The organism is Novosphingobium soli (genome assembly GCF_042432915.1).
Taxonomy (GTDB): domain Bacteria; phylum Pseudomonadota; class Alphaproteobacteria; order Sphingomonadales; family Sphingomonadaceae; genus Novosphingobium; species Novosphingobium soli.
This window is the reverse complement of the sequence record NZ_JBHLWK010000018.1, coordinates 55,316-109,177: the sequence shown is the minus strand read 5'-3', so window position 1 is coordinate 109,177 and position 53,862 is coordinate 55,316. Positions and strand designations below refer to the sequence as shown.

The following is a 53,862-nucleotide window of genomic DNA, read 5'->3' as shown; positions in this document are numbered from 1 at the left end:
GCGGTTCCGCTCACCGGCCTGGCGCGGCCGCCCTGGCGCTATACGCTGCGCACGCATCTCTACGGCTACGCCTCGCACCTCGTCTTCGGCTTTGTGACCGAGCAGGTGCGCAAGGTCCTGCGCGAGCGGCTCGCCCGGAAGGAGAGCGCGCCGGCCGAGGCGGTCACGCTCGAGGACGTCTCGGTGCCGCTGCTGCTTGGCCTCGCCAATGGGCAGCGCACCTTCACGCCGCCGGCGGCCGTGACGATCGCCGCCGCCGGCAGCGGCCTCGGGCTGGAGGGAACGCCGCTTGCCCTGCTGAACTCGAAGTGGACCGGCGCGCTGCTGGGCGCTGCGGCCCTGGGCGAGTACATGATGGACAAGCAGCCGGGCATCCCGGCCCGCATCGCGCCGGCCGGCCTGGCCGCGCGCGCGGTGGGCGGGGCGCTGTCGGGCGCCGCGGCCGCCCGGCCGGGACGGGCCTGGCTGGCCGCCGGCGTCGGCGCCGCCGGGGCGCTCGCGGGCGGCTACATCAGCTACCGCGTGCGCATGACGCTCGCCCGGGCGCTGGGCCGCGACCGCCCGGTCGCCTTCGCCGAAGACGCGCTGTCGCTGCTCGGCTCGGCCGCCGTGGCAGGCTACGCCGCGCTGCGCCAGAGCCAGCGCCAGGAGCGGGAGGCGGCAGCCAGGCAGGCCGCCTGAGCGCGGCGCCGGCCCCGGCGGCCGGCGCGTTGCTCAGGCGAGTCAGGCCGAGAGGTCAGGCCAAGAGGTCGGGCCCGGAGGTCGGGCCCAGAGGTCGGGCCAAGTGTCAGGGACGCACGCCCGTGACCGGGAAGGTGCCGAAGGGCCCGTTGGCATTGTCCCCCACCAGCTGCCCGTCGCGCACCGTCACGTCGTACTTGATGGTGATCGGCATGGGCATGGAAGCCTTGCCCTCGAACTTCGCCCGGCCGTCCTTGACGGCGCCGGCGACGTCGACCTTGCCTTGCTCCGCGGTGACGATGCCGGTGACGACGGAGCCGACCACCTTGAGGTCCATCACCGCCTTCTGCGGGCCCACCGGCGACTGGATGGTGATGTTCCAGCGCCCCGCGAAGTCCTGCGGCTTGGCGTTGCTGACCCTGGCCGCCTTGGCCTTCTCCAGCAGCGCCTTCTGCTCGCCCGGCGCGGCCTGCGCGCGCGAGCGCAAGTAGAAGCGCAAGGTCTCCAGGTCCTCGTCGGTGAACTGCGGGAATGGCGGCATGCCGTTGAGCTTGAGCCCGCCTTCCTTGACGATCGTGCGGAAGGTCGCCGCATCGGTGATCGTGGGCGAGTAGCGCAGGTCCGGCGCCGCGCCGCCGCCCACCGCGTTCCAGCCGTGGCACACGATGCACGAACGCGTGCCGAACAGCATGGCGCCGGCCTGCGCGCGGGCGAGGTCCGGCTGGAAGCCGGGGTCTTCCGGCGGCACCAGCGCCGGCAGCGTAAAGGGCGGGATGGTGTCCTTGCCGTCGAGCGCGAAGGTCAGCACCCGACGGGGGAGCCGGTAGTCGGTGCGGTATGCGGCGTTTCCGAGCGACTGCATCCCTGCGCCCTGCCCGCCGCTGCCGGTGATGACGGTCACGTACTGGCGGCCGTTGACGCGGTAGGTGATCGGCGCGCCGACAATCGGGCTCTCGGTCTTGAACGACCACAGTTCCTTGCCCGTGCGCGCGTCGCGGGCGACGAACTTGCCGTCGATCTGCCCCTGCCACACGAGCCCGCCGCCCGATGCCATCACGCCGCCCGGCCATGATCCGGGCAGGTCGACGCGCCAGGCCTCGCTCTGGGTCACCGGGTTCCACGCCTTGAGGTAGCTGCGGTGCCCGCCCGGCAGCTCGACTTCCGGGATCAGCGTCACCCCCATGCCCGCGGCGATCTCGCCGCCACCGCCGCCGCCCTTCGGAGCGTCCCCGATGAGCGCGCCCATGTCCATCACCGGAACGTAGACCAGCCCCGTCTGCGGACTGTAGGCCTGCGGCATCCACGAGTGGGCGCCCGTCGGCCCGGGCCACATTTCGAACATGCCGGGCTTTCCGTTGTACCGGATGCCGGGGTTCTCCACCGGCCGCCCGGTCTTGCGGTCGATCCGCTCGGCCCAGCTCACCTTGGCGATCTTCTCGGCCGAGATGAACTGGCCGTTGCTCCGGTCGATGACGTAGAAGAAGCCGTTCTTCGGCGCCTGCATCAGCACCTTGCGCTCCTTGCCGTCGATCTCCAGCGTGGCCAGCGTCATGTCGGCGGTGGCGGTGCAGTCCCACTGCTCGGCCGGGCAGAGCTGGTAGTGCCACTTGTATGCGCCGGTATCGACATCGACCGCGACGATCGAGGACAGGAACAGGTTGTCGCCCCCGTCCGGGCTGCGCAGCTGCTGGTTGTAGGGGAAGCCGTTGCCCACGCCCAGGTAGACCAGGTGCAGCTCGGCGTCGTAGCTGAACGCGTTCCAGGCGGTGCCGCCGCCGCCGCGCCGGCTGCCGTCCGGCTTCTTCCAGCCGCCCGGCCAGGTCTTGCGCATGACCTCCTCGGCCTTGCGGTTCACCGGCTCCACCTCGTCGCCCGGGGTGGTGTAGAAGCGCCAGGCGCGCTGGCCGGTGCGCGCGTCGTAGGCGGTGACGAAGCCCCGCGCCGGGCTGATGTCGGCCCCGCCGAAGCCGACGATCACCTTGCCGCCGAACACCCGCGGCGGGCCGTTGGAGTTGCGCGGCGAGGCGTCGGGGTAGTCGTAGGTCTTCCAGGCCTCCTTGCCCGTCTTCGCGTCGAGCGAGACGACGTAGCCGTCGGTGGTGACGAGGAAGACGTGCCCCGCGTCATAGGCGATGCCCTTGCTGCCCCACGACATCTGCAGCGCCGAGGTGGCGCGCTCGCGCGTGCCGCCATCGTACTCCCACAGCAGCTTTCCCGTCACCGCGTCCAGCGCGCGAATATGCGAGTGCCCGGTGGTGAAGAAGACCTTGCCCTCGGCCATCAGCGGCGTCGAGGGGCTGTACCCGGGCTCGAGGTCGAAGTGCCAGGCGAGCTTGAGCACGTCGACGTTGCCGGCGTCGATCTCGTCCAGCGGCGAATAGTGCGTCTCGGTGCCGGTGCGGCCCCAGCTCGGCCACTCGTCGGGATTGGCGACGGTCTGCTCGTCGATCGGCTGGGCAGGACGATTGCACGCGGATAGCGACAACGACAGCGGCGCCATCACCAGCGCCAGGTGCAACGCCATCTTCCTCAATTTCGCGAGCACGCACTTCTCCCGAGCTGCCTGGTCTGGCCGTCTCGACTAACAGGCGCGTTTCGGAATGGGAAGAGATGCTGGCCATGGTGTATCACAACCACGGAGGCATCGCGGCAGGGATGCCGCAAGGCGCATGCGAAAAGCCCCGGCCTCCCCGCAAAAGGGGGCCGGGGCTCGCGGGAGCAGGTCCGCGCAGGCGCCTGCTCCGCTAACAGGGAAAGGTCAGTTCGCGCCGACGCCCATCGGAATCGGGGTGCCCTGCTTCAGGTACACGCGGTTGTCGTCGATCTTCTCGACATTCTCGAGCGCCACGTAGTGGTGCGCGCCGTCGGAACTGTCGGTGCGGGTGAGCTGGATCTGGTCGTCCTTCACATGATCGACGGTGCCGACGTGCTGGCCGGTGCTGGTGGTCACTTCCATGTGCTCGCGGATGCGCAGCTTCTCGAACATTGTGCTTCTCCAAAAATCCGGGGGGATACGTCCTGAAGAACGGCTCTCTTAGGGCTGGCGTTCCGTCGCTCGTCCCGCCCGTGCCACGGCTCGTGGACGCCGCGCGCGGTGCTTCAGGGCTCGGCGCCGAGGCCGAACGTCGCGTCGCCCCGGAACGAGAGCAGCACGGCCTCGCCGGTCACCCCGTCGACCTGCGAGACCGCGATGAAGCCGCCCGATGGGCCTTCGAGCAGAATCTCCTCGCCCTCCACCCGGTCCACCGTGCCCAGGCACACGCCGGCCGGGTCGAGGACCTTCATGCCGCGGCGGATCGTGCCGGAGGCGGTCGCCCAGGCGTTTTCGTCGTCTGTCGATTGCATCGGGGGGCGGGTCACGGGATACTCCTCTCCTGGAGCGGCGCACACGCCGCCCTCGCACGAGACAATGCGCCGCCGGGGCACGCGGTTCCTGTGCGGCGCCGCGCGCACAAAGGGGGAGGAAGGGGATGGCTCAAGCACAGTACCGCCGGGTGGTGGCGGGCCTCGGGCAGGACGGGCGCAGCTGCGTGGTGTCCGACGATGCCGTAGACGCGCTCGCGCTGGGGAACATCGCCATCGCCCAGGTCTGGTCGGGCGCCTGCGAGGCTCGGGTCGACAGCGCCGCGCCGCTCGCCGCCTCCACGGGGCCGTTCCGCTTCGAGCAGCTGGCCGAGCCGCGCTACGCATTCATGGTCGCCGACTACGCCCCCGGCCTCGGCCGCGAGGATCCGGGGCTGCACTTCACCGATACCACGGACCACTTCCACGTCGTGGCCGGGGAGGTCGTGCTGGTCCTCGAGGCGGACGAGGTGGTGCTGCGCGCCGGCGATTCGGGCGTCTGCCGCGGCGTCGTCCACGGCTGGCGCAACGATGCCCACGCGCCGGCGCGGGTCGTCACCTTCGTGCTGCCCGCCAGCCCGGCGGTTCCCTCCTGACGCTGCGACCGCGCCGCGCCGGAGCGATCGGGCAATCAGGCGGCGCCGTCAGGCGGCGTGCTTGGTTCCGAAGCGGCCGTGCTTGCGGAAACGGACCATCCAGCGATCGAGGAAGAGCCCCAGGGGGCGCGGCGTGACCCCCAGTTCCGCGAACCCCGGAAGGGTTCCGGTGGCGACGCTCCCGGCCTTCAGCAGCTTGAACTGGTCGCTGCTGATCGGCGCCCCGGGCAGCCAGCCGGTGGCACTGGCGATCAGTCCGGAAACCGAGTCGGGCAGTTCGGCGAAGCTGCGCGAGCGGCACTGCGCCTCGGCGATGCGCCGGTTGAGTTCGAGCATGGTGATGACCTCGGGCCCGGCCAGCTCGTAAGTCTTGCCGCCGTGCGCGGCGGGATCGGTGAGCGCCTTGCCGATCGCGTCCGCCACGTCGTCGACGAACACGGGCTGCAGCTTCGCCTGCGGCGCGAACACCGGCAGCGCCGGCAGCCGCGCGACGAGTTCGGCGAACATCGTGATGAAGCGGTCGTCCGGCCCGAACATCAGCGCCGGTCGCACGATCGTGGCCTCGGGGAAGGCGGCGCGGACCGCCTCCTCGCCCACGGCCTTGGAGCGCGCGTACGCGACCTCGGAGCCAGCGTCGGCGCCGATCGCGGAGACGTGCACGAAGGCGGCGACACCGGCGCTCCGGGCCGCGGCGGCGATCGCCCCGGCGCCCTTGCCCTGCAGCGCGTCGAGGTTGCCGGCAAAGGCGCCGACGAGGTTCACCACGGCGTCGGACCCTGCCAGGACGCGCGCGAGCGCATCGGGGCGCGTCACGTCGACCGAGACGAACTGGACTTGGCCCAGGTTGCCGAGCGGCCGGATCGAGAACGCCTTGCGCGGCTGGCGGCTGGCGATGCGCACCCGGGCGCCGCGCCCCAGCAGCTCCTGCGCAAGATGGCGCCCGACGAAGCCGCTGCCGCCAAGCACGGTGACGATCTTGCCGTAGAGGGAATCGATGGGAGGGTGGCTCGCGGCCGGGCTGGGGCTCATGGTCAGGTTCTGTCCTCAAGTCGCCGCGCGGAAGGACCGTTCCGCGCTGCAGCACATGCGCCCTGCCCCTGCCACAAGCCCGAGGCAGGGGCAAGCCGGCCCGTAGCCCCTGGCCCGTAGCCCTCGCCCGTGGCCCTCGCCTCGCCTCGCCAGCGGCCGCCGCCTGGGGTTCGACGGCCTCTCCGTCAAATTGTTGCAAAGCCCCTGTTGACAAGCCCCTGACGGCTGCGTAGAGGCGCCCTCCTACCCAGCGGGGCGGCACTTCGGCGCCTCGCATGTGTGCCCAGATGGCGGAATTGGTAGACGCACCGTCTTCAGGTGGCGGCGCTCGTAAGGGCGTGGAGGTTCGAGTCCTCTTCTGGGCACCATCTACTCTCAAAGCATTGAGAACGCGCGGGGATCGTCGGAAGGACGGTCCCCGAGCGCGTCTGCTCCCAGCGCTGCTATACCATCAACTTGTGGCGCTCTGCCTCCGGGGTACGCAGTGCCATTCCCGTCGCCGGATCGCATGGTGCGCGCCCGTTCATGGGGCATGCCGAGACATGACTCTCGTCGCTAACGGACGCTTGGAGATGGCCGGGCCCGAGGGGGCCGACGAAGCGCCGCGCGACTGGCTGGCGGCGGCTTGCCGGCATGGAGAGCCGGCGCGCAGCGGGGGACTGCGCGCCGGCTTTCCGAGGGGCCGTGGTCTTACCAGAAGAAGCCGTTGTACACCGTCACCACCCGGCCGTTGCGGGCATTCACCATGACCACGTCGTTGCCGTAGCGGACCCAGCGATGGCCGGCGCGGGGCGCGGGAAGGCGGTAGCGGCTATAGTCCCGCACCCAGTAGCGGTCGCCATAGTAGGCGGGCTGGAAGCGGTGGCCTGCCGTCACCGGCCGATAGGCGTAGCCGCGCGGACCGACATAGGCGGGGCGACGATAGACGTCTCGGTGGCTGCGGCGGTAGTCGCGCCAGTCGTCGTTGAGCTCACGGCGAGAGTCGGCCAGGTCGCGGCGCGCGTCGCGCACGTCGCCGCGATTGCCGTGGCGCTGCGCATCGCGCAGGTCGCGCTGGTCCCGGCGCACGTCGCGTGCGCTTTCGCGCACTTCGCGGGCACTCTGCGCCGAGGCAGCGATCGGAACCGCCAGCGTCGGCAGGGCGACACTCGCGGCGATCGCGACGGTGAGGAACTTGCGCATCGACATTTCTCCTTTTCTTCGGGGGCCGTCTTTCCCGGCCTCTGTATGAAACTGCACACCGCCTCCTGAACGACCCGGGAATGCAGCGTGCAGCGAAGGGACATAAGTGTCGCGCGCCCGCGACAGTTTCCGCCCCCTCCCCATTCCCACGCCGAGCCGCGGGTTTATCCCCGGTGAAACGAGCGGAATCTTGCGCCCATGCCCTTGTGTGGTGCGCCGCCCGGAGCCATCTTCAAGGCAGGACGAGATTCCTTCTCGCATGAAAGGAGCGCATGGCCCGCAAAGCAGCCCGTGCCGTTGATCCGGCGCAGTTCCGCCCCGAGGCCCATCGTCGGGCGCGCGTCGAGATCGAGTTCGACGAGCCCGTGCTGCTCGGGGCCCTGTTCGGGCAGTTCGACGCCAATCTGGTCCAGGTCGAGAACCGCCTCGGCGTCTACATCGCGGCGCGCGGGAACAAGATCCAGATCGAGGGGCCGGACGATTCCGTGGCCCGCGCCCGCGACACGCTCAAGGGCATGTACCACCGGCTCGAGATGGGCCAGGACCTGGATGCGGGGGCCATCGAGTCGCTGATCGCCATGAGCTCGGAGCCCACGCTCGAAGGCATCATCAGCGGCGATGCCGGCGCCCCGCCGATCATGATCCGCACGCGCCGCAAGACCATCGTGCCGCGCTCGGCCACGCAGATCGAGTACATGCAGGCGCTGGCCAGGTCCGACGTGATCTTCGCGCTCGGCCCGGCCGGCACCGGCAAGACCTACGTCGCGGTGGCGCAGGCGGTCAGCCAGCTGATGACCGGATCGGTCCAGCGCCTGATCCTCTCGCGTCCGGCCGTCGAGGCGGGCGAGAAGCTGGGCTTCCTGCCGGGCGACATGAAGGACAAGGTCGATCCCTACCTGCGCCCGCTCTACGACGCGCTGTACGACTGCATGCCGCCCGAACAGGTGGAGCGCCGCCTCGCCAACGGTGAGATCGAGATTGCGCCGATCGCCTTCATGCGCGGCCGCACGCTGGCCGATGCCTTCGTCATCCTCGACGAGGCGCAGAACACCACGCGCGAGCAGATGAAGATGTTCCTGACCCGCTTCGGCCAGAACAGCCGCATGGTCATCTGCGGCGACCCGCGGCAGATCGACATCCCGGGCGGCGAGCGCATGAGCGGCCTGGCCGACGCCGTCGGCCGGCTGGAGGGCGTGGAGGGCATCGCGGTCACCCGCTTCACCGCGGCGGACGTGGTGCGCCACCCGATCGTGGGTCGGATCGTCGAGGCCTACGAAGGCAAGGCGGAGTAGGCGAGCCTTAAGCGGCGAGCCGCGGCCCGCGAGGCGCGATCAGCCAGGCAGGCTGGCCGTCTGGCGCAGGGCCTCGCCCAGCGCCAGCGCCGCCGTGGTCGCCAGGTTCATCGAGCGGACCTCGGGTCGCATGGGAATCCGCAGCCGGGCGTCGCTCGCTTCAGCCACCACGGCCGGCACCCCGGCGCTTTCCTTGCCGAAGAGCAGGACGTCGTCCGGCGCAAAGGCGAAGGCATAGGCCGACTGGCTGCTCTTGGTGGTGAACAGCACCAGCCGGCGCCCGCCGATCGTGCTGCGGAAGGCCTCGAAGCCGGCGTGGCGCACGACGGTGACGTGGTCGATGTAGTCCATTGCCGTGCGCCGGACGCGCTTGTCGTCCCAGGCGAACCCCATCGGCTCGATGAGGTCCACCGCCGCGCCCATGCAGGCGCCGAGACGCAGGACGGCGCCGACGTTGCCGGCGATCTCGGGTTCGAAGAGAGCGATGCGCATCCCTCCCCTTGCCGAGAGCGCGGGTGCATCGCAAGCCTGCGATCCCGTCTCCGGGCCCGTATGCGCGCCCCGGACGCTATTGCCCCTCTGCCGCCGCAGCGGCCTTTGCCGTCTCCTTCTTCTCGAGCTCTTCGGGCGAGATGCCGAGGATCTTCGCCAGCTTGACCTTTTCCGCCTGCGTGAGGTCCGCGTACGTGCGCGGCGCCGGCAGCTTGGCGGTGGCGAGCTTCATCTTCTCGACGATCGCGGGCATCGCCTGCATCATCTGCGGCATCATTGTCTGCATCTTCGACATCACTTCGGGCGACATCATGACGATGTACGAATCGGCGGCGTAGGCCCTCCCCGTCGGCGTCGCGAAGAACCGGTTGAGTTCGCTGAGCTGCGCGGTGTCGAAGCGCTTGGCGTAGGCGCTGGCCAGGCCATCGCGGATGTCAGGCTCGAACTTCGTCATCAGCGTGCCCATCTCGCCCATCATGACACGGGTCGAAACGCGCATCCGCTCCTTGTAGGCGGGGTCGTAGATCTCCATGATCTCGGCCAGGGAGCCTTCGCCGATCGTGTCGGCCTCGACCCCGCTCACCCCCGCCAGGTCCTTCAGCGGCATTTGCATGGTGGAATCGAGGATCGCATCCATCATCTTGTCCATCGTCGCCCCCATGATCCGGGCGTAAGTCCCCGAGGGAAAGACGAAGTCGACGGTCTGCCGCGCCGCCTCTAGCCTGGCGGGGTCGCCCACGACCGCCGGGGCTGGCTCGGCGGCCAGCGCGGGTGTCGCACAGGCCAGCAGCCCCGCTGCGGCGGTAAAAAGCACGGAACGCATCATATTTTCCCCCTTGAGGTCGCATGGACCGAACCTGTGCAAGCTAGACCGAGCCGCCGGCAGCGGAAAACGAAATCGCGGGCATGGTCGTTCTTTGGCGTCAAGCGGGGTGCTCGCTTGCTCAGCTTGTCGCAGCATGGGAGCGCGCGCCCGCCGCTGGGCCTTCGACAGGCTCAGGCTGAGCGGGTTCGGAAGGTGGCTCTAGAGCGATGCGCCCTGTCGCTTGCCGTCGCGCGGCGAGCGCGCCCCGTCCGCCGGATGGCTAAAGCCCGGCTTGCAGCAACCACTCGTGGAAGATGCGCACCGGGCGCGATTCCAGGGACTTGGGGCGACAGACGAACCAGTAGCGATAGGGGCTCTCGACGTCGATGTCATAGAGCCGCGCGAGGCGGCTGTCGTGGGCTCGGCGGAAATGGTCGTCGTGCATGATCGCGATGCCCAGCCCCTGCGCCGCCGCTTCCAGCACCAGCTGGCCCGAATCGAACCGGTCGACCGAGGCGGGATCGATATCCGGCAGGCCGATCGCCTTCTTCCAGGCGTCGACGCTCTCGGGAAGGTCCTGGTGGATGAGGAAGGTCTGGCGCGAGAGCTTGGCCTCGTCGGGCTCGGGCCCGAGTTCCTCGGCCAGCTCCTTGGAGACGATCGCATAGACCTTGTTGTGGTCGAGCTGGACCCGGTAGAACTGCGGGTCCGGCTCACGGGCAAGGATGATGGCGGCATCCAGCGTGTCGCCCACGCGGTCCTCGAGATGGGCGCCGGTGTCGATGTCGATGTGCAGCCGCGGGTGCAGCTTGCGCAGCTCGGGGAGGCGCGGGAACAGCCGCTGGCCGCCGAACAGCGACGGCACGCCCAGGTGCAGGCGCAGCACCTGGCCGCGGTCGATCTGCGCCTCCACGGCCTCGGCGAGTTCCTCCAGCTTGGGGGCGATGGCGTTGTAGAAGGCCTGGCCCTCGTCGGTCAGCTTCATCGCCTGGTGCTGGCGGGTGAACAGCCGCTTGCCGGTGAAGTCCTCCAGCGCGGCGACGCGGCGCGACAGCGCGGAGGGGCTGAGTGCGAGTTCGTTGGCGGCGGCTTTGGCGGAGCCAAGGCGCACCACGCGCACGAAGGCTTCGAGCGCACGCAGGGGGGGAAGTCGGCGTACTGGCAATTCCTGGGTCTTTTCACTCGCTTGTGCCGGCACCGGGCGCGGTGGCGACTTCAGTCTGCCTCTCTGTCCAAGTCCTCCACCGGCGGGAGCAGCCGGAGCCGCGTGACGTGCCGTTCGTTGCCGTCCGTCACCTCGATGCGCCAGCCGCTGTCGTGATCGAGCACGGTGCCGACCTGCGGCACCTGGCCGGCCAGGACAAAGGCGAGCCCGCCCAGCGTGTCCACCGATTCCTCCACCTCGGCAAGCCGGGGGTCGATGCGGCGCGCCACTTCGTCGAGTTCCACGCGGGCGTCCGCGTCCCACATACCGTCGCCGATTGCAACGAGCAATTCCTCGGGCGCGTCGTCGTGCTCGTCCTCGATGTTGCCGACGATCTCCTCGACGAGGTCCTCGATGGTGATGATGCCGTCGGTGCCGGTGTACTCGTCGATCACCACCGCGAGGTGGATGCGCTGGGCCCGCATGTCGGCGAGGACGTCGAGCGCCCCGCGCGACTGCGGCACGTAGAGCGGCTGGCGCATCAGCCGGGTCCAGTCCTCGGGCGGCGGAGCGCCGCGGGCGAGCAGCGGGAAGACGTCCTTGATGTGGATCATGCCCCGGATCTCGTCGAGCGTCTCGCCATAGACGGGCATGCGGCTATGGCCGTGTTCGGCGAAGGCTTCGACCACTTCGGCCCAGCTGGCAGAGGCCGGGATCGCGATGATCTCGCCGCGCGGGATCGCCACGTCGTCGGCATCGTGCTCGCTGAAGTGCAGGAGGTTGCGCAGCATCTGCCGCTCGATCGGCGAGAGATCGCCGTTGGCGGCCGAGCCTTCGGCGCGGTCCCCCTCGTGCTCGTTGATCACTTCCTCGAGCTGGGCCCGCAGCGACTGGTCCGCGTCGGATTGGAATAGCCTTCGGAAGACACGCCAAAGCGTGCCGCTACTGTCCCCTTCTCCCGAGCCGGACTCGGTGTGGCGGCCATTGTCGGCCATCGTGCGTGCTGATCCCTGTTGCCTACGAACGGTCCCCATATGGGTCGGGAATGCCGAGAATCGCAAGTGCCTTTGTTTCGAGCGCCTCCATCGCCTCGGCCTCGGCCTCGGACGTCTCGTGGTCGTGGCCGGCGAGATGGAGGAGCCCGTGGACGATCAAGTGGGTGGCATGGTCCCGCACCGACACGCCTTTTTCCGCGGCCTCGCGCGTGCAGGTCTCGCAGGCGAGCGCCAGGTCGCCGAGCATCTCGGGCGGCCCGGCGGGCGCGAGGCCGAGCAGGTCGTCGCGCTCCAGCATGGGGAAGGAGAGCACGTTCGTCGGCTTGTCCTTGGCGCGCCATTCGCGGTTGAGGACGTGGACTTCGGCATCGCTGGTGAACAGCACGCTGGCGACGAGGCGCGGATGGTCGAGCTCCGGCGCGATCCCGGCCAGCGCCTCCAGGGCGCGCTCGGCCAGGTCGGCCCAGTCGAAGCCGGCGGGCCAGGGCTCTTCGATGTCGATTTCGAGGTCCATGGTGGCGCTTTAGCCGAGCCTGCGGCGCGGGTCGAGCCGACAACCACCCAGTTCCCGCCGCCCGGCCCTGGGCTCCGCGGATGTTGCGCCGTTCCGCGGATGGTGATGATCCCCCGGGAACCCCGCTCATCCTGAGCTTGTCGAAGGATGGATCGCGCCGCATGTCGGGGGCCTTCGACAGGCTCAGGCCGAGCGGGAGGAGAGAGAAACAGGAACAGCGGACGGCGCGAGGGACGGCCATACGAAAAAGGGCAGCCCTCGCGGACCGCCCTCTCGCATCGTTCAAGCGCGCAGATCAGCCTTCGCTGACGGTCGCCTTGACGATCTTGCCCGGCTCGCGCGGCGGCTCGCCCTTGGGCAGCGCGTCGACGTGCTCCATGCCTTCGACCACCTGGCCCCAGACGGTGTACTGCTTGTCGAGGAAGGTCGCATCGTCGAAGCAGATGAAGAACTGGCTGTTGGCCGAATGCGGCGCGCTGGTGCGCGCCATCGAGCAGACGCCGCGCACGTGCGGCTCGGCGTTGAACTCGGCCTTCAGGTCCGGCTTGCTCGAACCGCCCATGCCGGTGCCGTTGGGGCAGCCGCCCTGCGCCATGAAGCCGGGGATCACGCGGTGGAACTTGACGCCGTCGTAGAAGCCTTCGCCCGCCAGTTCCTTGATGCGCTCGACATGGCCGGGCGCGAGGTCGGGGCGCAGCTTGATCTTGACGTCGCCGCCCTGATCGTTGCCGGTGTCGAGCGTGAGGGTGAGAAATTCGTCAGCCATCGCCAGTCTCCTTCTGCCGGCGCAGGTCACGCACCGGTTGGCTTGGCGCCCGATATAGGCGCTGGCAGGCGCTTGTCACTATTCGTCGTTCGCGGCTCGCCCCGGCCGGAAGGCGGAGAAACGCTCTCCTCCGGTTGCAATTGCGAAGCGAGCGCGTAGACCGCCAGCATGAGCGACGCGGACCTCAAGGACGACCTGCCCGGCGAAGCGGACGAGGCCGCGCGCGGCGAGGCGGAGTCGGGGAGCCTCGACGAGGACAACCGCCTCAAGCCCGAGTTCGTGCGCAACGTGAAGGAGGCCCTCGACGACGAGGACTCCGACCGCGTCTACGACCTCGTCGAGCCGCTCCACCCCGCCGACATCGCCGACCTGTTCGAGCTGGTGGACGAGCGCGAACGCCTGGTCCTCGCCCGGTCGATCCGCGACCTCATGGGCGTCGAGGTCATCGCCGAGCTGAACGACTGGGTGCGCGAGGCGCTGATGGAGGCGCTGCCCGCCGACGTCGTCGCCGAGATCGCCGGCGAACTCGACACCGACGACGCCGTCGCCATGCTCGAGGACCTCGATGAGGAGGACCAGCAGGCGGTCCTCGCCGAGATGGAGCCGGAAGACCGCGCCGCGATCGAATCGGCGCTGTCCTACCCCGAGGAATCGGCCGGGCGCATGATGAGCCGCGACTATGTCGCGGTGCCCGAGACGATGACGGTGGGCGACGTCATCGACTACCTGCGCGAACACCGCGAGCTGCCGACCGAGTTCTGGGAGGTGTTCTGCGTCGATCCGATGCACCGCCCGGTGGGGGCCTGCGCGCTTTCGTGGATCCTGCGCTGCCCGCGCAACATCCCGCTCTACGACGTCATGGCGCGCGACCAGACGCTGATCCCGGCCGACATGGACCAGGAGGAAGTCGCGCTGCGCTTCCAGAAGTACGCGCTGATCTCGGCCGCGGTGGTGGACACCTCCGGCCGGCTGATCGGCCAGATCACCGTCGACGACATCGTCCACATCATCCAGGAGGAGGCCGGCGAGGACGCGCTGCTGCTCTCCGGCGCCGGCGACGGCGACATCAACGAGCCGATCCGCGAGGCCTATTCGGCGCGCGTGCGCTGGCTGATCGCCAACCTGCTGACCGCGACGCTGGCCTCCAGCGTGATCGCCCTGTTCGAGGGCACGATCCAGAAGATGGTCGCGCTCGCCACGCTGATGCCGATCGTAGCCGGGCTCGGCGGCAATGCCGGCACTCAGACCCTGGCGGTCACCGTGCGCGCGCTCGCCACCAACCAGCTCACCGCCAGCAACGCCTGGCGCGCGGTGCGGCGCGAGCTGTCCATCGCGCTGCTCAACGGCGGCACCGTGGCGGTGGTGATCGGCGCGGTGGTCAGCGTGATCTTCGGCAACCTCGTGCTCGGGGCCGTGATCGCGCTCGCCATGATGACCAACATCGTCATCGCCGGCCTCGCGGGCGTCTTCGTGCCGCTGACGCTGGAGCGGCTGAAGGCGGACCCGGCGATCGCCTCCTCCATCTTCGTGACGATGACTACGGACTCGATGGGGTTCCTCGTCTTCCTGGGCCTGGCGACGCTCTCCGGGCTGGTGGGCTAGGCGGAGCCACCCTATCTTGGCGGCGATGCCGCTGCACATGACCAAGATCGCCTATTCCGCCGACAGCCCCGCCAGCCTGCGCCAATGGCTGGAAAGCCACGCGGAGACCGGCGCGGCGCTGATGACCACCCGCTACCTGCCCAAGCGGCACGAGGAGATGGTGGGCGGCTCGCTCTACTGGATCTTCGAGCACGCGCTGATCGGCCGCTCGCCGATCCTCGGCTTCGACCAGCGCGAGGACGGGCGCTGGCACATCCGGCTCGAACCGGTGCTGGTCCCGGTCCAGACCAAGCCCAAGCGCGCCCACCAGGGCTGGCGCTACCTGACCGAGGAGGACGCCCCCCGCGACCTGGAGGAAGGCGAGAGCGCCGGCGACGCGATGCCGCCCAGGCTGGCGCGCGAACTGGCGAAGCTGGGGCTCGTCTGAGCGCCTTACCGAGAATAACGGGAGGTGCCTGCGCCGTCCTGAAGACCTGGGTGGGGCGGCATGGGCTTCGACAAGCTCAGCCTGGGCGGGATTGGGAAGTCGGCCTGTCGCCCGCTCGCCCTGCGCTTATCAAAGGGCCACCCCGCCGACCCCGCTCGCCCTGCATGTCGAAGGGTCCCCTTTAGCCCTGCTCCACCCACCAGCGCAGCAGGACATGCGCCACTGCATGCCGGGGCGGTGCGCCGAAGGCGCGGCCCATGTCGCCTGCCTCGATCGCGTCCAATGCGTCGACCACCTCCTCCCGCGTGAACCAGCGGGCGTCCTCCAGTTCGGTCGCGTCGATGGTGATCGCCGGCGCGTCGGCGAAGGCGTGGCAGCCGATCATCAGCGAGGATGGGAACGGCCAGGGCTGGCTGGCGACGTAGGCGACGTCGCGCACGCGCACGCCGGCTTCCTCGAAGACCTCGCGCGCCACCGCTTCCTCGATCGTCTCGCCCGGCTCGACGAAACCGGCGAGCGCGGAGTAGCGGCCGGCCGGGAAGCGGGGCTGGCGGCCGAGCAGCAGGCGGCCCTCGTGCTCCACGGTCATGATGGTGACCGGATCGACCCGCGGGAAGTGCTCGGCCGCGCAGTTCGTGCAGGTACGCTGCCAACCGCCCTTGGCGAGAGCCGTGGGCTGGCCGCAGACGGCGCAGAAGCGGTGGCGCGCATGCCAGCCGACGAGCGCCCGGGCGCCCCCGTAGGCGGCCAGGTCGCCCGGCGCCAGCAGGTTCATCGCATTCCAGCTCGCGGGGCCCGCATGGGGGCCACCCGCAGGGCTGGCGGGAGGAACCGCGGCGAAGCAGGCCCTCTCCTCGCCTTCCAGGCCGAGGAAGACCAGTTCGCTGCCCGGCGCCGCGTCCGCCAGCGTGCCCCATTCCAGCGCGCCTTCGGGCGTGAGCACCGGGTCGAGCCCGTCCAGCTTCAGCAGCCGGGCGCGGGGACCGGCGAGCGCAGCGATCGCCTCCGGGTCGCTGCGCAGGTGGTCGGCCCGGTCGAGCGGCGAGCCGGCGAAGGCGATGGGGGCGGCGATGGGAGCGGCGATCGGGTCGGAAGCGAGGCGGTGCACGTCAGCGTGTCTCCAGCAGGGCCGTCACGTCGGCCTTCAACGCGGCCTGGAACTCGGGCAAGAGGGTGTTGGCGGTGGGCGGCATGAACTGCACGAAGATCTGCGAGCGCAAGCCGCGGACCATGTCGACCATGCCGACCGTGCCGGCGGCGCCCGACCAGCCGAAGATCCCCGCCTCCGCCCCCTGCCCGACGCGGCCTCCGGCGCCGAAGCCCGCCGGTCCGCCCAGCATCGCCGGCAGGCTGACGCCGGGCGGGAGGAGATCGGCCGTGCCGGTCCGCACCGCTGCTTGCGCCAGTACGCGCCGCCCGCCGATCTCGCCCCCTTGCGCGAGCATGCGCAGGAAGCGGTCGTAGTCGCGCGGGGTGCTGACCAGCCCTGCACCGCCGAAGGGAAAAGGCGGCGGGTCGAGGAAGATCGAGGTCTCGCCGCGATCGAGCGGCAGCAGCGTGTCTCCCGCCGCGGCATAGTTGGTCGTCAGCCGGTGCGCCTCGGCGGCGGGAACCCGGAACCACGTGCTGGTCATGCCGGCGGGCGCGAAGATCGTCTCGTGCAGGTAGGCGTCGAACGGCATGCCGGTGACCACCTCGATCACCCGGCCCATCAGGTCGAGCCCCATCGAGTAGCTGAACCGCGTCCCCGGATCGGCGACCAGCGGCACCCGGGCGAGGCGGTCGGCGAAGACGTCGAGCCCGCGCACGGGCTCGCCGCGAAACAGGCCGGGGAAGCGCATGCGGCTGATCTGCCCGGCGACGAGGCCCTGCTCTTCCATCAGCGCCTTGATCGGACCCTGCTGGACGATGCTGTACCCCAGGCCGGAGGTGTGCGTCATCAGGTGGCGCATGGTGATCGGCCGCGGCGCGGGGTGCAGCGCGGTGATCGCGCCGTCGTAGCTGTCCTGCACCTGCATGTGGCGATAGGCCGGCAGGATTTCGTGGACCGGCTGGTCGAGGCCCAGCTTGCCCTGCGCGATCAGGTGCATCGCCGCCATGCCGGTCACCGGCTTGGTCATCGAGTAGATGCGGAACAGGCTGTCGGGCGAGACCGGGTCCGGGTCGACGAAGCCTTCCGATCCGAGGGCCACGAACTCCGGCTCGCGTCCGGGCAGGCCGAGCGAGGCGACCATCCCGGGGAACCGGCCGGGCCCCACCCAGCGCGCGATGAGGGCGCGCACCTGTGGCAGCGAGTCCGGCTCGGCAGCGGCGCGGACCAGGCGGGGGAGCAGCATCGTCCCCAGCCCGGCCGCGGCGCCCAGGCGCAGCAGCATCCGCCTGTCGAGCGCGGCCTGTAGGCTCTCGCGCGTCATGCGTCCTCGCTTTCGGCCAGCGCCAGCCGGGCGGCCTTGGCGAAGAGCGTCGGCAACCCGGCCTCGTCCAGCCGCTCCAGCGGCCACCACTCGCCCGCGCCCGAACCCTCGGCCAGCTCCTCGAACTCCCGTCCGAGATAGATCGAGAGCTCCAGCTCCAGCGCGAAGTGGGTGAAGCCGTGCTCGACCCGTCCCGCGCCTTCCCACGGGCCGGGCAGCGGCGCCGTGCCCGATCCGTCGGCGCGGGCGGCCCAGCCATCGTCGGGCAGCGCGCGCATGCCGCCCAGCATGCCGCTGCCGGGGCGGCGGACCAGCCAGACCTCCTCTCCGGCGGGCGTCTCGCGCGCGATCCAGAAGGCGCGGCCCCGGCGCGATGGCCGCGCCTTCTTCGCAGCCTTGGCCGGGAGCCGCGCCGGGTCGCCGCTCCGGCGCGCGCGGCACTGCGCTGCCAGGGGACACAGCAGGCAGCGCGGCGCGCGCGGGGTGCAGATCGTGGCGCCCAGGTCCATCATGGCCTGCGCGAAGTCGCCGGCGCGCCGCTCGGGCGTGATGGTTGCGGCGTGCGCCCGGATTGTCGGACGGCTTCCGGGAAGCGGCGCCTCGATCGTGAAGAGGCGGGAGACCACGCGCTCGACGTTGGCATCGACCACCACCGCGTGCCGCCCGAAGGCGATCGCAGCGACCGCCGCCGCGGTATAGGCGCCCAGCCCCGGCAGTGCGCGCAGCCCCTCCTCGGTGTCGGGGAAGCGGCCGCCGCGTCCGGCGACCTCGCGGGCGCAGGCCAGAAGGTTGCGCGCCCGCGCGTAGTAGCCCAGGCCCGCCCAGGCCCCCATGACCTCCTCGTCGGCGGCCCCGGCGAGCGCCTCGACGCTGGGCCAGCGCGCGGTGAAGCGCGCGAAGTAGTCCTTCACCGCCGCCACCGTGGTCTGCTGGAGCATGACCTCGGACAGCCACACGCGATAGGGATCGGGCGCCGCCTGACCCGGCCGGGCGCGCCAGGGCAGCTCGCGGGCGTGGATGTCGTACCAGTCGAGCAGGAGGCCGGCGATCGCGTCGCGGCTGGTATCCGAACTGGCGTCCATGCGCGTGCTATGGCATTGGAGCGGCGGCAATGGAACGGGATCGCGGCAAACATTCGGGTGAAGCGGGCAAACCGGCCCGCAAGGCGGCCGGCGCGCGGGGCGAACGCGGCACGCCGCTCAAGCGCTTCGAGCGGCCGCGCGGCGGTCAGGCGCGTCCGATCTCGGAGCTGATGCCCGAAGTGGGCCGCACCGCGTTCCGCCGCTTCGGCTTCGTGCAGTCGAGCGTCGTCACCCGCTGGCCGGAAATCGTCGGCGCCCGCCATGCCCGCGTCTGTGCGCCGGAATCGATCCGCTTTCCGCCGGGCGAGAAGAGCGACGGCATCCTCCAGCTGGTGGTGGTGCCCGCCCATGCCCCGGTCATCCAGCACGTGATCCCCGAGATCGTCGAACGGGTGAACCGCTTCTTCGGATACAACGCGGTCGCGCGAGTCAAGCTGCGGCAGGGCGAGGTCAAGCCGCCCGCTGCTGCGAAGCCGCGCGCGGCGCCGCCCTCGCTCAAGCCGGTGCCGTTCGAACTCGGCGAATCGCTGCGCGACATCGGCGATCCGGAGCTTCGCGCGGTGCTCGAATCGCTGGCGCGCAGCATGAACGCCAGGGACAGCCAGGAAGACCAGTGATGAAGACCCTCCCGCTCGCCGCGCTCATCGCCTGCGCCGCGCTCAGCATCGCCGCCGCGCCGAAGAAGGCCGCGCCCACCGCGCCGGCCGCCACCAACTGGGCCGCCCGCGTCGAGACCATGGCCAACGGCAGCCATCGCCTCGGCAACCCGGAGGCGCCGGTCAAGTTGGTCGAATACGTCAGCTACACCTGCCCGCACTGCGCGCACTTCCACAAGGAGGCCGACCCGGTGCTGCGCCTGACGCTGGTGCCCAAGGGCCAGGTCTCGGTCACCGTCACCAACTTCCTGCGCAACCCGCTGGACCTCACCGTCGCCATGCTCACCAACTGCGGCGACCCCAAGCGCTTCTTCGTGCGCCATTCCGCCTTCTTCGCCTCGCAGGAGCAGTGGCTCGCCAAGGCGCAGGCCGCCAATGCCGAGCAGCAGCGGCGCTGGTACCAGGGCGAGATGCCCGCCCGCATGCGCGCGATCGCCAGCGACCTCGGCTTCTACGACAAGATGGCGAGCTGGGGCATCGGCCGGGCGCAGGCCGATGCCTGCTTGGCCAACCAGCCGATGCTGGACAAGCTGAAGGCGCAGCAGGCCGAAGGCGCCGCGCTCGGGATCGAGGGCACCCCCAGCTTCACGCTCGACGGCGAACTGCTCGACGCGCACGACTGGGCCTCCGTGTCCAAGGCGATCACCGAGAAGGTCGCCCGCCAGCGCGCCGGCAACATCTGATCCCGGGCTGTGGAAGACAGCGTCGAAAGCCGCCGCACCGCGCTTTGCCTTCCGCCGTCCCTGGGCTAGCCCTCTGTCCCAAGACCCCACGCAAGGATTCGCCTCGATGATGCGCAACCGTCTCCGCTCCATCACGCTCGGCCTGCTGGTCGCGCCGCTCGCCCTCGGCCTCGCCGCCTGCGGCAAGAAGGAGGATGCCGCCGCCGGCGCCACCTCGGGCGAGCCGGTCGCCCGCGTCGCCGCGCCCGCGGGCAAGGCTTGGGCCGACGTCGTCGCCAAGACGCCTGACGGCGGCTACCGCCTCGGCAACCCCGACGCCCCGATCAAGCTGGTCGAGTACGGCGCGCTCAGCTGCTCGCACTGCGCCGAGTTCGCCAAGGAGAGCTTCGAGAAGCTGCGCGACGACTACGTCGCCAGCGGCCACGTCAGCTACGAGCTGCGCTACTTCATGCTCAACCCCTTCGACGTGCCCGCCTCGGTGCTCGCTACCTGTGGATCGACCGAGGCGGTGATTCCGCTGAGCGAGCAGTTCTGGGCCTGGCAGCCGACCATGTTCCAGAACATCCAGGCCGCCGGGGACGCGCGGCTGCAGCAGATCAACGCCCTCCCGCGCGACCAGCAGCTCGTCGCCGTGGCGGACGTGGCCGGCATGACCGAGTTCTTCGCCTCGCGCGGGATCTCGCGCGACCAGGGCCGGACCTGCCTGGCCGACACCGCGCGGGCCAAGGCCTTCGCCGACCAGACCCAGAAGGCGACCGACCAGTACGCCGTCACGGGCACCCCGACCTTCATCATCAACGGCAACAACGTCGGCTCGATGGGGTGGAAGGAACTGGAAGCCAAGCTGCAGCAGGCCGGCGCCCGCTGATGCGGGGCTGACGAGACGGCGATGCGCATCCACCGGCTCAAGCTCAGCGGGTTCAAGAGCTTCGTCGAGCCGGCCGAACTGCGCATCGAGCCGGGGCTGACCGGCGTCGTCGGGCCCAACGGCTGCGGCAAGTCCAACCTGCTTGAAGCCATCCGCTGGGTCATGGGCGAAAGCTCGCCCAAGTCGATGCGCGGTGGCGGCATGGAGGACGTGATCTTCGCGGGCACCGACAAGCGCCCGCCCCGCGCCTTCGCCGAAGTCGTGCTCAAGGCCGACACCGCGGCCCGGGCCGACGGCACCCGCGAGGAGCTGGAAGTCGTCCGCCGCATCGAGCGCGGCGCGGGCAGCGCCTACCGCATCAACGGCCGCGACGTGCGTGCCAAGGACGTGGCGCTGGTCTTCGCGGACGCCGCCACCGGCGCGCACAGCCCGGCGCTGGTCAGCCAGGGCCGCATCGCCGCGGTGATCGCCGCCAAGCCCGCCGAGCGCCGCGCCATGCTGGAAGAGGCGGCCGGCATCGCCGGGCTCCACGTCCGTCGCCGCGACGCCGAGCAGCGGCTGCGCGCGACCGAGGCGAACCTCGCCCGGCTCGATGACATCATGGCCGGGCTCGACCGGCAGGTGGCGACACTGCGCCGCCAGGCCAAGGCGGCCGATCGCTACCGGGCCCTCTCCGACCAGGTCCGCCTGGCAGAGGCACGGCTGGTCTTCGCGCGCTGGCGCGATGCCGCCGCCGCCGCCGAGGCCGCGCGCAAGGAGGCACAGGCCGCCGAGACCCGCGTCGGCACCGCCCAGGCGCTTGCCGCAGAGGCGCAGGCGCAGCAGGCCGGTGCCGCCGCGGCCCTGGCCGCCGCGCGGGACGAACTGGCCGACCGGCGCGACGATGCCAGCGCGCAGGGCCACCGCATGGCGACGCTCACCAGCCAGCTCGAAGCCGCCGAGCAGCGCCTCGCCGACCTCGAGCGCCAGCGCACCCGCCTGGAGGAGGACCGCCGCGACGCCGACCGCCTCACCCGCGACGCGGCCGAGGCGCTGGCGCGGCTGGAGCGCGAACTGGTGGAGGGCGAGACGCAGCTCGCCGCCGACGAAGCGCTGCGCCCCCGCTTCGCCAATGCGCTCGACGGCGCCGAGCAGGCCTCCCGCGCGGCCGAGCTCGACCTCGCGCAGGCCACCGCGCGCCAGGCCGGGGTCGAGGCGGAGTGGCGAATCGCCGAGGCCGAGCTGGCGCAGGCCCGCGCGCACCAGGCGCGGGTCGCGCAAGACGCGGGCCGGATCGAGGGGCAGGTCGCCGCGCTGGCCGATGCCGCGGAGCTCGACGCGGCCGGCGCCGCCGCGCGGGCCAGGGCCGAAGCCGCCGCCGCCGCGCTGGCCGAGGCACGGTCGGGGCTCGAGGCGATGCAGGACCGCAAGGCCGCGCTCCAGGCCGAGCGGGATGCCGCCGCCTCGGCGCTGTCCGGGGCGCGCGCCGACCTCACCGGCATCGAGCGCGAGCATGCCGCGCTGCTGCGCGACCGTGAGGCCCGCGCCAAGGGCGCCCGGGCGGCGCACGGATTGCCCGTCGCCATCGACGCGCTGCGCGCCGCGCCGGGCTACGAGCGCGCGCTCGCGGCGGTGCTGGGCCGCGATGCCCGGGCGCCGCTCGGCGTGGTCCCGAACGCCGACGGCCGCTTCTGGACCGGGGCCGAGGCACCCGCCCCGCACCCCGAGACCCTTGCCGCCCACGTCCTCCAGTGCCCGCCCGAGCTCGCGGCCCGGCTGGCGCTGGTCCGCTTCGCCGAGGCCGACGAAGGACAGGCGCTGGCGCCGGGCGAGTGGCTGGTCACCCGCGCCGGCATGCTGCGCCGCTGGGACGGCTTCGTCGCGCGGGGCGAAGGCGCGGCCGAGGCGGCGCGGCTGGAGGCGGAGAACCGCTTCGCGCAGCTCGACGCCCAGCTTCCCGCCTTGCGGACGGCCCTGTCGAAGGCCGAGGCGCGCCAGGGCGAGGCGCAGCGCGAGCTGTCCGGGCTCTCCGCGCGCGTGATCGCCGCCGAGCGGGCCATCGCTGCCGCCGCCGAGGCCGAGCGCACCGCCCTGCGCGCGGTGGACCAGGCCGAGGATGCCCGCGCCCGCCTGCGCGCCCGCCGCGCCGAGCTCGACGCCGCCTTGCGCGAGACTGCGGAGCAGCGCCTGGGCGCGGACGCCGAGGTCTCGGCGGCCGAGGCCAAGCGGGCCGCCCTGCCCGATCCCGCCGCCGGACGGGAGGACCTACAAGTGGCGCAGCGGCGGCACCTCGACGCCCGCTCCGCCCTCCAGCACGCCATGGCCGCGCTCGCCGGGCACGATCAGGCACTCGCCGTCGCGCGTGAGCGGACCACCACCCAGCGCGCCGACATCCGCGGCTGGCAGGCGCGCGCCGGGGATGCCGCCACGCGGCTCGCGCAGATGGCCGGGCGCCTGGAGGAGATCGAGACCGAGCGCGCCGTCGTCGCCGCCAAGCCCGCCTCGCTGATGGCGCAGATCGAGCAGGGCGAGGCGATCCGCGCGCGTCTGGCCGAGGACCTCGCCAAGGCCGAGGCCGTGCTGGCCGGCGCCACCGAGGCGGCGCGCAAGGCCGATGCCGCGCTGAGCTCCGCGCAGGAGGCGCTCGCCTCCGCCCGCGAGGCGCGTGCCGGGGCCGTCGCCCGCGCCGAGAACGAGGACGCGCGCCGGGTGGAGACCACCCGCGTCTCGGGCGAGCGCTTCCAGTGCCCGCCCCCGGTCCTGGCCGAGCGCTTCGCCTTCGCCCCCGCCGAGGTCGGCAGCGCCGAGGTCGAGGGCACGGCGATGGAGCGCCTGGTCGCCGAGCGCGAGCGGATCGGCCCGGTCAACCTGGTCGCCGCGGACGAGCTTGCCGAAGCCGAATCGCAGCTGGGCCTTTCGGTCACCGAGAAGGCGGAGCTGACTGAAGCGGTGAACCGCCTGCGCGGCTCGATCGGGAATCTCAACCGCGAGGGCCGCGAGCGCCTGCGCGCCGCTTTCGAGGCGGTGGACGGCCACTTCCGCCGGCTGTTCACGCGGCTGTTCCAGGGCGGCCAGGCGCACCTCGCGCTCGTCGATTCGGACGATCCGCTCGAAGCGGGGCTTGAGATCTACGCCCAGCCGCCGGGCAAGCGGCTGCAGTCGCTCACCCTGCTCTCCGGCGGCGAGCAGGCGCTGACGGCGGTGGCGCTGATCTTCGGGCTGTTCCTCACCAACCCGGCGCCGATCTGCGTGCTCGACGAGGTCGACGCCCCCCTCGACGATGCCAACATCGAGCGCTTCTGCGACCTCCTGGAAGCGATGACGCAGGAGACCGAGACGCGCTACCTCGTCGTCACCCACAATGCCGTGACGATGAGCCGGATGCACCGCCTGTTCGGCGTGACGATGGTCGAAAAAGGCGTCTCGCGCCTGGTCAGCGTCGACCTCGGCGGCGCAGAGGAGCTGCTGGCGGCGCAGTAGCGGCGGCGATTCAGCGCCGCTCAGACCACCCCGGCGTTGCCGACCACCCAGCACGCGAGCGCCATCACCAGCCCGGCATCGCGGTTGGAGCGGAAGCGGGCGAGCGCGTTCTCGCCGTCCGCAGGATCGAGGGTCACGACCTGGAAGCCCATGTGCAGCGCCACCGGCGCCAGCGCGGCGAGCGCCACCCAGTCGGGTCGCAGCGACCAGAACGCCAGCGCCCAGAACGCCACCGCCAGCGCGTAGAACGCGGCGACACCGCCGCGTACGTGGCCGCCCAGGCGCAGCGCGGAGGAGCGGATGCCCACCAGCGCGTCGTCCTCCCGGTCCTGCAGGGCGTAGATGGTGTCGTAGCCCACGCACCAGGCGATCGCGCCGGCGTAGAGGGCGGCCAGCACTTCCAGCCGGTCCCCGCGGATCTGGACCCAGCCGACCAGCGCCCCCCAGGTGAAGACCATTCCCAGCCACGCCTGCGGCCACCAGGTGATCCGCTTCATGAACGGGTAAGCGGCGACCAGCGCCAGGCTGCCCAGCGCCACCAGCTGGGCCTGCCAGCGCAGCTGGACCAGCACCACCAGCCCGACCAGGCAGAGCACCCCCAGCCAGGCGGCGGCGCCCGTGCGGCTCACGCGCCCGCTGGCGACGGGGCGCTGCGCGGTGCGGGCGACGCGGCGGTCGAGGTCGGCATCGACGATGTCGTTGTAGACGCAGCCCGCCCCGCGCATCGCGATGGCGCCCGCCAGCAGCCAGGCGATCAGCCCCCACTCCGATTCGCCGCCTGCCAGCATCACCCCCCAGACGCAGGGCCAGAACAGCAGCCACCAGCCGATCGGCCGGTCGAAACGGGCCAGCATGGCATAGTCGCGCAGCGGCTGCGGCAGAAGCGAAACCAGCCCGCGATGCTGGCTGTCGGGGACGAGCGAAGGTTCGGACACGAGGCGGTGACTAGTCCATCGAGGCGGCGGTGTCATGGGAAACGTGCTTTCTGCACAGTTCGACGCAAGCGGTCTGGCGATTGCGCCGGCGGCCGGATCGCGCGAAAAGGGCCGCCCCTTGCCGAGGACCCTTGCCCCAGATGCCCGCCACGCCCGCATGGCCGCCCCGTTCGGCCCCCCGCCTCTTCGTCGCCGGACCGCTGGCGGAAGGCGCGCAACTCGCCGTGGAGGGCCAGCAGGCCCACTACCTCGCCAAGGTCATGCACGTGGCGCCGGGCGATGCGGTGATCGCCTGCGACGACGCGACCGGCGAATGGGCCTGCGAGGTCGTCTCCGCCGGCAAGCGCGACGTGGTGCTCGCCGCCCGGCAGCGGCTGCGCCCGCGCGAGGCGGTGCCCGACTTCACGCTCTGCGCCGCGCTGCTCAAGAAGCCCAACTTCGACCTCGTGCTGGAGAAGGCGACCGAGCTGGGCGTGGCGCGAATCCAGCCGCTGGTCACGCGCCGCTGCGTCGCCGACAAGCTCAATCCCGAGCGCGCCGCCGCCATCGTCACCGAAGCGGCCGAGCAGTGTGCGCGCACCGCCCTGCCGGTGCTGGAGCCGGTCACCCGGCTCGAAGCGCTGCTGCGCGACTGGCCGCAGGAGCGCACGCTGTTCTTCGCCGACGAGCAGGGCGGCGCCCCCGCGGCGGCGGCCTTCGCCGCGCAGGCGGGCCCGGCGGCGCTGCTGGTCGGACCCGAGGGCGGGTTCGACGAGGCCGAGCGCGCGCTCGTGCGCGGCCATCCGCAGGCGCGCGCGATCACCCTTGGCCCGCGCATCCTGCGGGCCGAAACCGCTTGCGTCGCCGCCACCGCGCTGTGGATGGCCAGCGCCGGCGACTGGTCCGGGACCCAATCCTAGACCGAGCGGTACAAAAAGTTGTGGCGTCCGCCCGCGCCGCGCACTAATCCGCGCCCATGAGCACCCGTGAGGTTTCGGATCGCGAAGATCCGGTCATCGAGACGCTGGACCAACTCGCTGCGCCGATGGCCGCGGGCGAAAAGCCGCGCGAGGCGTGGCGGATCGGCACCGAGCACGAGAAGTTCGTCTACGACCTCGCCGACCGCCACGCGCCGTCCTACGCGGAGCCCGGCGGCATCCGCGACCTGCTGATGGCGCTCACCGAGTTCGGCTGGGAGCCGCTCGTCGAGGAAGGCCCCGGGGGCACCGCGAACGTCATCGCCATGAAGGGCGCCGACGGCAACGTCAGCCTGGAGCCCGCCGGGCAGCTCGAGCTCTCCGGTGCGCCGCTGGAGAACCTGCACCAGACCTGCGCCGAGACAGGTCGCCACCTGTCCCAGGTCAAGACCATCGGCGAGCGCATCGGCAAGGGCTACCTCGGGCTCGGCATGTGGCCGGACAAGACGCGCGAAGAGCTGCCGATCATGCCCAAGGGCCGCTACGCCATCATGCTGCGACACATGCCGCGGGTGGGCACGATGGGCCTCGACATGATGCTGCGCACCTGCACCATCCAGGTCAACCTCGACTATGCGAGCGAGACCGACATGGCGCAGAAGTTCCGCACCTCGCTGGCGCTCCAGCCGCTGGCGACCGCGCTCTTCGCCAACTCGCCCTTCACCGAAGGCAAGCCCAACGGCTATCTTTCCTACCGCAGCCACATCTGGTCGGACACCGACCCGGCGCGCACCGGCATGCTGCCCTTCGTGTTCGAGGACGGCTTCGGGTACGAGCGCTACGTGGACTACATGCTCGACGTCCCGATGTACTTCGTCTTCCGCGACGGCCGGTACATCGACGCGGCGGGCCTCTCGTTCCGCGACTTCCTCAAGGGCGAGCTGTCGGTGCTGCCCGGCGAGCGGCCGCGCCTGTCCGACTGGCAGGACCACCTTTCCACCGCCTTCCCCGAAGTGCGGCTCAAGTCCTTCCTCGAGATGCGGGGGGCCGATGGCGGCCCGTGGAACCGCATCTGCGCGCTGCCCGCGTTCTGGGTGGGCCTGCTCTACGACCAGGGCGCGCTCGACGCGGCCTGGGACCTCGTCAAGGGCTGGGACATGGAAGGCCGCGAGGCGCTGCGCAGCGCCGCACCCCGCCTCGGCCTCGACGCGCCGCTGCCGGGCGGCGGCACCCTGCGCGACATCGCCGGGGAGGTGCTGGATATCGCCCGCAAGGGCCTCGCCGCACGCGGGCGCCTCAACGGCGCGGGCGAGAACGAGACCGGCTACCTCGAACCGCTGGCCGAGATCGTCGCCAGCGGCAAGGTGCCGGCGCAGAAGCTGCTCGACCTCTATCACGGCGAATGGGGCGGCGACCTCTCGCGCATCTACGCGCACAAGAGCTTCTGAGCAGCCGGCGGCTGCCCGTCAGCCGCGCGGGCGGGGCAGCAGGCGTTCGCCGAGACGCGCGAGGCCGCGGGTGATCGCCGCATTCTCGCCCATCCAGGCGTGGTACGCACGATACTTCGGGTCCTCGGCCAGCAGGTGCGCCTCCTCGGTGCGGGCGCGCCAGTAGTAGATGGCGCTCACCAGCCCGAGCAGCACGGTGTTGCGCACCGCGTCGGTCAGCGAACCGCTGCTGACGAGGAACGGCAGGGTCGAGGCCCACCAGAACAGGTTCTTCGACAGGTAGGCCGGGTGCCGGGTGAAGCGGTAGGGTCCGTTGGTCACCACGCCGCGGTACGTGAGGTTGGAGAAGCGCAGGCCGAAGGCGAGCGTGGCCCAGGCATAGATCGCGGTCAGACCCACCAGCAGCGCCGCCCAGCCCCACGCCAGCAGGTCGTAGGCCGCCATCCAGTGGGCCCAGCCGGGGGTGTTGACCTCGTAGCCCAGCACGTCGGCGCGGCCCATCGTGCCCCAGACGAAGGGCGGATAGCATAGCAGCGCGGCCACCCAGCCGGCGAGCAGCGGGTTGCCGCTGCGGATCTGCGCGTCGAGCGGGCGAAAGGTGAAGAGGTAGCCCACGGTGCCGATCTGGACGTCGACCAGGAACAGCGCCTCGATCACCAACGCGCCGAGCGCGACGGGATCGTGGATCGCGCCGGCGAAGTCGCCTTCCACCACGCGGGCAAAGCCGCCCGGCAGGATCGAGATCATGAAGGCCCCGAAGAACGCCTTGATCGCCCAGGCCCGCCAGTGGCTGCGCACCGGCTCCGCCGCCCAGTCCCCGCGACCCACCAGCATCGCGCCGAAGTGCCAGGCGGCGTCGCGCGGCTCCACCAGCACGCGGTCGAGCCACAGGACGTAAGGGATCGAGAGCAGGAACAGCGGGATCGCCGCGGCGCCCAGCACCTGCATCGCGAAGAGGTATTGGCCATCCCAGTACCAGCGCCCGACGCAGTAGAAGAACGCGATCGCCGCCCAGGTGGCCCACAGACCGGCGAGCTTGGTGATCGAGACGTCGAGGGTCTCGGCCAGCGGGCGGCGGCGTGTCCAGTCGATGCCCGTGGAGGGACGGCGGTGAACCTTGTCGACCAGCAGCGACCAGGCGGTCATCGCCGCGCCGGTGAGGACCAGCGTCGCCACCGCGGCATAAGGCCCGCTCAGCGGCGCGCGCGGACCAGGCAGCGAGAGCGCTTCGGCAAGGCTCGCCCAGTTGCGGCAGACCAGCAGCCAGGCGGCCAGCGCAGCCAGGCCCGACAGGCCGACGCCTGCCGAGACGTCGCTTTCGGGTCGGACCGGCGCGATGCTCATGCCCGCGGGCCTAGCGGTGAATGGTTAACGCCGCGCAAATCGTGGCGCCCAAGCGAAAGCGCCCGCTGGCGAGTGCGGGATTACGCCGAAGAAAACGCAGCCGAAGAATGACATCGGGCCGGCGTCGGGGCGCCCGTGCAGGGGCACGGGGGAGACCGTCTCGTGCGAACGGCCGGGTAGCAGTCGGCGCAGCCCGGCTCGGCCCTGGTCGAAGCGGTTCGGATCGGCGGTGCGGGCTCGCAAACTGGCGCCGTATCCGGCCTCCCGCGGCCGACCTTGCGAAGAAGGGACGAAGGTTGCGGGAAACCTGGGGTGGGGAGGGCCGCAAGCCGCCCTGCCCGATGAACCGCTCCGGTCGGACGCTGCGGCGTGATCACGACTTGTACGCCGTACCCGGCCCGCGACGCCGACCCGAAACACCCGGGCCGACGTGTACACCGCCGCTCGGGATGTCGGGGCTTATAACCTAAATGGTTTGTTCTGTCAAGAGCGGGAGTCTGGCAGGCCCCCTCCACCACCCGCTGCGCGGGCGGTCCCCCTCCCCCTCGCTACGCGACGGGGAGGATGGGGCGGCCTCATAGGTGCTAAGACAGACCGGACCTCCCGCACCCGCTCATGCCGAGCTTGTCGAAGCAGAATAGCCCCGCCCGCGCTCAGCGCCAGGCGGTGATCCGCCCGGAGTCATCGAGGATGTAGAGCGTCTGGTTCGCCACCACCGGGGCCAGCGACACCGGATCGCTCAACTCGGTGAACGGCGTCATCGCGCCGGTGCCCGGGTCGATCGTGGCGACCAGCCCGCGCGAGTTGGCGACCCACAGCCGGTTGCCCGCCAGCACCGGGCCGACCCAGAAGATCGGGTTCTTGCGCTTCTTGGCATTGCCGTAGCGCTGCAGCTCGGTCAGCCAGCGGACCTTGCCGGTGGTGCGCGCGATGGCAAGGATCTCGGCCCGGTCGTCGAGCGTGAAGACCCAGTCGCCCGCCACCGCCGGGGTGGAGATGCCGGCGAGGTTGAGCTCCCAGATGCGCTGGCCGGTGACCAGCTCGTAGGCGGCCATGCGCCCGCCCTGCCCGAGCGCGTAGACGCGGCCGCGGTCGATGATCGGGTCGGCGTCGACGTCGGTGAGGCTGCCCACCTCGGTCGAGATCGAGGTGCGCGAGAGCGCGTCCGACCAGACCTGGCGGCCGTTCTCGTAGCGGTAGGCGACCAGCTCGCCCGACGAGTAGCCGGCGATCACGGTGCCCTGGCCGAGCGCCGGGCTGGCGACGCCGAACACGCCCGACTGGGTGAGCGAGGCCGATTCCTGCCAGATCGTGGCGCCGTCCGCGGCGTTGAGGACGGCGATCTGGTTGTCCTGCGTCATCACGAAGACCTGGTTGAACCCGATCGTCGGCGAACCGCGCAGCGGGCCGGCGGGCTTCTTGGTCCAGATCGGCGTTCCGTCGGCTGCGTTCAGCGCCGCCACTTCGCCCAGGCCGGTGGTGACGTAGACCCGGTCCGCATCGAAGCTGACGCCGCCGCCGAAGACCGACTTGGCGTTGTTGCCTTCGACCGAAAAGCTGCGGTTCCACAGCTTGGCACCGCTCTGCGCGTCGAAGGCATGGACCACGCCTTCGGTGTCCATGACGAAGAGCTTGCCGTCGCCGATCACCGGCGCGGCGGCGAGGCGCTGGCGGTTGGTCGACCCGGCGACCTGCACCGTCCAGACCTTCGCCAGGTTGTCGCCCAGCGCGAGGTGGCCATAGGACTTGTTGGGGGTGTTGCCGCCCTGCGCCCAGGTGGCGTTCACTTCCGCGGGCGGCAGGATCACCGAGACCGCGCCGAGCGTCGGGTCGGTCTTGGCGCCGCTCTCGATCCGCGAGAGGATCGGCACCCGCTCGCCCACAGTGGGCGTCTTGGCGGGGCCCTTGCCGCCGCCGAACAGCTTGCAGCCGGACAGGCCGGCGAGCAGCGCCAGCGCGATCAGAGGCACGACCTTGCGGGCGCGCGGCGCGCCTGCAGCCGGGACCGACGTGTTCATGCGCACTTCCTCACGAGCCATGTTATTCTCCGGCATCCGCACTCTGGACCAGGCGCGCGGCGGGCTTGTCGAGAGCCTCGCCCTTGTCGTCCACCACGTCGTCCACGGCATCCACGCCGAGCACCGCGGCCAGCTGGCGCGCGCGGCTGCGCAGGCCGTCCTCGACGTTCTCGTCCTTGGCGATGGCGGCGAAGAGCGGGCCCGCCTGGTCGTTCTTGTTCTGCTTGAGGTAGGCCATGCCCACCAGTTCGCCCGCCGGCCCGAACCACGGCGCGCCGGGGGCGGCCAGCGGCTTGAGGCGGCTCACCACGTCCTGCGGCTTCATCGCGTCGAAGTCGGCGCCGACCTCGCGCACGGTGGCGAGGTCGCGCAGCGGCTGCGGCGCGTCCTCGTCCGCCGCCACCTGGCGGTAGAGCTTGAGCGCGTCGGCCTTGCGGTCCTGGCGCAGGGCGATGCCCGCCAGCAGCAGGCGCGCCGAGGTGATGTTCGCGTCCGATCCCTCGGCGGCGGCGACCGGCGCCAGCTTCGCCTTGGCGGCGTCGAGGTTTTCCTGCTGCAGCGCGTCGAGCGCCTGGACATAGGCCTCGGCCCGCTCCTCGCGCGCCTGGGTCTGGCGATGGTTCCAGTAGATCCAGCCGCCGAAGGCCAGCAGGCCGATGACGATGGCCGCGAGCAGCGGCTTGCCGTAGCGCGCGAAGAAGCCTTCGAGCTGGTCCTGGCGCACCGCCTCGTCCACCTCGCGCAGGAAGACGTCCTGCTGGGCGGCGTTACGCTGGGCATTCGGGGATCTGGAATCGGGAGGCAGAGCCAAGATCGGGCGCTTTCTGCGGAAAATCGGGACGGTTGCGGCGCTGTTTAGCGGATGGGCGGGGCTTTTCAACGGGGATGTCTGTGTCCGTCCCGCGGTGAAGCGCGCCTGAATGGGAATCATCAGGGAAAAGCGGGACGGCCGGTCGCCTCGGCGTAGGTCGCGGCGTAGGCGCGAATCATCGCGTCCTCGTCGTAGAGCGCCAGCGCCACCTCGCGGTTGGCGCGGCCGATCGCCTCGCGCAGGGGCGGATCCTGGGCCAGCGCCAGCAGCGCGCGGGTGAAGGCCGCTTCGTCCCCTGGCGGGGTGACGAGGCTGCGGTTGCGTGCCGAGACCATCGCCGCGACATCGCCCACCGCGGGCGAGGCGACCGCGAGACCGGCCGCCATCGCCTCCACCACCGAGATCGGGAACTGCTCGCTGTCGGAGGAGAGGGCGAAGACGTCGAACAGGCCGACCGCGCGCGAGGGGTCGGGCACGAAGCCGGGCAGGTGGACCCGGTCGGCCACCTCGCTCGCGCGCGCCTGCGCCGCGATGGCCGCGCGCTCGGGCCCTTCGCCCAGGATGACGAGTCGCCATTCGGGCGGCAGGGCGGCGAAGGCGCGCACCAGCCGCGGCAGGTTCTTGACCGCGCGCAGCCCGGCGAGGGTGCCCAGCCACCGCTCGCCGGACGCCTTGGCCAGCCCCGGCACGGCGTCGGGTGGCGGCGGGGCGAGGTAGGCGGCGGTGCGGATGCCGTTGGCGATCAGGCGCACGCGGCCGCGCGGCTGCGCCCAGGCCTCCCGCGCGATCGCTTCCAGCCGGCGCGAGGGCACCACCAGCGCGGAGGCCCGCCCGAGCGCGGCCCGGCGGAAGAGGTTGCGCGAGCACTTGAGCCCGTCCGCCTCGTCCTCGTTGAAGCCGTCCTCGTGGTGCACCAGCGGCGGCAGCCGCAGCGCGCCGCCGAACACGCGATGCGCCATCACCGCGTCCATCGCGCCCCAATTGTAGGTGAGCACGAGGTCGAAGCCCTCCATGGCGCGCGCGATAAGCAGCAGCCGCGCCGGGGTGGGGCGGCCCTGCAGGCTGGGGAAATCATCTGGAAAGCGCACGTCGAGCGCGGGGTCGAGCGCCACGCGGGCGCCGTGCGCCCCGGGCTGGGCCGAGACCACGCTATGCGCCACGCCCGGCCCGAAGGCGTTCATCAGCCGCGCCGCGCGCAGCTCCTTGCCGCCCGCCGCGAAGCTCGAATGGAGGTGCAGCAGGTACAAGGTGGAGTCAGCCGGCCCGTGCCAGCAGCCGCTCGATGGCGGCGAGCGATTCGGGCTCGTCCAGCGTCGGCGCATGGCCCACGTTCTCCAGCGTGAGCACCTCGGCCGAGGGGTTGCGCCGCTGCATCTTCTCCAGCGTGGCGGCGGAGAGCAGGTCCGACAGCGCCCCGCGCAGCACCAGCAGCGGGACCCCCGCCAGCCCTTCCCACGCGGGCCAGAGGTCCGGCTGCGCATCGACGTCGAGGGCGAGGAACGGCTCGGCGATCTTCATGTCGTAGTCGAACACGATGCGCCCGTTGCCCGCCACCGTCATCAGCCGCTTGGCCATGCCGATCCAGAAGTCCAGCGGCTGGCCGGGATGGGCCTCCCCCTGCAGGTGCTCCAGCCCGCGCGCGGCGTGGACCCAGGTGGGGAAGGTGCGGCCCTGCCCGACGTATTCCTTGATCCGCGACAGCCCGGAAGGCTCGAGCGCCGGCCCCACGTCGTTGATGACGGCGCCCGCGACGCGCCCCGGGATCGCCGAGGCGAGCGAGATCGCCATCAGCCCGCCCAGCGAGGTGCCGATCGCGACGAAGCGGCCGAGCTGCTCCTGCTCGATCAGGGCCAGCACGTCCTCGACGTACTGCGCCGGCGTGTAGGTGGCCGAATCGCGCGCATACTCGCTGTCGCCGCGGCCGCGCAGGTCGGGGCAGATCACCCGCCGCTCGCGCGCCAGCCGCGGTGCGAGCACGTCGAAGTCCCGCGCATTACGCGTCAGCCCGTGCAGGCACAGCACCGGCAGGCGCGCGCCCACCTCCGGCGGAGCGGGATAATCGCGGAAATGGAGCTTGAGACCGTCGCGGCTCGACCAGAAGCGATCTTCGAAAACCTTCATGCCGGGACGGCAACCTCCATCAACGCCCGCCTTGATCGCGGGCGGGACGCGTCCCACTATCGCCTGATGCAGAGCCAACCGCAAGCCGCGCCCTACCGCCCCGACCCGCGCATCGAGGCCATCGCCGGCTGGATCGGGGACCCGGTGCCCGCCGCCGCCTTCCCCCGCCACGAGTTGCGCTGGCGCAACGACCGCTGGGCGGCCGCCGTCGGCCTCGCCGAGCTCGACGACGCCGCCTGGATCGCCCACTTCGGCCGCTTCGAGGCGCTGCCCGGCAACCTGCCCCGCCCGCTGGCGCTGCGCTACCACGGCCACCAGTTCCGCCACTACAACCCCGACCTCGGCGACGGGCGCGGCTTCCTCTTCGCGCAGATGCGCGATGCGGACGGCCGGCTGCTGGACCTCGGCACCAAGGGCTCGGGCCAGACCCCGTGGAGCCGCGACGGCGACGGCCGCCTGACGCTCAAGGGCGCGGTGCGCGAGATCCTGGCGACCGAGATGCTGGAGGCGCTGGGCGTCAACACCAGCAAGACCTTTTCGGTGATCGAGACCGGCGAGCCGCTCTGGCGCGGCGACGAGCCCTCCCCCACCCGCTCGGCGGTGCTGGTGCGCCTCTCCCACGGGCACATCCGCATCGGCAGCTTCCAGCGCCTCGCCGCGCTGGAGGAGACCGAGCACATGGCCGCGCTCGTCGCCTATTGCCTCCAGACCTATCCCGGCAACGCCCCGCCTGCCGACGCCCCCGGCCGCGACGAGCCGGCGGTGATCCTCCTGCACCAGGTCGTCGAACGCCTGGCCGACCTTGCCGCCGCCTGGATGGTGGCCGGCTTCGTCCACGGCGTGCTCAACACCGACAACATGAACATCTCGGGCGAGAGCTTCGACTACGGACCGTGGCGCTGGCTGCCGCGCTGGGACCCGCGCTTCACCGCCGCCTACTTCGACCATGCCGGCCTCTACGCCTTCGGCCGCCAGCCCGAGGCGCTGCTGTGGAACTGCGGCCAGCTCGCCGCCACCCTGCGCGCGCTTGCCGAGACCCAGCCGCTGGTCGCCGCGCTCGATCGTTTCGGCCCGCTCTACCAGCAGGCGATGGGTCGCCGCTTCGCCTGGCGCCTCGGCGTCGAGCCGCGCGGGATCGAGGCCGACACCGCGCTGATCCAGGCAGCCGAGCGCGCCATGGTGGACGGCGGCGCCTCCCCCGACCGGTTCTTCTTCGACCACCGCGGCGGGCGCGCCGCCGAGGGCGCGCTGGGCGAGGCCCTCTCCGGCTACCGCGCGACGGCCTCGACCGAAGACCCGTTCTGGCAGGAACCCGCCCCGCCCGGCCTCGTCATCGAGGAGGTGGAGCGGATCTGGGCGGCGATCGACCAGCACGACGACTGGAGCGAGCTTTACGCCAAGGTGGCGGCGATCCGCACCCTGGGCGAGCGGCTGGGCCCCGCCCCCGAGCCGGCCGGCGTGGGCTCCTGAAGCGGGAACGCGCAGCCGCCGCCCGAATCCCCCGCCCTTCGACGGCTCGGCAGCCCCAACCGGGGTCTGCGCGTTCACCCCCCGGTAGGAATCGCTGTGCGATGGACCGCCATCGCGCATCCACAGCCAACGGATCAACAGCCGCAATGGTCGGTGCAGTCACAAGCCGAGCGCCCGCCGCCATCGCGCGGCAAGCGCCCGGGCGCGAGATCGCCTCGCACGATCCGGCGACCGGCGCGCAGGTCTGGCGCGGCCCCGTGGCGGATATCGAAGAGACCGTCCTGCGCGCCCGCCGCGCCTGGCCGGCGTGGGCCGCGCAGCCGCTCTCCACGCGCATGGAGCTGCTGCGCCGCTTCGCCAACGAACTGCGCAAGGATGCGGAGAAGCTGGCGACGATGATCGCGCGCGAGATCGGCAAGCCGCTGTGGGAAGCGCGCGCCGAAGTCGACGGCGTGGTCGCCAAGGTCGAGATCTCGATCCGCGCCTATGCCGAGCGGACCAGCCAGCGCCGGCTCGACTCGGCGCTGCAGGGCGTCATGGCGGTGCGCCACAAGCCGCATGGCGTGCTGCTGGTGCTCAGCCCCTTCAACTACCCCGCGCATCTCGCCAGCGCCCACATCGTGCCCGCGCTGATCGCAGGCAACGCGGTGATCTTCAAGCCGAGCGAGCGCGCGCCCGGCTCGGGCGAGCTCCTGGCGCGCTGCTTCCACCGTGCCGGCGTCTCCGCCGCGGTGCTGCAGTTCGCGCCCGGCGGCCCCCAGGAGGGCGCGGCCTTCGTCGGGCACGAGTGCGTGGACGGGGTGCTGTTCACCGGCTCCGCCGCCAACGGCATCGCCATCAACCGCCGGCTCGCGGCGCGGCCGGACAAGCTCTGCGCCCTGGAGATGGGCGGCAACAACGCGCTGGTGGCATGGGATACGCCCAAGCTGACCGACGCCGCGGCGATCGTGGTCCAGTCCGCCTTCGCCAGCGCCGGCCAGCGCTGCACCGCGGCGCGGCGGCTGATCGTGCGCGACACGCTGTACGATGCGCTGATGGCCGAGGTGAAGGGACTGGCCGACCGCCTGATCTGCGGCGGCGCCTTCGACGATCCCGCGCCGTTCATGGGCCCGGTGATCGACAACGCCGTGGCGGACGGGCTGACCGAGAGCTTCCTCTACCTGCTCAGCCACGGCGGCCGCGCGATCAAGCATCTCGTCCGCGGGGACGATTCGCGGCCCTTCCTGTGCCCCGGGATCATCGACGTGACGGCGATCCGCCAGCGGCCCGACGTCGAGCTGTTCGGCCCGGTGCTGCAGGTGATCCGCGTCTCCGACTTCGACGAGGCCATCGCGGAGGCCAACGCCACCCGCTACGGCCTCGCCGCCTCGCTGGTGGGGGGCACGCCGCAGGAGTACAATCGCTTCTGGGCCAACGTGCGCGCGGGCATCGTCAACTGGAACCGCCCCACGACCGGCCCTAGCCATGCCGCGCCGGTCGGCGGCGTCGGGCTTTCCGGCAACCACCGTCCCAGCGGCACTTACGCGGCGGACTATTGCGCCTATCCGGTCGCCTCGGGCGAGATGGACCAGCCGCGCGCGGCGATCGGCGTCGGCCTGCGCTGAGGCGCGCTGCGCGTCACTTTCCGCTGGCGACGAGGTCCACTTCGGTGAGCCCGCCCTCCAGCTTGCGCGCATAGACCACGTAGGCGCGGGCCTGCCTGCGGCCACCCAGCACGTGGTCGGAGCCGTCCAGCTTGTGCTCGGCGGTGTAGCCGGCAGCGGTGGCCTTGCCGTAGTAGAACCCGATCACGTCGTCCACGCTCACCGGGGTGGCGAAGCTCACCACGCGCAGCGCGCAGCCGTCCCCGTCGATGCCGGCGGCCTCCTGCACCGCGGCGCGGGGGTAGACCGGCAGCTCAGCGGGAATGCGCGCGACCCACTCGCCGGAGTACCGGACCTTGGCGGCACAGTCGGTGCCGGCGGCCCTGGTCGCCGGAGCGACCTGCGCTGTCTTGGCAGCAGCTTCGGCCAGCGCGCCGGCACCGCCCTGCGCCGCCGCGGGCGGGGGCTGCAGCGTGCCGCCGGCGCTCTCGGCTGCCTGGCGCCTGGCGGCGGCGACCGCCTCGGGCGTGCGATCCTGCGGGGGAACGGCGATCGCGCGCTGGTCGCTGCCACCCTGCGGATCGACCAGAACCGGATCGCCGAGCCCGCCGTCCAGCGCCGGATCGCTCTCCCCGGCAGGCTGCTTCCCGCCCGAGCCGCATCCGGCAAGCGCCAGGCTGGCCGCAAGCGCGACCGCGAGCGGGCGGGCGAGTGGAGGGGCGAGCGGGCGGGCGGCAGTCATCATCGTCGCGTTCCTTTGTCGGGCCGCCGCAGCGGCGCCCGAGTCGTACCGCAGGACAACGCGAAAGTACCCCCCTGGCCCCGGGGCCGAATCGCGTCCGTCCCATTTCGGGAAGTGCGGCGCGGCTTCGCTTGCCGGCACGCGAAAAGAGGGCGCCCGCACGGATGCGGACGCCCTCCCGCCCGGGCGCAAGGCCCGGACGGCTTCCCCGTGCGTCGCCGTTCGCCCGGGGAAACCTGTCAGTCGGTGTGTGTGGTAGGCGGTGTGGTCGACGGGGCTCAGCGGCAGCGCGAACCGCCGCGGTCGACCTCGCGGCCGAGCAGCGCGCCGGCCGCGGCGCCGATAAGGGTACCCGCCGTGCGATCGCGCCCGCCGTCGACCTCGCGGCCCAGCAGCGCACCCGCCGCACCGCCGATCAGCAGGCCGGTGGTGCCGTTGCTGCGCTGGCAGTAGTAGCGGCCGTCGTTGCCGCGCCAGCTGCGGCCGCGGTAGCCGCGGTCCTCGTAGCGATAGCGGTCGCGGTTGCCGTAGCCCCGGCGCCAGTCCTCGCGCGAGGTGCGATAGCGGTTCTGGCCGTAGGTCTGCTCGCCGGGAGCGGTGAAGCTGGTGGTGTGCGCCGGCACGGCCGCGACGGCCGGCAGGGCGGTGACGAGGCTGGCGGTCGCGGCGGCGATGGCCGAGGCCTTGAAGAATGCGTTCATCTCAACTCTCCTCTTCATGGGGGCGAACCGGCCATCCGAGTCGATCCGCGCTACGCATTCATCTTTAGACCTCTTATCCTGAACGGACCGCAACGCGCCCGTCAGGATTCGAATATGCGACGAAGCGAGGCACCGTCAGCGTCGAGGCGAGCGGTTGCCCCACCCCGCCCCCGCTTCTAAGGGCAGCGCGGGGAGGTCTTCCCCGCAGGAAGAGTGCTGTCGTCGATGTCCAACACCGTTGCCCGCCCCGCGCCGCCCTATGCCGGCCTGCTTCCCGCGCTCGGCGCCTACGGGATATGGAGCCTGTTCCCGCTCTACTTCGCGCTCCTGCGCGCGGTGGCGCCGTTCGAGGTGGTGGTCTGGCGGCTGATGTTCACGCTGCCGTTCTGCCTCGCCATGGTGCTCGTGCTGAGGCAAGGCCCGGCACTGAGGCTGGCGCTGACGACGCCGCGGATCCTGGGCGCGCTGGCGCTGAGCGGGCTGCTGATCGGCGCGAACTGGCTGATCTACGTGGTCGCGGTCATGGAGGGCCACGTCCTGGCGGCGAGCCTGGGCTACTACATCAATCCACTGGTCAACGTGCTGGCCGGAACGATCTTCCTGCGCGAGCGGTTGACGCGGCGGCAGTGGGTGGCCGTGGGGCTCGCCGCGATCGGTGTGGCGCTGCTCGCGCAGGGCGCACTGGAGACGCTGTGGCTCAGCCTGGTGCTGGCGCTCAGCTTCGCCGGCTACGGCCTCACCCGCAAGCTCGCGCCGGTGGAGGCGCTGCCGGGGCTGACGGTGGAGACGCTGGTGCTGCTGGTGCCCGGGCTGGGCCTGCTCGCCTGGCAGGCCGCGACGCCCCAGGGGCTGGCGATGGGCACCTCGCTGCGGCTGGACCTGCTGCTCGCCTGCGCCGGGCCGCTCACCGCGATTCCCCTGATGCTCTTCGCCACCGCCGCGCGCCGGCTGGACTTCTCGGTGCTCGGCTTCATCCAGTTCCTCACCCCGACGGGGCTGTTCCTGCTGAGCATCTTCGTGTTCGGCGAGCCGCTGCGGCCGGTGCAGCTCGTCTGCTTCCTGTTCATCTGGAGTGCGATCGCGGTGTTCTGCTGGGACATCCTCGCCCGGCGGCGGCCCGCCTGAGCGCGGGCGCCGCTCCGCCGCCGACCTAGAGCGCGCCCGCGAAGCGCAGCGGCTCGCCGACCGCGCGGTTGGCGAGCTGGCCTTCCCACATCGCCGCGTGGCCGCGCACGATGGTGCCGACGACGCGGCCCTCCAGCTCCATGCCGGTGAAGGGCGACCATCCGCAGCGGCTCTCCACCCAGTCCTCGGTCACGGTGAAGCGGCCCTTGCGGTCGATCACGGTGAAGTCGGCGTCGTAACCCGTCGCTATGCGGCCCTTACCGACAAGCCCGAAGACGCGCTGGACGCCGCTGGAGGTCATGTCGATCAGCCGCTCCAGCGTCAGCCGGCCCTTGGCGACATGGTCCAGCATCAGCGGCAGCAGCGTCTGCACCCCGGGCATGCCGGACGGGCTGGCGGGATAAGTCTTGGCCTTCTCCTCGCGCGTGTGCGGCGCATGGTCGGAGCCGAGCACGTCGGGCATGCCCTGGCGCAGCCAGTGCCACAGCCCCTCGCGGTGCGCGGCGGAGCGGATCGGCGGGTTCATCTGCGCGAACGTGCCGATCGCCGGATAGGCCTCCTCCGCCGCCAGCGTCAGGTGCTGGGGCGTGACCTCGCAGGTGGCGATGTCGCGGTGCTGCGCGATCACTTCGAGCTCGGCGGGCGTGGTGACATGCAGGATGTGGATCGGGCGGCGCGCCGCCCGCGCCAGGCGCAGGATGCGGCGGGTGGCGAGCATCGCGCTCTCGTCGTCGCGCCAGACCGGGTGGCTGGAGGGATCGCCCTCGATGCGCAGGTCCTTGCGCGCGTTCATTCGCGCCTCGTCCTCGGCGTGGATGGCGACGCGGCGGCGGCCATGGGCGAGCACGCGGGCGAGCTGCTCGTCCTCGGCCACCAGCAGGCTGCCGGTGGAGGCGCCCATGAAGATCTTGACGCCGGCGGTCCCGGGGATGCGCTCCAGCTCGGCCAGCTCCACCGCGTTGTCGGCGGTCGCCCCGACGTAGAAGGCGTGGTCGCAATGCATCCGGTGGTGCGCGCGGGCGAGCTTGTCGTGGACGCGATCGGCGGTGTCGGTGTTGGGGCTGGTGTTCGGCATCTCGAACACCGCCGTGATGCCGCCCATAACTGCCGCGCGGCTGCCGGTCTCCAGGTCTTCCTTGTGCTCCAGCCCGGGCTCGCGGAAGTGGACCTGGCTGTCGATCACGCCGGGCAGCACGTCCAGCCCGGTGCAGTCGATCCGCCGCGCCGCGTCCGGGTAGGAGCCGATCCCCAGGATGCGCCCTTCGCGCACCGCCACGTCGGCCTGCACCGCCCCCCCGGGAGTGTGGACGGTGCCGCCGGAGAGGACGAGTTCGGGTGCGTCTGCGCTCATCGCGGGGGCCTTTCTGGCGGAGGGAAACGGGACGAGGCCCGACCTAGGCGCCTGGGCCGGGGCTTTCAAGGCGGCGTCAGGCTTGGCCGCGCCGCAGCAGCGCCTGGACGAAGGCGTCGAGGTCGTCGACCTCGACGTCGAGCACCTCGTCCCAGTCCTCCAGCACCGCCACGATGTCCTCGCGGGTGTAGGCCGGCTGCGGCGCATGCGCGACGCGTCGGGGGCGGTGCGGCCAGGGATGGCCGCTGCGGTTGTTGTAGATCCACCCGAAGCCGCCGAGCAGCAGCACGTTGGCGGCGATCGGGGCGAGCCAGGTCCAGTCCCACGGCGCCGCGTCCGTCGCGCCCAGAGCGCAGAGCAGCGCGCAGGCGCCGCCGGGCGGGTGGAGGCAGCGGGCCAGCGACATCGCCGCGATCGCGACGCCCACCGCAAGGCTGGCGGCGAGCCAGGGATCGCCCAGCAGCCAGCCTGCCGCGAGGCCGACGACGGAAGAGATCAGGTTGCCGCCGATCACCGGCCAGGGCTGCGCCAGCGGGCTCGCGGGCACGCAGAACACCAGCACCGCCGAGGCGCCCAGCGGCGCGACCAGGAACGGCCAGGGCCCGACGTCGGTGCCCAGCGCCAGCCGCGTGACAACGCCGGCAAACGCGATGCCGAGGCTTCCGCCCAGCGCCGCACGAATCCAGCCGAGGTGGCCGGTGGCGCGCCTGCGCCAGCTTTCCCGATGTTCCTGCACTGCTTTTTATCCGTCGCCCGCAATCGTCCGGGAACGGCGGCGCTATGGCCTAGGTGGACCGCCTTGGCGAGCCCAGGCTTGCCTTACCCGGCGATAGCCCGGCTTTTCAGAACGGCAGCTTGATCGCCACCATGATGCGCTGCGCGCTCTGCCCGTTGGGCATCGCCGCCGAATCGAGATGAACGTCGAGCCGGGCGCCGCCGCCCAGGTCCATCTCCGCGCGCGGCGGCCGCGGATCCGGGCGCTCGGCCTCGCGCGACAGCTGCATCCGCTCCCGGCTCTCATCAGGGGCGCAGACGACGATTTCGCCGGCGCGGCCCTCGGGGCAGCGGGCCTTCACCGCCCGCAGGTCCAGGCCGGGGCCGCGGGGAAGCCGGGCAAGGTCGAACGCCGGGGCTTCAATGGCGGGCGGCGCGGGCGGCAGGTCGGGCATGGAGCCTCGCGGATGGCGGCGTCGCACCATCACGCCACGCGATCACGGCGATTTCGTGGCGCACCTTTCCCCAAAGCCATCGGCCCGGCCCTCTCGTGGGAGAGGACCGGGCCGGGGATGCCCGCTGGCGATCGGGGGGAGTGCCGGCGGGCGCCCTGCCGGGGATCAGGCGAACTTGCCGGCCTTGGCGATCTCCGCAAGCGGCTTGCGATGGCTGGGCACTTCGCGCTCCTGCAGGAAGTCGGGGAGCACGCTCTTGTCGCCCTGCCGGCCGATGGTGAACGCCGCTTCGAGGCGGTGGTCCGCCGGGATGCCGAGCGCGGCTTCGGCCTCGCCGAACTTCAGGCCGGTCATGCCGTGGGTGTGGTAGCCGAGCGCCTGCGCCTGGATGGCGGCGAGCGCCCAGGCCGCTCCGGCGTCGAAGCTGTGGCTGTGGTTGTCGCTGTTACCCTGCTCGGAGCGCATGTACTTGTCCGAGACGATGTAGACGATGGCGCCGGCGTCCTTCGCCCAGCCTTGGTTGAACTCCACCAGCTGTGCCAGGAACAGGTCCCAGTTGGCGTCGCCCTTGCGGGCGTAGAGGAAGGTCCAGGGCTGCACGTTGTAGGCCGAAGGCGCCCAGCCGGCCGCCTCCAGGATGGTGTCGAGGTCCTCCTGCGGGATCTCGGTGCCGTCGAAGGCGCGCGGCGACCAGCGCTCGACGATCAGCTTCTCGATCCTGGGATTGGCAATGCGTCCGGTCATCGAAATTATCCTTCTCTGCTCAGGTGTTGGGAGGATGGGGAGGAAGATGCAGATGCGGGGGCGATCCGGCCGGACCGGCGCGAATCGCCCCCGCGGGGGGTATGTCAGGCAGCGTCCACGAGAACCAGTTCGGCATCCTCGAGCGCCGTGACCGAGATCGCGTCGAGGCCGGTGATGGCGACGCCGTCGCGGGCGTTCGCCTCCACCTCGCCCACGCGGATGCGGCCGGTGGCAGGGACCAGGTAGGCATGGCGGCCGGGCTGCGTCGGGTAGGTCACCGTGTCGCCCGCCTTGAGGGTAGCGCCCAGCACGCGGGCGTCGGCGTTGATCGGCAGCGCGTCCTCGTCGCCGGCCATGCCGCTGGCGAGCGGGACGAAGCGGCCCGCACGGTCGCCCCGGGGGAACGGGCGCGCACCCCAGCCCGGCTGCTCACCGCGGCGGTCGGGCAGGATCCAGATCTGGAACAGCGTCGTCTCCTCGTCCTCGAGGTTGTACTCGGCGTGCTGGATGCCGGTGCCGGCGCTCATCACCTGCACGTCGCCCGCCTCGGTGCGGCCGGTGTTGCCCAGGCTGTCGCGATGCGTGATCGCACCTTTGCGGACGTAGGTTATGATCTCCATGTCGTTGTGCGGATGCGGCGGGAAGCCCGACTTGGCCGCGATGGTGTCGTCGTTCCACACCCGCAGACGGCCCCAGTTGGTGCGCGCCGGGTCGTGGTAGTTGCCGAAGGAGAAGTGATGATGCGCATCCAGCCAGCCGTGGTTGGCAGCGCCGATGCTGTCGAAGGGGCGGAGTTCGATCATGGTGTTTTCACTCGATGAGGTTCGGCCGCAAGGACCGGTTGCTCCCCATCTAGGCCTTGCCAAGCAATCGCATAATTGCGATTAAATCGACCGTCCTGTTCGGGAATCTTGAATGGTTGATCTTGTTCCACCCAGCCTCGACCACTTGCGCTGCTTCCTGGCGGTGGTGGAGGAAGGCAGCTTCAACGCCGCCGCGCGCAAGCTGGGCCGCGCGATCTCGGTGGTCAGCTACGCCATCGCCCAGCTCGAAAGCCAGCTCGACGTCCGCCTGTTCGACCGCGAGGGGTCGCGCCGCCCGCGGCTGACCGACGAGGGCCGCGCGCTGCTGTCGGAGGCGCATGCCATCTCGGACGACGTCGACGCGCTGCTCGCCAAGGTGCGCAGCCTGCGCCAGGGGCTGGAGGCGGAATTGTCGCTCGCGGTGGACGTGATGCTGCCCGGCCACATGCTCGCCCGGCTGCTGCGCGATTTCCAGGCCCGCTTTCCCACCGTGCCGCTGCGCCTGCACGTCGAGGCGCTCGGCGCCGTGGCGGCGCTGGTGCTCGAGGGCCGCGCCACGCTGGCCATCGCCGGGCCGGACATCGTGGACCTTCCCGATGTCGAGCGCGAGACGCTCGGCGCGGTCGAGCTGACGCCGGTGGCGGCGCCCGACCACCCGCTCGCCCGCGCCGGCAGGATCGCCCCCGGGGAGGCGCGCAAGCATCTCCAGCTGGTGCTGACCGACCGCTCGCCGCTCACCGACGGACGCGACTTCTCGGTCTTCAGCCCGCGCTCGTGGCGGCTGGCGGACCTGGGCGCCAAGCATGCACTGCTGCGCGAGGGCATCGGCTGGGGCTCGATGCCGCGCCACGTGGTCAGGGCCGACCTGGAGTCGGGCGCGCTGGTCGAGCTGCACCTGCCCGAGCGGCCGGTGATCGACTATGCGCTGGTCGCCTTGTGGCGCAAGGACAGCCCGCCCGGGCCCGCCGCCGTCTGGGTGCTGGAGGAAGTCCGCGAGCGCCTGGCCCGCTGCCCCTGACACCTTGCGGCGCTTCGCGCGTTGCCCCACCTAGAGACCATGACTGCGACCCGCCTCTTCGACCGTGCCGTGATCCGGCTGTCCCCCCGCCCCGCCGAAGGCGCGCCGGCGGAGAACGTCGCCGATTTCCTCCAGGGTCTGGTGACCTCGGACGTCACGGGCGTGCTGCCGGTGTGGACGGCGCTGCTGAGCCCGCAGGGCAAGGCGCTGTTCGACTTCCTCGTCTGGCCCTCGGCCGATGGCCTGCTCGTCGATTGCGAGGCCGACGCCGCCGACGCGCTGGTGAAGCGCCTGTCGATGTACCGCCTGCGCAAGGCGATCGACATCGCTCGTGACGACCACCTCGCGGTCCACTGGCGCCCGCACATCGGCGACGGCGCCGCCCCCGACCCGCGGCTCGCGGCGCTGGGAGAGCGGTGGATCGCGCCGATCGACGCCGCCGAGAACGAAGCCGGTGCCGACGCCGCCTGGCGCGCCCATCGCCTGGCCCACGGCGTCGCCGAGGGACGGGCCGAGCTGGGCGACGGCGAGACGCTCTGGCTGGAATGCAACGCCGTGGAGCTGAACGGCGTCAGCTTCACCAAGGGCTGCTACGTCGGGCAGGAGAACACAGCCCGGATGAACTGGCGGCAGAAGGTCAACCGCCGCCTCGTGGTGGTGCCGCTCGACCGCTCGGACGAGAAGCGCCGCCGCATCGCCTATCCCGAGCTGGGGCTGGCCGTGGACCACCTGCGGGTGGAGGACATCGCGCCCGATCTCGCCCCGGCCTGGCTCGGCTCCGCAGCCGAAAGCTGAACCCGTTCGCCGCTAAGCGGCGCTCGGCTCGTCCACGGCGGTGTCGAAGCGCGGGCTGGCGCGCCGCTCCAGGTCGGCGACGTAGATCCGCGCCGCGTACTCGCGCGCGCGCGTCACACTGTAGCGCGGCCGCAGTTCGCCGGTGTCGCGAAAGCCCGCGCCTTCCAGCACCCGGTGCGTGGCAGGACTGTCCGCGAAGTGGCTCGCGATCAGCCGCGGATAGCCCAGCAGCCGCGCCTGCCCGACCACAGCCCGCAGCGCCTCGCCCGCGTAGCCGAGGCCGCGATGCCTTGCGGCGATCCAGTAGCCCACTTCCACCTCGCCGTCGTAGCGGCCCAGACCGATGCCGCCGACGAGCTGCGGCCCGCCCGGCGCGCGCAAGTACATGAAGAAGTGCGGCAGTCGCGGATCCCGCGGCCGGTCGAGATAGGCGCGAACTTGCGCGACGTTGCGCGGCAGCGGCGCCACGCCGACGTTGCGCTGGATGTCCTCGTCGGACAGCGCCTCGACCAGATCGTCGAGATCCTCCGGCCAAGCCGGTCTCAGAAACAGCCTCTCCGTGCGGACGAACATGCCACGGTTCTCCGTCGTTATTGTTCCGCTGTGTCGATCATGCACGCAAGTGGCTGCCTTTGCACGAAGTTTGCTGCACTTCGCGCTCAGCAACTGGCAAAGAACTGACACGGTTGGATTAACGGGGGATAAGTGCGGCGCCCCGGGATACTCCCTAAGCATCTCTCGCATGCCGACTCGGCAAGGTTCAAGCGGCGCGAAGATCCTGCGCGGCATCGTCACCGCCGCAGCCGGCCGCCGAATCGAGACACAGCTCGTACTCGCGGGAGGGGACGGCATAGCCGCGACCCGTGCTGAACCGCTCGACCACGCGCCCGGTGCGCCGGAAGCCGACCTTGTCGAGCACGCGCCCCGCTACGGCATTGTCGACAGGGTGGCTGGCGAGGATCCGGCCGTGACCGAGCGCGCGGGCGAGGCTGAGCAGCGCCCGCACCGCTTCGGTGGCGTAGCCGCGGCCCCATTCGGCGCGGGCGGTCCAGTAGCCCAGGCTGACCTCTCCCTCGCGCCTCGAGAGACCGCAGCCCCCGACCACGCGCGCGCCGCCTCCGTCCGGGGCGGTCACCAGGAACTGCGGCAGGAGGCGGTCCTGCGGCGCGGCGATGAAGCGATCGGCGTCCTCGGCCCGGTCGGGCCAGGGCGCATCGGCCAGGTTGCGCACGATCGCCGCGTCGCCGATCAGCGCCAGAAGCTCGGCCCGGTCCTCCGGCCACGCGGGACGCAGGAACAGCCTTTCGCTGCGAATGAACATGTCGTCTCTCCGTCCCCCGCCGCGCCCCTAGCGGGCGGGCGTGACATTCCGATTACGCGGGGCACGGCGCGCGCGTCGAAGCCGAAGCCCGGTGCGCGCCGCCCCGTCGCGAGGCGGGAGGGAGAAACGAAAAGAGGGAGACGGGCGGGGCCCTCTCCCTCGTTGTGCCGCGCTCAGGAAGCGCGGCGGGGCCATCCCGTCAGGATGGCCCTGTCATCGACCATCCGATTACTCGGCGGCTTCCGCCATGGCGTCGACCGACACGTACTTGCGGCCGAGCTTGCCTTCGTGGAAGCGCACACGCCCTTCGGCGAGCGCGAAGAGGGTGTGGTCCTTGCCCATGCCCACGTTCACGCCGGGGTACACTTTCGTGCCGCGCTGGCGGATGATGATGTTGCCGCCGATCACTTCCTGACCGCCGAACTTCTTCACGCCGAGGCGGCGACCCGCGGAGTCGCGACCGTTACGCGACGAACCGCCTGCTTTCTTATGTGCCATTTCTGGTTACTCCGAATTCTCAGGTCAGCCGACGGACACAATGCGCAGCAGGGTCATCTGCTGGCGGTGGCCGTTCTTGCGACGGTAGTTGTGGCGGCGGCGCTTCTTGAACACCACGACCTTCTCGCTCTTGGCCTGGGCGATGATCTCGGCCGCGACGGTCACGTTCGCGACGTCGGCGATCTCGCCGTCCTTGCCGGCGAGCAGGATGTCGCCCAGGGTGATCTTGTCGCCGGCTTCGCCAGCCAGCTTCTCGACCGCGATCTTGTCTCCGGCAGCAACCCGGTACTGCTTGCCGCCGGTGCGCACTACTGCGAACATGGTGCCCTTACCTAATCTCAAAAGTGCCCGAAACGAGCCGAAACAAACCTGCCCCGGCCGCTCTCGTTCCACGGAACCCCAGGTTCCACCGAACTGCCGAGCTTTGCGGGCGACGCGCCGACCGCCCCGCTTTCACGCGAGGTGCCGGAAAGAGTGGGTGCCGTTAGTGGATCGACTGAGTCGTGTCAACCGAGGACTTGGCGGGCGAAAGCCCCTCCCGCTCGCCTTCGGCCATGCTATGGCAGCGCCATGACCCGCGCGAAAGCCCGTTTGCTCGCCCTCCTGCTGCCGGTCGCGGCAGCCGCCTGCTCCACCGCCGGAGACTATCCCTCGCTCGCCGTGCGCGATGTCGAGCGCGTCAGCGGCTCCGGAACCCCCGCCGCGGGCGAGGCGACGCCTGCCCCGCCGCCGCTGCCGCCCGCCAGCGCCGACCTCGTCACCCGCCTCGCGGGGCTGGTCGACGCCGCGCGCGCGGCGGATCGCCGGTTCCAGTCCAACCGCGCCGTGGCGGAGCGCGCGGTCGCCTCGGCGGGCAGCTCGGGCACCGATTCGTGGAGCGCCGCCTCGGTCGCCGTGGCCCGGCTCGAATCGAGCCGCTCCTCGACCATGGCGCCGCTAGCCGAGCTGGACGTGCTCTACGCCGACGCGCGCGATGTGGCGCCGGCAGACGAATCGCCCAGCGCAGCGGCCATCGGCCAGGCCCGCGCGGAAGTCGCCGCGCTGGTGGCGGCGCAGGATGCGCTGATCGATCGTCTCTCCGGTCGCCTCGGCACCTGATCCGGACGCGCGAAAAGTCCCACCCCCCGGCAGGAGGGTGGGACTCTCCGAACGTTGGCAAGATCCGCCCCAAAGCCCCCCGGCCGGGGCGGCGCTTGTCAGGTGAAGGCGACGATGACCGCGATCGCCAGGCCCCAGCACAGGATCAGCACGGGTAGCATGAGAACCTGGACGGCCGCTTCGTTGGCCGTGAGCCTTCCGCTCAGAGTGTCGATGCCGCGCGCCGCGAACTGGCCCCAGGTCGGCGCGGCCGCATCGTTGTGGGGTTGCATCCGCGTCCAGTACCCCGCGAGGCCGAAAGCCATGACCACGAAGCCGGCGAAGATGACCACGGGAATGGCCAGTTCCGGGTTCATGAACACCGTGGCCATCACGCCAATGAAGCCGAGGTAGAGCCCGACCGTGGCGAGGTAGAGGCCATTGGGAAGGCCGAAGCTGCGGTCCACCCGCGTGCGCGCCGGAGCGGCGGTGACGGTGGCGAGGCCTTGAAGCTCCTTGAGGGTTAGACGCTGCGACATGATGCTGATCTCCTTGGGTGATCGGCATATGCACCCCGGCGCCGGGCGATTCCTTGACGCGCGTCAAATGCGGGAGTTTTTGCCCCAGGAGGGGGCGGGCGCCGTTACCAGCGTGCGAGGTCGGCGAAGTCCTGCGTTCGCGGCTCGACCCAGCGCCAGGCACCGGCCACCTTCTCGCGCTTCCAAAACCACGATTCGCTCTTGAGGTGGTCCATCGCGAAGTCCGCGGCGGCGAAGGCATCGCGGCGGTGGCGCGCGGCGGCGGCGACGAGGACGATGGGCTCGCCCGGCGCCATTTGTCCGCTGCGGTGGATCACCAGCAGGCCATCGAGGGTCCAGCGCTCGCGCACCCGCATCGCCAGCTCCCGCATCGCCGGCAGCGTCAGCGGGTCGTAGTGCCGCAGTTCCAGAGCCTCGACCCCGCCGCCTTGGCGCACCTGGCCCAGGAAGCTGACGATGCCCCCGGCCTCGGGGCGTGCGGCGGTGAAGGCGCCGAGTTCCGCGGCCGGATCGAACGGGACGGTGAGGAGCCGGACGTCCGACATCTCAGCCGCCCGAGACGGGGGGCAGGAAAGCCAGCTCGTCTCCGTCGGCCAGCACCAGCGCCTGCTTGTCCGGCACGAGCGCGCCATTCAGCGCGATCCTCACCTTCTCGCCGGCGACGGCCTCGGAAAGTTGGTCCGAACAGGCATCGGCGAGCCAGCCCAGCACGTCGGCCCAGTCCAGCGGGGCGCCTGCGGCGATGTCCTGGAACGGGCGCCCGGCCAACTCCTCCAGCCGGCCGAGGAACACGAGTCGCGCCGGCAAGGTCAGCCCCCGGTCATCGACATGTGGCGCGCCAGCGCGGGCGCGGCGCCCCGCGCGTCGATGGCGAAGGCATGCCGCGCCGGCTTGATCCGCATCGCGGTGTCGAGCGCCTCCGAAAGCGCAGCCTGGGGGTCGGCGGAGCGCAGCGCGGCGCGCAGGTCCACCCGCTCGTTGCCGCCGAGGCAGGCGTAGAGCTGGCCAGTGGCGGTGACCCGGATGCGGTTGCAGCCTTCGCAGAAGTTGTTGGTCAGCGGCGTGATGAGGCCCAGGCGCCCGCCGGTCTCGGCCACGTCCCAGTAGCGCGCCGGGCCGCCGGTGCGGTGTCCGCTGGGCGTGAGCGTCCAGCGCCGCGCCAGATCCTCCTGCACCGCGACGAGCGGAAGATAGTGGTCGAAGCGATCCTCCTCCACCTCGCCCAGCGGCATGACCTCGATCAGCGTGGCCTCGAAGCCCTGGCCGTGCGCCCAGGCGACGATTTCGGCTATCTCGTGTTCGTTGATGCCCTTGAGCGCGACCGTGTTGAGCTTGACCTTCAGCCCCGCCGCCTTCGCCGCGGCCAGTCCTTCCAGCACCTGCGGCAGCGAATCGCGGCGGGTGAGGCGCGCGAAGCTGTCGCGATCGAGCGTGTCGAGCGAGACGTTGATGCGCCGCACCCCGGCCGCGGCGAGATCCTCGGCGAATTCGGCCAGCCTTGTGCCGTTGGTGGTGAGGGTCAGTTCCTCGAGATGCCCCTGGCCGTCGTCGGCGCCGATGCGGCGGCCCAGCGCGCGGACCAGCTCGATCATGTCGCGCCGCACCAGCGGCTCACCGCCGGTGAGGCGCAGCTTGGTGATCCCGCGCGCGATGAAGCCGAGCGCGAGATCGTGCATCTCGTCCAGCGTGAGCACGTCCTTGCGCGGCAGGAAGCTCATCCGCTCGGGCATGCAGTACGAGCAGCGCAAGTCGCAGCGGTCGGTGACCGACAGCCGCAAGTACGTGATACGGCGCTGGAACTGGTCCACGAGGGGCTGCGGCGTGCTCATCCGAGGGGATATAGCACTCCGCCCGCCCCAGTTCCATCGAGCACGAGCAATTGCCCGGTCACCCCTCCCGCGCCATCGAGCCAGCGTTGCGCGGCGGCCACCGCCTCGGGCTCGTCACTCTCCACCGCATTGACGCGCGAAGGGGCGAAGCGACGCGCCAGTCCCTGCACCGCGGCGAGACGCCAGGCACGGTGCGCGTGGCCGCCGGGCAGGAACACCAGTGTCAGCGGATCGGCGCCGCCCGACAGCGTCGCCTCCACCGCCGGAAGCAGGCGGGCATGGAAGTCGGCCGCGGCCTCGAGCGCGTCGTCCGACAGCGGCCCCAGGTGCAGCAGCTCGCTCAACGCCGTTCCCGCGTCAGCGTCATGCCGATCTTCTCGTTCGCCTCGGTGAGCGCGAGCTTGACGATCTTCACCGTCACCGCCTCCACCCGCTCGTCCTGCAGGAACAGCGTGTCGCAGACGTGGTCGGCCACCGCCTCGATCAGCTTGAAGTGGAGGCCCTGCGGCAGCGCCTCCGAGGCGGCGAACTTCAGGTCCATGTAGTTCTTGCTCGCCGACAGCGGCGTGTCGGGAGCATAGTGGTCCGCCGGCTTGAGCCGCACCGAGATGGTAAAGCGCAGCGGCTGGGGCTTGCCGGTCTCCTCCGAGTAGATGCCGGTGAGGACATCCTGCTCGAAATCGGCGACTTCAAGGATCAGCGAATCGGCCATGGCGCGCCCTTTAGACGATTTTGCGCCGACCGCCACGTTGCAGACGGGGCGGCGAGCCGCCCGTCGCTACGCCGGGTTCGACCAGCGCGCGAAGATCGCGGTGGGCAGCAGCCGGCCCTCGCCGTCCTCCCGCACCGCAAGATCGCCGTGCTCGATGGTCCCGGGCAGGCCGGCGAACAGCTCCTGCATCAGTCCCGCCAGCGCCAGCGAGGACATGCGCACGGCATAGACCGTGAGGAACAGGAAGCGGCTGTCCGCGTCGAGCAGCCTGCGGCAGTCGGCGAGCAGGCCGGGCAGGTTCTCCTCCAGCCGCCAGGTCTCCCCGGTCGGACCGCGACCGAACTTGGGGGGATCGAGGATGATCCCGTCGTAGCGCTTGCCCCGCCGCACCTCGCGCGCGGCGAACTTGGCCGCGTCGTCGATCATCCAGCGCACGGGGCGGCTCTCCAGCCCCGCCAATGCGGCGTTCTCACGCGCCTGGGCGACGGACTTCTTGGAGGCGTCCACATGGGTGACGGGTCCGTGCGCCGAGAGCGCCAGGGTGCCGACGCCGGTGTAGCCGAACAGGTTCATCGTGGTCGCGTCGTCGCGGCCCGCCAGCATCGCGCGCATCCACTCCCACACCGGCGCCATGTCCGGAAAGAAGCCGAGGTGGCGGAACGGCGTACACTGCGCGGTGAAGGCCACCTCGTTCCACGCCAGCGGCCAGCCTTCGCGCGGGACGGCCTTGTCGAACGCCCCCCCGCGATCCACAGGACCGCCGAACACCCAACGCCCGCCCCCGTCCTCGTCGGAACCGGGCACGAACTCGCCATGGGCACCCCATTCGGACAGGCGCGGGGTCCACATCGCCTGCGGCTCGGGACGGATGAAGCGGAAGGCGCCGTAGCGCTCCAGCTTGCGGCCGTGGCCCGAATCGACGAGGCCGTAGTCGGCCCAGCCCTCGCCGGCGAGGATCAGCGGCTGGGTCGCAAGATCAGCCATGCCGGAGTTCCGTGGTGATCGCAGGCTTCGACAGGCTCGGGATGCGCGGAGTCCCCGCCTCTCCCATCCCGCTCGTGCTGAGCGTGTCGAAGCACCACGCGCGCGCCATTGTCACACCTTCGGGCTGGCGTGCTCGGCGACGAACGCCGCCACCGCCTCGTAGGTGCCACCCAGCGTGACGTACTTCTCCTCGCGCTCGAACAGGTCGCCCACCCGCGCGGGCAGGCTGGGCCGCTGGCCGGTGGCGCGCTCGACCGCCTCGGGGAACTTGGCCGGGTGCGCCGTCGCCAGCGTGACCACCGGCACCTCCGCCGCGATCCCGGCGGTGCGCGCTGCGAACAGGCCACAGGCGGTATGCGGATCGATCAGCTCGCCGCAGTGCTCCCAGGCCCAGCGGATGGTGGAGGCCATCTCGTCTGCATCGGCGCGGGCCGAGGCGAACAGCGCCGCGGCCCCCTCGCGCTGCGCGTTGGTCAGCTGCATCGCCCGGGTCGCCTCGAAGCCCGCCATCTGCTCGGCCAGCGCTAGGCCGTCGCGGCCGTTGAGATCGAACAGCAGCCGCTCGAAGTTGGACGAGACCTGGATGTCCATCGAAGGCGCCGCGGTGGGCGTGACCGTGCCTTGCGAGTAGTCGCCCTGGGCGAGGGCGCGATGGAGGATGTCGTTGACGTTGGTGGCGACGATCAGGCGCTCGATCGGCAGGCCCATTTGCGCTGCCACGTAGCCGGCGAAGACGTCGCCGAAGTTCCCGGTCGGGACCGAGAACGCGACCTTGCGGTGCGGCGCGCCGAGCTGGAGCCCGGCGGCGAAGTAGTAGACTACCTGCGCCATCAGGCGAGCCCAGTTGATCGAGTTCACCGCGCCGATGGCGAAGCGCCCGGTCATCGCCTGGTCGTTGAACATGCGCTTCACGATAGCCTGGGCATCGTCGAAGCTGGCGTGCTCGAGCGCGAGGTTGTGGACGTTGGGCGCCAGCACCGTGGTCATCTGCCGGCGCTGGACGTCCGAGACGCGGCCCCGGGGATGCAGCATGAAGATGTCGACCTTGGCGCGCCCGGCCACCGCGTCGATGGCCGCAGACCCGGTGTCGCCCGAAGTCGCGCCGACGATCGTCAGGTTGCGCTCCGAGCGGCCGAGGAACTCCTCGAAGAGCAGGCCGAGCAACTGCAGCGCCACGTCCTTGAACGCCAGCGTGGGACCATGAAACAGCTCCAGCAGCCACTGCTGCCCGTCGAGCTGGACCAGCGGGGTCACGGCGTCGTGCGCGAAGCGGCCGTAGGCCTCGGTGGTCAGCTCCAGCAGGCGCTCCTCCGTGAGGCTGCCTGCGACGAACGGCGCCATCACTCGTGCCGCGAGCTGGGCATACGGCAGCCCGGCCATGGCGGCGATCTCCTCGGCGGAGAAGCGCGGCCATGTGCGCGGCACGTAGAGGCCGCCGTCCGAGGCGAGGCCGGCGAGGGTCGCGCCTTCGAAGTCGAGCGCCGGAGCGCGGCCGCGGGTGCTGATGTAGTCCATGGGAAAGCGCGGTTAGCGATGGCGGCGGGAAATGAAAAGCCTGTCCGTAGCCGGTGGCGGGAAAGAAACGTGTGGCGAGCCGCGCCGCTAGCCGCGCCGGCGCAGGGCCAGGACGTAGACCACCACCGCCGTCGCCGCGAAGAGGAACCACTGGATCGCATAGGACAAGTGGTTGTTGGGGATCTCGGCCGGATCGGGCAGCGCGTTCGCCTCCAGCCCGGCGAGGGGCGGATCGGCGACGAGGCGGGGGCCCGGGGCGATCACGCCCGTTACCGGTCCGCCGC

Annotated in this window: 57 protein-coding genes and 1 tRNA gene (2 of these 58 only partly in view); 18 read left to right on the top strand and 40 right to left on the bottom strand. The window is 71.3% G+C overall.

Translation table 11 applies throughout. The features are described from left to right. Positions 1 to 681, top strand: partial view of a DUF1440 domain-containing protein gene (locus tag ACFFJC_RS15250; protein WP_379488340.1) — the 3' portion only. The gene continues 405 nt to the left of window position 1, outside the view; only the last 681 of its 1,086 coding nucleotides appear in the window; the start codon falls outside the window, past its left edge; the stop codon is at positions 679 to 681. Positions 682 to 787: 106 nt separating this feature from the next. On the opposite strand, the gene ACFFJC_RS15245 is transcribed toward ACFFJC_RS15250, so the two are convergent. The 3 genes from ACFFJC_RS15245 to ACFFJC_RS15235 all read right to left on the bottom strand — a co-directional run bounded on the left by ACFFJC_RS15245 (position 788) and on the right by ACFFJC_RS15235 (position 4,041). Then, positions 788 to 3,205: a PQQ-dependent dehydrogenase, methanol/ethanol family gene (locus ACFFJC_RS15245; protein WP_379488339.1), complete on the bottom strand. Its 2,418-nt coding sequence runs from the start codon at positions 3,203 to 3,205 to the stop codon at positions 788 to 790. A gap of 234 nt (positions 3,206 to 3,439) precedes the next feature. After that, the gene (locus ACFFJC_RS15240) at positions 3,440 to 3,667 is read right to left on the bottom strand and encodes a DUF2171 domain-containing protein (protein WP_379488338.1); all 228 of its coding nucleotides are present in this window, start codon (positions 3,665 to 3,667) and stop codon (positions 3,440 to 3,442) included. Between the two features lie 113 nt (positions 3,668 to 3,780). Then, positions 3,781 to 4,041, bottom strand: a complete 261-nt coding sequence (locus ACFFJC_RS15235; protein ID WP_379488337.1) for a DUF2171 domain-containing protein — start codon at positions 4,039 to 4,041, stop codon at positions 3,781 to 3,783. A gap of 110 nt (positions 4,042 to 4,151) precedes the next feature. On the opposite strand from ACFFJC_RS15235, the gene ACFFJC_RS15230 reads away from it, so the two are divergent. Further along, positions 4,152 to 4,619, top strand: a complete 468-nt coding sequence (locus tag ACFFJC_RS15230) for a cupin domain-containing protein (protein ID WP_379488336.1) — start codon at positions 4,152 to 4,154, stop codon at positions 4,617 to 4,619. Between the two features lie 48 nt (positions 4,620 to 4,667). Here the strand turns inward: ACFFJC_RS15230 and ACFFJC_RS15225 are convergent, their stop codons facing one another. Then, entirely contained in the window at positions 4,668 to 5,648 is a 981-nt protein-coding gene (locus ACFFJC_RS15225; RefSeq protein WP_379488335.1) for a complex I NDUFA9 subunit family protein, read from the bottom strand. A 281-nt stretch (positions 5,649 to 5,929) separates the two neighbouring features. On the opposite strand from ACFFJC_RS15225, the gene ACFFJC_RS15220 reads away from it, so the two are divergent. Further along, positions 5,930 to 6,016 (top strand) — tRNA-Leu (locus ACFFJC_RS15220). A 322-nt stretch (positions 6,017 to 6,338) separates the two neighbouring features. Here the strand turns inward: ACFFJC_RS15220 and ACFFJC_RS15215 are convergent. Continuing rightward, on the bottom strand, positions 6,339 to 6,830 hold the full coding sequence (locus ACFFJC_RS15215) for an RcnB family protein (protein ID WP_379488334.1): 492 nt from the start codon (positions 6,828 to 6,830) through the stop codon (positions 6,339 to 6,341). Positions 6,831 to 7,102: 272 nt separating this feature from the next. Here ACFFJC_RS15215 and ACFFJC_RS15210 point away from each other — a divergent pair, with 272 nt between their 5' ends. After that, positions 7,103 to 8,122: a PhoH family protein gene (locus ACFFJC_RS15210; protein WP_379488333.1), complete on the top strand. Its 1,020-nt coding sequence runs from the start codon at positions 7,103 to 7,105 to the stop codon at positions 8,120 to 8,122. Positions 8,123 to 8,161: 39 nt separating this feature from the next. Here ACFFJC_RS15210 and ACFFJC_RS15205 read toward each other — a convergent pair whose 3' ends face one another. The 6 genes from ACFFJC_RS15205 to ACFFJC_RS15180 all read right to left on the bottom strand — a co-directional run bounded on the left by ACFFJC_RS15205 (position 8,162) and on the right by ACFFJC_RS15180 (position 12,838). Continuing rightward, positions 8,162 to 8,614, bottom strand: a complete 453-nt coding sequence (locus ACFFJC_RS15205) for a tRNA (cytidine(34)-2'-O)-methyltransferase (RefSeq protein ID WP_379488332.1) — start codon at positions 8,612 to 8,614, stop codon at positions 8,162 to 8,164. 76 nt (positions 8,615 to 8,690) lie between these two features. After that, positions 8,691 to 9,437, bottom strand: a complete 747-nt coding sequence (locus ACFFJC_RS15200; RefSeq protein ID WP_379488331.1) for a DUF2059 domain-containing protein — start codon at positions 9,435 to 9,437, stop codon at positions 8,691 to 8,693. A 262-nt stretch (positions 9,438 to 9,699) separates the two neighbouring features. Further along, positions 9,700 to 10,584, bottom strand: coding sequence for a LysR substrate-binding domain-containing protein (locus tag ACFFJC_RS15195; protein WP_379488330.1), 885 nt, complete (start codon positions 10,582 to 10,584; stop codon positions 9,700 to 9,702). Positions 10,585 to 10,634: 50 nt separating this feature from the next. Continuing rightward, positions 10,635 to 11,558 (bottom strand): hemolysin family protein, encoded by a 924-nt coding sequence (locus ACFFJC_RS15190; protein ID WP_379488329.1) that lies wholly within the window; start codon positions 11,556 to 11,558, stop codon positions 10,635 to 10,637. A 22-nt stretch (positions 11,559 to 11,580) separates the two neighbouring features. Then, positions 11,581 to 12,072: an rRNA maturation RNase YbeY gene (gene ybeY, locus ACFFJC_RS15185; protein WP_379488328.1), complete on the bottom strand. Its 492-nt coding sequence runs from the start codon at positions 12,070 to 12,072 to the stop codon at positions 11,581 to 11,583. A gap of 295 nt (positions 12,073 to 12,367) precedes the next feature. Further along, positions 12,368 to 12,838, bottom strand: a complete 471-nt coding sequence (locus ACFFJC_RS15180) for a peptidylprolyl isomerase (RefSeq protein WP_379488327.1) — start codon at positions 12,836 to 12,838, stop codon at positions 12,368 to 12,370. A gap of 168 nt (positions 12,839 to 13,006) precedes the next feature. Between ACFFJC_RS15180 and mgtE the strand changes: the two genes are divergently transcribed. Both mgtE and ACFFJC_RS15170 read left to right on the top strand, forming a co-directional pair. Next, entirely contained in the window at positions 13,007 to 14,440 is a 1,434-nt protein-coding gene (mgtE, locus tag ACFFJC_RS15175) for a magnesium transporter (RefSeq protein ID WP_379488326.1), read from the top strand. A gap of 25 nt (positions 14,441 to 14,465) precedes the next feature. Further along, positions 14,466 to 14,867: a DUF1489 family protein gene (locus ACFFJC_RS15170; protein ID WP_379488422.1), complete on the top strand. Its 402-nt coding sequence runs from the start codon at positions 14,466 to 14,468 to the stop codon at positions 14,865 to 14,867. Positions 14,868 to 15,048: 181 nt separating this feature from the next. Here ACFFJC_RS15170 and nudC read toward each other — a convergent pair whose 3' ends face one another. The 3 genes from nudC to ACFFJC_RS15155 are packed head-to-tail and all read right to left on the bottom strand — an operon-like array spanning position 15,049 to position 18,363. Next, positions 15,049 to 15,975, bottom strand: a complete 927-nt coding sequence (gene nudC, locus ACFFJC_RS15165; protein WP_379488325.1) for an NAD(+) diphosphatase — start codon at positions 15,973 to 15,975, stop codon at positions 15,049 to 15,051. 1 nt (position 15,976) lies between these two features. Then, on the bottom strand, positions 15,977 to 17,281 hold the full coding sequence (locus ACFFJC_RS15160) for a serine hydrolase domain-containing protein (RefSeq protein WP_379488324.1): 1,305 nt from the start codon (positions 17,279 to 17,281) through the stop codon (positions 15,977 to 15,979). Further along, the gene (locus tag ACFFJC_RS15155; protein ID WP_379488323.1) at positions 17,278 to 18,363 is read right to left on the bottom strand and encodes an A/G-specific adenine glycosylase; all 1,086 of its coding nucleotides are present in this window, start codon (positions 18,361 to 18,363) and stop codon (positions 17,278 to 17,280) included. Before ACFFJC_RS15155 ends, ACFFJC_RS15160 begins: the two co-directional genes overlap by 4 nt. 29 nt (positions 18,364 to 18,392) lie before the next feature. Here ACFFJC_RS15155 and ACFFJC_RS15150 point away from each other — a divergent pair, with 29 nt between their 5' ends. The 4 genes from ACFFJC_RS15150 (at position 18,393) to ACFFJC_RS15135 (ending at position 24,029) form a co-directional block, all read left to right on the top strand. Then, positions 18,393 to 18,980, top strand: coding sequence for a DUF721 domain-containing protein (locus tag ACFFJC_RS15150; RefSeq protein WP_379488322.1), 588 nt, complete (start codon positions 18,393 to 18,395; stop codon positions 18,978 to 18,980). Continuing rightward, the gene (locus ACFFJC_RS15145) at positions 18,980 to 19,702 is read left to right on the top strand and encodes a thioredoxin domain-containing protein (RefSeq protein ID WP_379488321.1); all 723 of its coding nucleotides are present in this window, start codon (positions 18,980 to 18,982) and stop codon (positions 19,700 to 19,702) included. The genes ACFFJC_RS15150 and ACFFJC_RS15145 overlap by 1 nt, the downstream gene beginning before the upstream one ends. A gap of 106 nt (positions 19,703 to 19,808) precedes the next feature. Then, complete coding sequence (locus ACFFJC_RS15140; RefSeq protein ID WP_379488320.1) at positions 19,809 to 20,570, top strand: thioredoxin domain-containing protein; 762 nt, start codon at positions 19,809 to 19,811, stop codon at positions 20,568 to 20,570. Positions 20,571 to 20,591: 21 nt separating this feature from the next. Beyond that, positions 20,592 to 24,029, top strand: coding sequence for a chromosome segregation SMC family protein (locus ACFFJC_RS15135; protein WP_379488319.1), 3,438 nt, complete (start codon positions 20,592 to 20,594; stop codon positions 24,027 to 24,029). Between the two features lie 20 nt (positions 24,030 to 24,049). Here the strand turns inward: ACFFJC_RS15135 and ubiA are convergent, their stop codons facing one another. Then, the gene (gene ubiA / locus ACFFJC_RS15130) at positions 24,050 to 24,964 is read right to left on the bottom strand and encodes a 4-hydroxybenzoate octaprenyltransferase (RefSeq protein ID WP_379488318.1); all 915 of its coding nucleotides are present in this window, start codon (positions 24,962 to 24,964) and stop codon (positions 24,050 to 24,052) included. Positions 24,965 to 25,104: 140 nt separating this feature from the next. On the opposite strand from ubiA, the gene ACFFJC_RS15125 reads away from it, so the two are divergent. Together ACFFJC_RS15125 and ACFFJC_RS15120 are read left to right on the top strand one after the other, a co-directional pair. Further along, on the top strand, positions 25,105 to 25,863 hold the full coding sequence (locus tag ACFFJC_RS15125; RefSeq protein ID WP_379488317.1) for a 16S rRNA (uracil(1498)-N(3))-methyltransferase: 759 nt from the start codon (positions 25,105 to 25,107) through the stop codon (positions 25,861 to 25,863). A gap of 56 nt (positions 25,864 to 25,919) precedes the next feature. Continuing rightward, positions 25,920 to 27,308, top strand: a complete 1,389-nt coding sequence (locus ACFFJC_RS15120) for a glutamate--cysteine ligase (RefSeq protein ID WP_379488316.1) — start codon at positions 25,920 to 25,922, stop codon at positions 27,306 to 27,308. Between the two features lie 18 nt (positions 27,309 to 27,326). Here the strand turns inward: ACFFJC_RS15120 and ACFFJC_RS15115 are convergent, their stop codons facing one another. From ACFFJC_RS15115 to ACFFJC_RS15095, 5 genes are all read right to left on the bottom strand, one after another. Continuing rightward, complete coding sequence (locus ACFFJC_RS15115) at positions 27,327 to 28,652, bottom strand: methyltransferase family protein (RefSeq protein WP_379488315.1); 1,326 nt, start codon at positions 28,650 to 28,652, stop codon at positions 27,327 to 27,329. Positions 28,653 to 29,305: 653 nt separating this feature from the next. After that, positions 29,306 to 30,670: an outer membrane protein assembly factor BamB family protein gene (locus tag ACFFJC_RS15110; RefSeq protein ID WP_379488314.1), complete on the bottom strand. Its 1,365-nt coding sequence runs from the start codon at positions 30,668 to 30,670 to the stop codon at positions 29,306 to 29,308. Between the two features lie 22 nt (positions 30,671 to 30,692). Then, positions 30,693 to 31,481 (bottom strand): tetratricopeptide repeat protein, encoded by a 789-nt coding sequence (locus ACFFJC_RS15105; RefSeq protein ID WP_379488313.1) that lies wholly within the window; start codon positions 31,479 to 31,481, stop codon positions 30,693 to 30,695. A 119-nt stretch (positions 31,482 to 31,600) separates the two neighbouring features. Continuing rightward, complete coding sequence (locus ACFFJC_RS15100; protein ID WP_379488312.1) at positions 31,601 to 32,728, bottom strand: glycosyltransferase family 4 protein; 1,128 nt, start codon at positions 32,726 to 32,728, stop codon at positions 31,601 to 31,603. Between the two features lie 7 nt (positions 32,729 to 32,735). Further along, positions 32,736 to 33,602, bottom strand: coding sequence for an alpha/beta fold hydrolase (locus ACFFJC_RS15095; protein ID WP_379488311.1), 867 nt, complete (start codon positions 33,600 to 33,602; stop codon positions 32,736 to 32,738). Positions 33,603 to 33,668: 66 nt separating this feature from the next. On the opposite strand from ACFFJC_RS15095, the gene ACFFJC_RS15090 reads away from it, so the two are divergent. Then, the gene (locus ACFFJC_RS15090) at positions 33,669 to 35,072 is read left to right on the top strand and encodes a protein adenylyltransferase SelO (RefSeq protein WP_379488310.1); all 1,404 of its coding nucleotides are present in this window, start codon (positions 33,669 to 33,671) and stop codon (positions 35,070 to 35,072) included. Between the two features lie 146 nt (positions 35,073 to 35,218). Continuing rightward, positions 35,219 to 36,676: a succinylglutamate-semialdehyde dehydrogenase gene (locus ACFFJC_RS15085; RefSeq protein WP_379488309.1), complete on the top strand. Its 1,458-nt coding sequence runs from the start codon at positions 35,219 to 35,221 to the stop codon at positions 36,674 to 36,676. Between the two features lie 13 nt (positions 36,677 to 36,689). Here the strand turns inward: ACFFJC_RS15085 and ACFFJC_RS15080 are convergent, their stop codons facing one another. Together ACFFJC_RS15080 and ACFFJC_RS15075 are read right to left on the bottom strand one after the other, a co-directional pair. Further along, complete coding sequence (locus ACFFJC_RS15080; protein WP_379488308.1) at positions 36,690 to 37,400, bottom strand: hypothetical protein; 711 nt, start codon at positions 37,398 to 37,400, stop codon at positions 36,690 to 36,692. A 275-nt stretch (positions 37,401 to 37,675) separates the two neighbouring features. Then, a complete protein-coding gene (locus tag ACFFJC_RS15075) occupies positions 37,676 to 38,098 on the bottom strand; it encodes a glycine zipper 2TM domain-containing protein (RefSeq protein WP_379488307.1) in 423 nt (140 codons plus the stop codon). 225 nt (positions 38,099 to 38,323) lie between these two features. On the opposite strand from ACFFJC_RS15075, the gene rarD reads away from it, so the two are divergent. After that, positions 38,324 to 39,223, top strand: coding sequence for an EamA family transporter RarD (gene rarD / locus ACFFJC_RS15070; protein ID WP_379488306.1), 900 nt, complete (start codon positions 38,324 to 38,326; stop codon positions 39,221 to 39,223). Positions 39,224 to 39,248: 25 nt separating this feature from the next. Here rarD and ACFFJC_RS15065 read toward each other — a convergent pair whose 3' ends face one another. From ACFFJC_RS15065 to ACFFJC_RS15045, 5 genes are all read right to left on the bottom strand, one after another. Next, positions 39,249 to 40,574 (bottom strand): dihydroorotase, encoded by a 1,326-nt coding sequence (locus tag ACFFJC_RS15065; RefSeq protein ID WP_379488305.1) that lies wholly within the window; start codon positions 40,572 to 40,574, stop codon positions 39,249 to 39,251. A 76-nt stretch (positions 40,575 to 40,650) separates the two neighbouring features. Next, the gene (locus tag ACFFJC_RS15060) at positions 40,651 to 41,310 is read right to left on the bottom strand and encodes an HPP family protein (RefSeq protein ID WP_379488304.1); all 660 of its coding nucleotides are present in this window, start codon (positions 41,308 to 41,310) and stop codon (positions 40,651 to 40,653) included. A 106-nt stretch (positions 41,311 to 41,416) separates the two neighbouring features. After that, positions 41,417 to 41,743, bottom strand: a complete 327-nt coding sequence (locus tag ACFFJC_RS15055) for a hypothetical protein (RefSeq protein ID WP_379488303.1) — start codon at positions 41,741 to 41,743, stop codon at positions 41,417 to 41,419. A gap of 165 nt (positions 41,744 to 41,908) precedes the next feature. Continuing rightward, on the bottom strand, positions 41,909 to 42,487 hold the full coding sequence (locus ACFFJC_RS15050; protein ID WP_379488302.1) for a nitroreductase family protein: 579 nt from the start codon (positions 42,485 to 42,487) through the stop codon (positions 41,909 to 41,911). Between the two features lie 104 nt (positions 42,488 to 42,591). Beyond that, the gene (locus ACFFJC_RS15045) at positions 42,592 to 43,290 is read right to left on the bottom strand and encodes a pirin family protein (protein WP_379488301.1); all 699 of its coding nucleotides are present in this window, start codon (positions 43,288 to 43,290) and stop codon (positions 42,592 to 42,594) included. Between the two features lie 112 nt (positions 43,291 to 43,402). Between ACFFJC_RS15045 and ACFFJC_RS15040 the strand changes: the two genes are divergently transcribed. Further along, positions 43,403 to 44,308, top strand: a complete 906-nt coding sequence (locus ACFFJC_RS15040; protein ID WP_379488300.1) for a LysR family transcriptional regulator — start codon at positions 43,403 to 43,405, stop codon at positions 44,306 to 44,308. 39 nt (positions 44,309 to 44,347) lie between these two features. After that, on the top strand, positions 44,348 to 45,103 hold the full coding sequence (ygfZ, locus tag ACFFJC_RS15035) for a CAF17-like 4Fe-4S cluster assembly/insertion protein YgfZ (RefSeq protein WP_379488299.1): 756 nt from the start codon (positions 44,348 to 44,350) through the stop codon (positions 45,101 to 45,103). Positions 45,104 to 45,115: 12 nt separating this feature from the next. Here ygfZ and ACFFJC_RS15030 read toward each other — a convergent pair whose 3' ends face one another. The 4 genes from ACFFJC_RS15030 to rplU all read right to left on the bottom strand — a co-directional run bounded on the left by ACFFJC_RS15030 (position 45,116) and on the right by rplU (position 47,243). Continuing rightward, entirely contained in the window at positions 45,116 to 45,676 is a 561-nt protein-coding gene (locus ACFFJC_RS15030) for a GNAT family N-acetyltransferase (protein WP_379488298.1), read from the bottom strand. A gap of 187 nt (positions 45,677 to 45,863) precedes the next feature. Further along, complete coding sequence (locus ACFFJC_RS15025) at positions 45,864 to 46,424, bottom strand: GNAT family N-acetyltransferase (protein ID WP_379488297.1); 561 nt, start codon at positions 46,422 to 46,424, stop codon at positions 45,864 to 45,866. Positions 46,425 to 46,652: 228 nt separating this feature from the next. After that, the gene (rpmA, locus tag ACFFJC_RS15020; protein WP_379488296.1) at positions 46,653 to 46,922 is read right to left on the bottom strand and encodes a 50S ribosomal protein L27; all 270 of its coding nucleotides are present in this window, start codon (positions 46,920 to 46,922) and stop codon (positions 46,653 to 46,655) included. Positions 46,923 to 46,946: 24 nt separating this feature from the next. Further along, on the bottom strand, positions 46,947 to 47,243 hold the full coding sequence (gene rplU / locus ACFFJC_RS15015) for a 50S ribosomal protein L21 (RefSeq protein WP_103728059.1): 297 nt from the start codon (positions 47,241 to 47,243) through the stop codon (positions 46,947 to 46,949). Positions 47,244 to 47,492: 249 nt separating this feature from the next. On the opposite strand from rplU, the gene ACFFJC_RS15010 reads away from it, so the two are divergent. Continuing rightward, entirely contained in the window at positions 47,493 to 48,020 is a 528-nt protein-coding gene (locus tag ACFFJC_RS15010) for a hypothetical protein (protein WP_379488295.1), read from the top strand. A gap of 98 nt (positions 48,021 to 48,118) precedes the next feature. On the opposite strand, the gene ACFFJC_RS15005 is transcribed toward ACFFJC_RS15010, so the two are convergent. The 9 genes from ACFFJC_RS15005 to ACFFJC_RS14965 all read right to left on the bottom strand — a co-directional run. Beyond that, the gene (locus ACFFJC_RS15005) at positions 48,119 to 48,538 is read right to left on the bottom strand and encodes a hypothetical protein (RefSeq protein WP_379488294.1); all 420 of its coding nucleotides are present in this window, start codon (positions 48,536 to 48,538) and stop codon (positions 48,119 to 48,121) included. Positions 48,539 to 48,642: 104 nt separating this feature from the next. After that, entirely contained in the window at positions 48,643 to 49,083 is a 441-nt protein-coding gene (locus ACFFJC_RS15000; protein ID WP_379488293.1) for a molybdenum cofactor biosynthesis protein MoaE, read from the bottom strand. A gap of 1 nt (position 49,084) precedes the next feature. Then, entirely contained in the window at positions 49,085 to 49,345 is a 261-nt protein-coding gene (locus tag ACFFJC_RS14995) for a MoaD/ThiS family protein (RefSeq protein WP_379488292.1), read from the bottom strand. A 2-nt stretch (positions 49,346 to 49,347) separates the two neighbouring features. After that, a complete protein-coding gene (moaA, locus tag ACFFJC_RS14990; protein ID WP_379488291.1) occupies positions 49,348 to 50,367 on the bottom strand; it encodes a GTP 3',8-cyclase MoaA in 1,020 nt (339 codons plus the stop codon). Next, the gene (locus tag ACFFJC_RS14985; RefSeq protein WP_379488290.1) at positions 50,364 to 50,711 is read right to left on the bottom strand and encodes a Rossmann fold domain-containing protein; all 348 of its coding nucleotides are present in this window, start codon (positions 50,709 to 50,711) and stop codon (positions 50,364 to 50,366) included. The genes moaA and ACFFJC_RS14985 overlap by 4 nt, the downstream gene beginning before the upstream one ends. Then, a complete protein-coding gene (locus tag ACFFJC_RS14980) occupies positions 50,708 to 51,079 on the bottom strand; it encodes a dihydroneopterin aldolase (RefSeq protein ID WP_379488289.1) in 372 nt (123 codons plus the stop codon). The genes ACFFJC_RS14985 and ACFFJC_RS14980 overlap by 4 nt, the downstream gene beginning before the upstream one ends. Positions 51,080 to 51,145: 66 nt before the next feature. Further along, a complete protein-coding gene (locus ACFFJC_RS14975; protein WP_379488288.1) occupies positions 51,146 to 52,063 on the bottom strand; it encodes a class I SAM-dependent methyltransferase in 918 nt (305 codons plus the stop codon). 111 nt (positions 52,064 to 52,174) lie between these two features. Next, positions 52,175 to 53,578: a threonine synthase gene (gene thrC / locus ACFFJC_RS14970; RefSeq protein WP_379488287.1), complete on the bottom strand. Its 1,404-nt coding sequence runs from the start codon at positions 53,576 to 53,578 to the stop codon at positions 52,175 to 52,177. A gap of 87 nt (positions 53,579 to 53,665) precedes the next feature. Next, positions 53,666 to 53,862 carry the end of an SURF1 family protein gene (locus ACFFJC_RS14965; RefSeq protein ID WP_379488286.1) on the bottom strand. The gene runs 361 nt beyond the window's last position, so only the last 197 of its 558 coding nucleotides appear in the window; its start codon lies beyond the right edge, outside the window — the gene reads right to left on this strand; its stop codon occupies positions 53,666 to 53,668.

Coding starts and splice junctions, on each gene's coding strand:
- ACFFJC_RS15160 (WP_379488324.1), bottom strand. CDS start 17,281: ATGACGCGCGAGAGCCTACAGGCCGCGCTCGACAGGCGGATGCTGCTG.
- ACFFJC_RS15180 (WP_379488327.1), bottom strand. CDS start 12,838: ATGGCTGACGAATTTCTCACCCTCACGCTCGACACCGGCAACGATCAG.
- ACFFJC_RS15005 (WP_379488294.1), bottom strand. CDS start 48,538: ATGTCGCAGCGTCTAACCCTCAAGGAGCTTCAAGGCCTCGCCACCGTC.
- mgtE (WP_379488326.1), top strand. CDS start 13,007: ATGAGCGACGCGGACCTCAAGGACGACCTGCCCGGCGAAGCGGACGAG.
- ACFFJC_RS15140 (WP_379488320.1), top strand. CDS start 19,809: ATGATGCGCAACCGTCTCCGCTCCATCACGCTCGGCCTGCTGGTCGCG.
- ACFFJC_RS15145 (WP_379488321.1), top strand. CDS start 18,980: ATGAAGACCCTCCCGCTCGCCGCGCTCATCGCCTGCGCCGCGCTCAGC.
- ACFFJC_RS15050 (WP_379488302.1), bottom strand. CDS start 42,487: ATGACCGGACGCATTGCCAATCCCAGGATCGAGAAGCTGATCGTCGAG.
- ACFFJC_RS15085 (WP_379488309.1), top strand. CDS start 35,219: ATGGTCGGTGCAGTCACAAGCCGAGCGCCCGCCGCCATCGCGCGGCAA.
- ACFFJC_RS14975 (WP_379488288.1), bottom strand. CDS start 52,063: ATGGCTGATCTTGCGACCCAGCCGCTGATCCTCGCCGGCGAGGGCTGG.
- ACFFJC_RS15110 (WP_379488314.1), bottom strand. CDS start 30,670: ATGAACACGTCGGTCCCGGCTGCAGGCGCGCCGCGCGCCCGCAAGGTC.
- ACFFJC_RS15170 (WP_379488422.1), top strand. CDS start 14,466: ATGCCGCTGCACATGACCAAGATCGCCTATTCCGCCGACAGCCCCGCC.
- ACFFJC_RS15000 (WP_379488293.1), bottom strand. CDS start 49,083: ATGTCGGACGTCCGGCTCCTCACCGTCCCGTTCGATCCGGCCGCGGAA.
- ACFFJC_RS15075 (WP_379488307.1), bottom strand. CDS start 38,098: ATGAACGCATTCTTCAAGGCCTCGGCCATCGCCGCCGCGACCGCCAGC.
- ACFFJC_RS15045 (WP_379488301.1), bottom strand. CDS start 43,290: ATGATCGAACTCCGCCCCTTCGACAGCATCGGCGCTGCCAACCACGGC.
- ACFFJC_RS15215 (WP_379488334.1), bottom strand. CDS start 6,830: ATGCGCAAGTTCCTCACCGTCGCGATCGCCGCGAGTGTCGCCCTGCCG.
- ACFFJC_RS15205 (WP_379488332.1), bottom strand. CDS start 8,614: ATGCGCATCGCTCTCTTCGAACCCGAGATCGCCGGCAACGTCGGCGCC.
- thrC (WP_379488287.1), bottom strand. CDS start 53,578: ATGGACTACATCAGCACCCGCGGCCGCGCTCCGGCGCTCGACTTCGAA.
- ACFFJC_RS15245 (WP_379488339.1), bottom strand. CDS start 3,205: ATGGCGTTGCACCTGGCGCTGGTGATGGCGCCGCTGTCGTTGTCGCTA.
- ACFFJC_RS15225 (WP_379488335.1), bottom strand. CDS start 5,648: ATGAGCCCCAGCCCGGCCGCGAGCCACCCTCCCATCGATTCCCTCTAC.
- ACFFJC_RS15025 (WP_379488297.1), bottom strand. CDS start 46,424: ATGTTCATTCGCAGCGAAAGGCTGTTCCTGCGTCCCGCGTGGCCGGAG.
- ACFFJC_RS15240 (WP_379488338.1), bottom strand. CDS start 3,667: ATGTTCGAGAAGCTGCGCATCCGCGAGCACATGGAAGTGACCACCAGC.
- ACFFJC_RS15135 (WP_379488319.1), top strand. CDS start 20,592: ATGCGCATCCACCGGCTCAAGCTCAGCGGGTTCAAGAGCTTCGTCGAG.
- ACFFJC_RS15190 (WP_379488329.1), bottom strand. CDS start 11,558: ATGGCCGACAATGGCCGCCACACCGAGTCCGGCTCGGGAGAAGGGGAC.
- ACFFJC_RS15155 (WP_379488323.1), bottom strand. CDS start 18,363: ATGGACGCCAGTTCGGATACCAGCCGCGACGCGATCGCCGGCCTCCTG.
- ACFFJC_RS15010 (WP_379488295.1), top strand. CDS start 47,493: ATGACCCGCGCGAAAGCCCGTTTGCTCGCCCTCCTGCTGCCGGTCGCG.
- ACFFJC_RS15065 (WP_379488305.1), bottom strand. CDS start 40,574: ATGAGCGCAGACGCACCCGAACTCGTCCTCTCCGGCGGCACCGTCCAC.
- ygfZ (WP_379488299.1), top strand. CDS start 44,348: ATGACTGCGACCCGCCTCTTCGACCGTGCCGTGATCCGGCTGTCCCCC.
- rpmA (WP_379488296.1), bottom strand. CDS start 46,922: ATGGCACATAAGAAAGCAGGCGGTTCGTCGCGTAACGGTCGCGACTCC.
- rarD (WP_379488306.1), top strand. CDS start 38,324: ATGTCCAACACCGTTGCCCGCCCCGCGCCGCCCTATGCCGGCCTGCTT.
- ACFFJC_RS14980 (WP_379488289.1), bottom strand. CDS start 51,079: ATGGCCGATTCGCTGATCCTTGAAGTCGCCGATTTCGAGCAGGATGTC.
- ACFFJC_RS15115 (WP_379488315.1), bottom strand. CDS start 28,652: ATGAGCATCGCGCCGGTCCGACCCGAAAGCGACGTCTCGGCAGGCGTC.
- ACFFJC_RS15030 (WP_379488298.1), bottom strand. CDS start 45,676: ATGTTCGTCCGCACGGAGAGGCTGTTTCTGAGACCGGCTTGGCCGGAG.
- ACFFJC_RS15125 (WP_379488317.1), top strand. CDS start 25,105: ATGCCCGCCACGCCCGCATGGCCGCCCCGTTCGGCCCCCCGCCTCTTC.
- ACFFJC_RS15090 (WP_379488310.1), top strand. CDS start 33,669: ATGCAGAGCCAACCGCAAGCCGCGCCCTACCGCCCCGACCCGCGCATC.
- ACFFJC_RS15120 (WP_379488316.1), top strand. CDS start 25,920: ATGAGCACCCGTGAGGTTTCGGATCGCGAAGATCCGGTCATCGAGACG.
- ACFFJC_RS15200 (WP_379488331.1), bottom strand. CDS start 9,437: ATGCGTTCCGTGCTTTTTACCGCCGCAGCGGGGCTGCTGGCCTGTGCG.
- ACFFJC_RS15040 (WP_379488300.1), top strand. CDS start 43,403: ATGGTTGATCTTGTTCCACCCAGCCTCGACCACTTGCGCTGCTTCCTG.
- ACFFJC_RS15230 (WP_379488336.1), top strand. CDS start 4,152: ATGGCTCAAGCACAGTACCGCCGGGTGGTGGCGGGCCTCGGGCAGGAC.
- ACFFJC_RS15210 (WP_379488333.1), top strand. CDS start 7,103: ATGGCCCGCAAAGCAGCCCGTGCCGTTGATCCGGCGCAGTTCCGCCCC.
- moaA (WP_379488291.1), bottom strand. CDS start 50,367: ATGAGCACGCCGCAGCCCCTCGTGGACCAGTTCCAGCGCCGTATCACG.
- ACFFJC_RS15080 (WP_379488308.1), bottom strand. CDS start 37,400: ATGATGACTGCCGCCCGCCCGCTCGCCCCTCCACTCGCCCGCCCGCTC.
- ACFFJC_RS15150 (WP_379488322.1), top strand. CDS start 18,393: ATGGAACGGGATCGCGGCAAACATTCGGGTGAAGCGGGCAAACCGGCC.
- rplU (WP_103728059.1), bottom strand. CDS start 47,243: ATGTTCGCAGTAGTGCGCACCGGCGGCAAGCAGTACCGGGTTGCTGCC.
- ACFFJC_RS15055 (WP_379488303.1), bottom strand. CDS start 41,743: ATGCCCGACCTGCCGCCCGCGCCGCCCGCCATTGAAGCCCCGGCGTTC.
- ybeY (WP_379488328.1), bottom strand. CDS start 12,072: ATGGACCTCGAAATCGACATCGAAGAGCCCTGGCCCGCCGGCTTCGAC.
- ACFFJC_RS15095 (WP_379488311.1), bottom strand. CDS start 33,602: ATGAAGGTTTTCGAAGATCGCTTCTGGTCGAGCCGCGACGGTCTCAAG.